The sequence below is a fragment of the Halobaculum sp. MBLA0143 genome, from assembly GCF_041361465.1.
Lineage (GTDB): Archaea > Halobacteriota > Halobacteria > Halobacteriales > Haloferacaceae > JAHENP01.
The window spans coordinates 2369068-2425124 of sequence record NZ_JBGKAC010000001.1; the positions used below are offsets into that span (position 1 = coordinate 2369068).

A 56057-nucleotide genomic window follows, 5' to 3' on the forward strand; every position below is an offset into this window, starting at 1 on the left:
GCTCGAACAGCTCTCGGACGGCTCGCTCCGACTCGCCGACGTACTTGTCCAACAGCTCCGGCCCGTCCACCGGGACGAAGTTGGCGTCCGTCGTCGCCGCGACCGCACGCGCCAACAGCGTCTTGCCGGTTCCCGGCGGGCCGTACAGCAGGACGCCGGTCGGCGCGTCGATGTCGAGCCGTTCGAACGCCTCCGGGTGCCGCAACGGCCACTCGACGGAGCGTGTCAGCTCTCGCTTCGGTCCGGCGAGCCCGCCGACGTCGTCGAACGAGACGTCCGGCCGCTCGACGGACGCTCCGCGCAGGGCGCTGGGGTCCGTCGCCCGGAGCGCACTCTCGAAGTCGGCAGCCGACACGGCCGGCGTGGCGGAGTCGTCGCCCGTCTCCAGCGCGCGGTCGACTGCCGCCTCCAGTGCGTGCGACCACAGCCCACGGAGGTCGGCGGCGGTGTAGCCGAACGCCCGCCCCCCGACGGCCCCGGGGTCGGCGTCGTCTGCGAGCCGACCGCCTCGGGCGAGCGCGGTCAGGATCGCCGCGCGGTCCTCCCGGTCTGGGGGTGTCACCTCGACGACCCGAGACAGCCTGTCGCCGCGTCGGAGCCCGTCCGGCACCTCCTCGGCGGCGCTCGCTTCGCCGACGACCACCACGTCGTCCATCCCACGGAGTCGGTCGACGGCGGCCGCGATCCGGGCGAGCCGGCCGGCACCCGTCCGGCCCCCCTCACCCAGTCGGTCGAGGTCGTCTAGGTGGACGACCGCTCGGGGCGCGCGGCCGGCGGCCACCCGGAGGTCCTCCAACAGCTCTGCCAGTGTCTCGTCGCCGGCCGACTGGAGTCGGCCGGGGTCGGGGGCGACGAGTGTGGCGTCCGCCTGCCAGGCGGCGTGTCGGAGGAGGTGGCTCTTGCCGACGCCCGCCGGACCGACCAAGAGGACGCCGTTACCGGGGCGCGCGCCGGCGGCGTCGTAGGCGTCGCCGGCGGTCAGCGGGCGCACCACCGCCCGTTCGAGCGTCGCTCTGGCCTCGTCGTACCCGCCGACGTCGTCGGTCGGGACGTGCGGGACGCGGTGGTCGGCCTCGACCGCGGACGCCGGCCCGGCGACGAGGTCGATCTCCGTCTCGGCGGTGACGTACACCGGGCCGTCCGGCGACACGGCGGTGACACGCACCGGCACGTCCAGCGCGCCTTTGAACAACGAGACGCCGATCCGGTCGCCGGCGACGAGCGGCGTGCCGGCCGCGGCCCGCCGGACGGCCTCCTCGCCGCCCCGGATCGACAGGTCCGGCACCGGCGCGAACCGGAGGCTCGTCGCCGGACGGGGGTCGACCGCCTCCAACGAGATCGTGTCGCCGACCGAGACACCCGCGCCGTCGGCCACCCGCTCGTCCACGACGAGACTCCGGGCGGCCAGATCGTCGTCGACGGCGACCGTCGCCGCCGTCTCCGTGTCCCCCCTGACGAGGACCGGCGTCTCGTCGGCCAACCCGGCATCGCGGGCGTCCGACGCGGCTAGCCGAACCAGTCTGTCACCCGCCGACGAGATGCCGACGACTGTTCCGGTGTGGTCTGTCGCGGTCATTCACTCCGGGAGACGATTCGGCCAGCCGAGCGACCAACGACCATGATCATCGCACCGATCGTCGCCAACAGACCGCCCTGGACGAGATTCTGCCCGGCAGCGAGAACACCGACACCGATCAACCCGAGCGCGATGGCGGCGTGGAGTCCGAACACTGCGAGGCCGCCGAAGTCGTCGATACCGAAGATGATCCCATCAGTCGACATACAGGCTGCTAGGGGTGGTGGGTAGAAGAATGCCACCCTGTCCACGGCAGAGTCGGGCCACACTCGTCGCGGGCCACTCGCCGGGCGTCACTCGCGGCTCGGTCACAAGAGGCAAACCCTCGCCAGTCGAACGGAGTCTCAGTGGTCTCGATCGGCTCGTCCAGCCCGCGCGAGCTGTTCACCGTCGTCGCCGTGACCGGAATCGCCGTCGCGCTCGTGGCCGCGCCAGTGTTGGTGTACACCGCGGAGACGACCGTCGTCGTCGACGGCGTCGGGGAGTCGAGCGTGTTCACCGGTGTCGACGACGACGTCGACCGGTCGCTCCTGGGGCAGCCGATAGTGACGGTGAACGTCACCGCCGGACGGGTGTCGCGCGTCACGACGACGACTCGGACCGGGACGGCCTTGGCGTCCGTCCGGGTGGATCCGACACAGACCAGCGTCCAGGTAGGGTGTGAGCCGGGGCGGACCTGTGTCGTTCGGGCACACGCCACGAACGGGACGACGATCGACACCGTGACCGTGACGCTGACCCGCGAGGGGCCGCTGTGAGCCGGCAGACGACAGTTACTTGATCGGCCCACCAGAGGAATCGGTATGTCGAGTCGGTTCGAGACCGTCCGGGTGCGGATCGACGCCGGGGTGACCGCGTTCGGTCGACTCACCGGGCTCCCTCCGGTCGTGGCCGCGGTGGCCGCGCTCACGACCCTCGCGCTCGTCTTACGACTGTTCGCCCTCGGCGACCGTGTCGCCCACTTCGACGAGGGGCGGGTCGCCTACTGGACCGTCCGCTACGCCGAGACCGGGTCGTTCCACTACCGCTACATCATCCACGGCCCGTTCGTCCAACACGTCAACCGGGTCGTGTTCCAGGTGTTGGGCCGCAACGACGCGACGATGCGAGCGGTCGTCGCCGTGCTCGGCGGGCTGCTCCCGGCGAGCGTCCTCCTGGTTCGCCACCGGCTCCGTCCGGTCGAGACCGTCCTGGCGGCCGGCTTCCTCGCCGTCAACCCGGTGTTGTTGTACTACTCCCGGTTCTTCCGCAGCACCGTCCTGGTGGCCGCGTTCATGTTCGTCTCGTTGCTGTGGCTCGTCCGGGCGATCGACTTCGGCCGTCCCCGGGCCGTCCACGCCGCCGCCCTGTTCGCCGCCTTGGGCTTCGCCGCCAAGGAGAACGCCGTCGTCTACGTGCTCTGTTACGCCGGGGCTGGAGGGCTCCTCCTGGACTACGCTCTGATGGACCCCGTACGCCACGAACGGGGCACCGACGCCGTTCGCGCCCGGCTCGCGGCCGCCAGACGACTCCTGACCGACCCGGCCGGGCGGCGACGGCTGGGTTACTGGGTCGGCCACACCGTGCTCGCTGTCGGGTTGTTCGCGGCCGTGACGTTGTTCGTCTTCGCCCCGCGTGACCCCAACGGGCTCGGACTGTGGTCGAGTCTGGCGAGCCCAGGGCGACTGCCGGCGCTCGTGGACGCGACAGTCGCCGACGTCCGCCGCGGGATGGAGTACTGGTTCGGGCACAGCGCCTCCACGAAGTGTTACGAGGACTCGCTGATCGCGGGCTACGTCTGTTTCCTCGAACGTGCACTCGGCGTGCTGTGGCAGTACGCGCTGCCGCTCGTCGCCGCCGCCGTCGTCGGCTTCCTCGCCGAGCGGTACGCGACGGCCCGACCGCGGCCGCTCGTGATGTTGGCGAGCTACTGGGGATTCGTCAGCGTGCTGGGCTACCCGCTCGGGACGGACATCTTCGGGGCCTGGATCACGGTCAACGCCCTGGTGCCGCTGACGATCCCCGCCGCGGTCGGACTCGGGCTCGTCGTCCGTCGGGGGTACGACGCGCTGCCGGCCGACCCGGTCCGGACGGCCGTCGCCGGCGTGGTCGTAGTCGCGGTCGTCGCACAGGTCGCCGTCACGGGCGGCGCGGCGGTGTACGCCAACCCGGCCGCGGACTCGAACGAACTCGTCCAGTACGCACAGCCGACGGACGACTTCCGGCCGGCGGTCCGCGACCTGGCGACGGTCGCACCGACGAACGAGGGGACGGACGTGTTGTTCTACGGGAGCGAACTCGTCGTCGAAGGCGAGGGCGGCGGGCCGATCCCGGAGTGTACGGTGATGGTGAAGACGCTCCCGCTCCACTGGTACCTCCAGGTCGCCAGGGCAGACGGCGACTGTGCGCGCGACCAGACGGCGTTGGACCGGGCGCTGGCCGACGACCCGCCGCCGGTCGTGATCGTCCACGAACAACGGGCCGAGAGGGTCGCACGCCGACTCCCGGGGTACGAGTCGGAGACGTACCGACTCCGGACGGTCGCCCGCCCGGTGACGTTCTTCGTCGACCGTGAGGCCGTGACTGCGGCCGCGACGGACCGTGCTCCGCCGGCTCGGCTCCGCGCGGTGCGTGCGACCGACTTTTGAGACTCCCCCGCGGACGTTCCGTATGGAGACCGTGACACACCACGGGCGGGAGACCGCCTACGAGACGTTCGACCGGGGCGCCGACGGCCCGGGACTACTCTGTATCCACGGCAGCGGCGGCACCCGCGGGGTGTGGAAGGCCCAGGCCCGACTCGCCGACCGACTGCCGGTCACGACGGTCGACCTGGCCGGTCACGGGAACAGCCCGGACACGGACGCCGACCCGGGCGTCGAGACGCTGGGGGTGTACGCCGACGACGTGGCCGCGGTCGCCGACGCGACGGACGCGCGGGTCCTCGTCGGCAACTCTCTGGGGGGCGCGGTCGCGCTGTGGGTCGCCTTGGAGCGTGACGTGTCGCTCGACGGACTCGTCCTCGCCGGCACCGGGCCACGGCTCCCCGTGTTGGACGACCTCCTCGCGTGGCTCGCCGACGACTTCGAGCGCGCCGTGACGTTCCTCCACGGCGAAGATCGGTTGTTCCACGACCCGGAGACGGAGTACGCCGCCGTCTCCGCCGAGACGATGCACGCAGTCGGGCGGGCGGTGACGGAACGGGACTTCCTGACGAGCCACCGCTTCGACGTCCGCGACCGACTGGACGAGGTGACCGTGCCGGCGCTGGCGCTCGTCGGTGAACACGACCACCTCACACCCGTGTCGTACCACGAGACCCTGGCCGAGGAGATACCCGCGTGTGAGTTCGGCGTGGTCGAGGACGCCGCCCACCTCGCCATGTTGGAGCGCCCGACCGCGTTCGGCGAGGCGCTCGTGTCGTTCTGCGACCGACTGTGACCGGCGCGGCCGAACGTTGAAGTAGGGAGACGGGACCAGACGCGCCGTGCCCGACTGAGCGGCCTCGGACCGGGCGCGGGTGTGCGACACGACGGTCCGAGCGAGACGGTGTCACAGTGTCGCCTGTCAGTACACGTCGCCCACGTCGGACTCGTAGTGGCTGTGTTCCTCGGCCGGGAACGATCCGTCCTCGACGGCCTCGCGGAACGACTCGACGGCCGTGGTCATCTCCTCGCGTACGTCGCCGAACTCCGCCGCGAACGGCGGCGTCCGCTCGCTCAGCCCCAGCACGTCCGTGATCACGAGCACCTGACCGTCCGTCTCCGGACCGGCGCCGATGCCGATGGTCGGGATCTCCAGTGCCGCCGTCACGTCCGCCGCGAGGTTCGCCGGGACGTGCTCCAACACGAGCGAGAACGCTCCCGCCGCCTCGTGTGCCTCTGCCAGCTCCAGCAGCTCCGCCGCCGCGTCCGAGTCCGTCCCCTGGCGGTGGTAGCCGCCGAGCTGGTTGACGTGCTGTGGCGTCAAGCCGAGGTGGGCCATCACCGGGATCCCCAGCTCCACGAGTCGCTCCGTCGTCTCGACGGTGTGTGGCCCACACTCCAGCTTCACCGCGTCCGCGTCCGCCTGCTTCAGCATCTGTCCGGCGTTCTCGACACTGTCGGTCTCCGAGACGCCGAAGGAGAGGAACGGCATGTCCGCAACGACCAACGGCTCCGTCGTCGCTCGGGCGACCGCCGCCGTCCGACTCTGCACCTCGTCGACCGTGACGGGGAGCGTGGAGTCGTGGCCCAACACGGCGTTGCCCATACTGTCGCCGACGAGGATCACGTCGACGCCGGCCGCCTCGACCACCTCGGCCGTCGGCGCGTCGTAGGCGGTCAGCATCGTGATCGGGTCCTCGCCACTCTCCCTGATGTCGCGCGTCGTCGTCACGACACACGGCTTCACACCGGACGGCTAAAACCGTACGGTCGGCCGACAGATCGGACCGACACGGCTTAGACCGTCGCCGCCGAACCGGGCGTGTGCCAGAGCGCGTCGAGAGCCACGACCCCGACGGCGTCGACTACGGGTGGGTGATGCAGACGACGTTCGTCACCACGATCGTCGTCGGCGCGCCGACCGTCGCGCTGCTGTCTCTGTTCGTCGGCCTGCAGGACACCTGGGCCGCACGTGCGGAGTTCGCCGTCCGGGTCGGTGCCGTCGTCTGGATTCTCACCGCCGTGGGCGTCTACCTCTACGCTCGACGGCACGTCGACGACGAAGAAGAGGCGTCGACGGAGACCGCCGAGTGAGAACGGTGACGGCTACCCGACGGCCAGGAACTCGACCCCGGCGCGCTCGGCTGCGAGAGCGTCGCGTCGTGAGTCGCCGACGAACACCGTCTCCGCCGGCGACGCGCCGAGTCGGTCGACGGCCGCGAGCAACGGCTCCGGGTCGGGCTTGCGGGTCGCCACGCTGTCGCGTCCGACGACGGCGTCGACAGCGTCCGCCAGCCCGTGTGTCTCGAGTGCGACCCGGCAGGCAGCCTCACAGTTGAGCGAGCAGACGCCGACCGGCACGGACAAGGGGAGGTCGTCGGCACGCGGGGCGAGTGTCGACTCCCGGGCACCCGCTCGTTCGTGGTCGGCGATCACGGCCTCCAGCTCCGGCCGGAGCCCTCTCGTGTCTGCCTCGTCCAGTAGCTGCCAGAGGTCACCGTCGACCTCGTGGCCGCGGTCGGTGAACACCGCCCGTCCCTCGGCGGCGACGGTGTCCCACGAGACCACGAGGTCGACGAGCGTTCCGTCGAGGTCGTACACGACGGCCGCGTACGGCTCCAGATCCGCGGGCGTCACGCCTCCCCTCCGTCGACGGCTGCCTCGGCCGCCTGCACGACGGCCGTCACGTCCGTTCCGAGATCGGGCGAGAACGGGACTCCCTCCGTCTGGCCGCCGAACGCTCGGACGATCGTCGCGTTCTCCACGTGCGTCGTCGTCGGGTCGACGCGGCCGTCTGCCGCCGCGCGAGCGCCCGCCACGACCTCGTTCGTGTCGAACGCGACCAGCTTCGACTCCTGTGAGATCGTCACACGGCGTCGTACGGAGTCGCTCGATATAACTCCGGGGGAGCGCCCGGAACGGAGTCACTCCAGAAGCTCTCGGGCGATGATCTTCTTCTGGATCTCCGTCGTTCCCTCGTAGATCGTGGTGATCTTGGCGTCGCGGTAGAACCGCTCGACGTCGAAGTCCGTCGTGTAGCCGTAGCCGCCGTGGATCTGCACCGCCTCGTTCGTCACGTCCATCGCGGCCTCACTGGCGAAGTACTTCGCCATCGACGCCGCGACGCGGTTGTCCTGGCCGGCGTCACCCTGCCGGGCCGCCTCCCGGACCAGCAGCCGCGAGGCCTGGATCTGTGTCGCCATCTCGGCGAACTTGTGACGGATGCTCTGGATCTGGTCGATCGGGCGGTCGAACTGCTCCCGGTCGCTCGCGTACGTCTTCGCCTCGTCGAAGGCGGCCTGCGCCAGGCCGACGGCCTGAGCCGCGATTCCGATCCGACCGCCCGTGAGGATCCGGAACGCCGCCGACAGCCCCTCTCCCTCCGGCGTGAGACGGTACGCCTCGGGGAGCCGCACGTCGTGGAAGTGCATCTGTGTCGTGTCGGACGCCCGCAGCCCCAGCTTCTCCTCCTTGCGGCCGACCTCGACGCCGTCCAGATCGCCCGGGACGAGGAACTGCGTGATCGACCCCGGGTCGTTCGCGTCCGTCTTGGCGAACACGACGTACACCCCCGCTCGCTGGCCGTTCGTGATCCACTGTTTGTCCCCCGAGAGCACGTACTCGTCGCCGTCGCGGCGCGCCGTCGTCGACATCTCCGCCGGGTTCGACCCCGCGTCCGGCTCCGACAGACAGAACGCGCCGACCGGCCGCCCCTCCGCCATCGCCGGGAGCCACTCCTGGCGCTGACTCTCCGTGCCGAACTGGGCGATACAGGAGGTGGCCAGACAGTGGACGGACAACGCCGTCGCCACCGCCAGTTGGCCGTACGCCACCTCCTCGTTGACGACCGCGTACGTCTCCCGATCGGAACCGAAGCCGCCGTACTCGGCCGGCACAGTAAGCCCCGTGAGGTCGATCTCCGCGAGCCCGTCCCACACGTCCTCCGGGAACTCCTCGTTCTCGTCGGCCGCCTGGGCGCCGGGTCTGATCTCCTCTTCGGCGAACTCGCGCACCACCTCGCGGATCGCCTGGGTCTCCTCGGAGAGCCCGGACTCCGTTCCGCCGAACACCTGACTCATACCGCAGTATTTGCCAGCGGCGAGTTAACTCCTGCGAGGCTTACTCCCTCCGCAGCCACGCCAGTACGCGGTCGGCGTCGGCGTCCAGCCCGCCGCCCTGCGCGAACGTCGGACCGCCGCCACCCCCGCCGCCGAACGTCCCCGTCAGGTCGTCCACGACGCCGCCGGCGTGAACCTCCCCGTCCGTGGCGACGACGACGAACGGCGCCGGGCCGTCGCCGACGACCGCCACCACGCCACCGTCGTCGTCGACCCGTTCTTGGGCGCGTTCGCCCACGTCGTTCGGGTCGGCGTCGGGGAGTTGGCCGACGCGCCAGGTCGTACCGTCGCGCGTCGTCGTCGGGAGGTCGGCGAGTCTGGCGTCCAACAGCTCCGCGCGTGTCTCGGCCAACTCCGCCTCCAACTCCGCGACGCGGTCGTCCAGCCCGGCCGTCTCCGCCGGCAGACTCTCCAGGTTGCCGTCGACGGTCCCCGCCGCGGCGCGGGCGTTGGCGTGGACGGTCGCGCGGTGGTCGATCCCGGCGGGGCCGACGGCGAACTCCACGCGGGTCATCCCCTCCCCGGGGTTCGACCGCGACAACACCGTGATCGGGCCGATCTCGGCGGTGTTCGAGACGTGGGTGCCGCCGCAGGCTGCCCAGTCCCACCCCTCGATCGTGACGATCCGGACGGTGTCGGCGTCCGCCATCACGCCCTCCTCCGTCTTCGTGTTGAACGACACCCGGTCGCTGTCGCGGGCCTCCGTGACCGGCACCTCCCGCCAGGACACCGGCCGGGAGTCCCACACGGCTCGGTTGGCGAGCCGTTCCAACTCGACGAGCGTCTCGTCGTCGATCTCCGTCGTCGTGGTGAAGTCCACCCGCACCTTCTCCTCGCCGATGCCGAACCCGCCGTACCCCAGGTCGTCCAAGAGGTGACGGCCGGCGCCGTACAGGACGTGACTCGCGGTGTGTGCCCGGCTACAGTACGTCCGGAAGTCGTCGTCGACGACGGCCACCACCGTGTCGCCGGGCTCGAACGACGGTGGGTCGGCCAGTCGGTGGACGACGCCGTCGTCCGTCGTCGCGACGGTGTCGACGACGACCCCGTCCAGCGTCCCGCGGTCTGCGGGCTGGCCGCCGCTCTCGGCGTAGAAGTACGTCTCTTCGAGCCACACGTCCCGGCCGTCGACCGCGGCGACGACCGCGTCGAACTCGCGGACCGTCGGGTCCGCCGGTGCGAGACTGGCTGTCACACCTCCAGACAGCAGCCGAGACTACAAGAACACCCAGGTCACTCGTCGATCAGCTCCGTCTCCAAGAACGACTCCATCGACGCGACGACGGAGCCGCCGACGTTCGCTCGCGCCGCTCGCCCCTGTTCGACCGCCAACACCTCGTCTTCCGTCAGGTCCAGTTCCGTCGCGAGTTCCTCGACCGTCAGCCCGGCGTCCTGGCGGGCCCGTTCTGCCCGCGGACCGTAGTCGGAGACGAGGTACGGCAGCTGGTCGTCCTCGTACTCCGTCCCGTCGGCGACCCAGTCCGAGTTCCCTCGGCTGGCGTCGTACACCCGGGCGGCGTTCTGTGCCGCGCGCTTGCCGGCGTCCGGCTCGCGCTCCCCACGATCTTCCCCAGGGTCGTCCCGGCCGTCGTCGTCGTCGTCGCCGTGGGGCGCACACTCCGAACAGACCAGCAGTTCGGCGCCGGCGACCGACTCTCGGCTGAGATTTCGATCCTCGCGTCCGCAGAGCTCACAGGCGTCGCCGGAGCCGGCGGAACCCGACCCGCCCGTCGAGTACTTGGCCATAGGGTAATATCCGAGTGAGCGCTCATAAAGCCGTTGTCAGTGTGTCGACTCTGCCGGATTGTCCCGGCGAGTCCGAAACTGTCGTCTCGTCTGTGCAGTCGAGCGGCCCGAGTCCGTCTCGTGGCTTTCGGGTGTTTCGGTACGCAGAACCCAGTCAGTACAGTTATACGCCCGAGAGCCGGTGACCCGTGTACCTCGATGTTACGACGACGACGGGAGTGGCCACGGGAGTGGATGTCGACGTACGCGACAGTGTCCGCGCTCGCGGTCGTGCTCCCTGGCGTGTTCCTGATAGACGCCGTCGCAGCACGGTCCGCCGTCGTCGAGGGTGCGCTCCTCGTCGGTCTCTGTGGCGGGCTGATCCTGTCCGAACTGCTACTGCACGCCGTGTTCCGACGGCTGGACGAACGCGGAGACGACAGGCTGTTGTACGGCTTCGTCGCCGCCAGCCTCCTGGCGTACTCACTGCTGTGGTACAGGCCGGTCGTACATCTTCTCGGCTAGGCCAAAGCGAAGACTGACAACTGTCGAATCACTCAGCAGTCGTATGAGCGAGGACCACGAGTTCCGGATCGAGACGGACGCCATCCACGCCGGCCAGGAGCCGGACGACGACACCGGCGCCCTGATGACGCCCATCTACGCCAACTCCACCTACGAGCAGGACGCTCCCGGCGACCACCGTGGCTACGAGTACTCCCGGACCGGCAACCCCACCCGGACGGACTTAGAGGACAATCTCGCGGCCCTGGAGGGCGCGGAGTACGGCCGCGCGTTCGCCTCCGGAATGGGCGGGATCAACACTGTACTCAACCTCCTGGAGGCGGGCGACCACGTCGTCGCCGGTGACGACGTGTACGGCGGGACCCACCGAATCTTCACGCAGGTGTACGAGGAGTACGACCTCTCGTTCGACTTCGTCGACACCACCGACCACGACGCAGTCGGGGACGCGCTCCGCGAGGAGACGGAGCTGGTGTGGGTGGAGACGCCGACGAACCCGTTGATGCGGGTCAACGACATCGGAGCGCTGTCGGAGATGGCCCACGCGCACGACGCCTTGTGTGTCGTCGACAACACGTTCGCCACGCCGTACCTCCAACGGCCCCTGGAGTTCGGCGCCGACGTCGTCTCGCACTCGCTGACGAAGTACCTCGGCGGCCACTCCGACGTGGTCGGCGGGGCGCTCGTCACCGACGACGAGGAGCTAGACGAACGGATCGGCTTCTACCAGAACTCCGTGGGCGCGACGCCGTCGCCGTTCGACTGTTTCCTCGTGCTCCGGGGGACGAAGACGCTCCCGGTGCGGATGGACCGTCACTGCGAGAACGCCAACGAACTGGCGGCCTGGCTGGCCGACCACGAGGCGGTCGACCGGGTGTACTACCCCGGGCTGGAGAGCCACCCACAGCACGACCTCGCGGCCGCACAGATGGACGACTTCGGCGGAATGCTGTCGTTCGAGTTCGACGGCACGTTGGAGCAGGCGTCGACCGTCGTGAGCGAGACGGAGGTGTTCACGCTCGCGGAGTCGCTGGGCGGCGTCGAGAGCCTGATCGAACAGCCGGCGGCGATGACCCACGCCGCGATTCCGCGGGAGGAACGGCTCGCCGCGGGGCTGACGGACGGGCTGATCCGCGTCAGTGTCGGCGTCGAACACGTCGACGACATGCGACGAGATCTACAGACGGCGTTCGAGGCGGCCCAGTAGCTCGGCCGGGAGCTCGCAGACGCAGACTCAGGCGTCGCCGTAGCCGTGACCGACGAGCAAGGCGAGGACGTTCACGGCCAGGAGCGCGCCGACCGTCGACGCGTTCCCCGCCGACAGTCCGCCTGCCACCATCGGGAGGTAGACGAACGGGAGGGCGATTGCGGCGTAGAAGCCGACGGCGCGCACCGGGGCCGTCGCCTTCCGGGCGGTGAAGTACTCTCTGGCACGCGGGAGGGACCTTCGCAGTCGACTCGACTCGGAGGGGCTGATGGAGGGCGTCATTTCGTGATCGCGGGCGGGTGTGCCCACCTCACTGTACGACCCACCCCCACTAATACCCCGCCGAGGGTTCCGCTCTGTTCGTCGCGTTTCACGGGGGACACTCCCCGCCGCCGCTCGTTTCACGAACGGTCCAGCGTCTCCGAGAACGTTTATCGACCGCTCTCACTCTTTCTCGTCGATCTCCGTCGTCCGCGACGGGTGCCGCCCGGGAGTCGCGCCGTCCCCGCCGCCCGGCGGGAGTTACGTGTCACTTACTCGAACACCGACGAGTCGACGGTCTCGCTGTTGACCACGGACGACTGGTTGTCGTTGGCGCGTGGCTTCGACTTCACCGTCAGGACGCCGACCGGCATCGACCCCTCGACGGCGACGATGTCACCGTCGGCCGGCGGGAGCACCTCGCGGTCGGCGACACTGTGTCCCGCCCCGTCTTCGACGACGCGTGCCCAGTCCAACTCGAAGTGGTCGTGATCCAGCAACGACTTCACCACGGTCGGCTTCGCGCTGTAGACGGTGAACGAGTTGTCCTGGCCGCCCATCGTGATCGTGGTCTCCTTCTCGTCGCCGTTCAGCTGCGGGTCACGGTCGACGTGTTCGGTCAAGTCCGTCACGTTCCACGGTCGGAGCGTCACACGGAAGTTCGTTTCGGGGGCGACAGTCCACACTCTGCGAGCGGGCGCCCCGACGGACTCTCACTCCGGGTGCCGGTCGGCGAGCCCGAGTTCGGTGGCGACGGCCCGTCGTTTCAACAACGCGAAGCCGACGACGATACAGAAGAATCCGACGGCGGTGGCGGTCGTCGGGCGCTCGCCCAGCAGGAGCCAGCCGACCAACGCCGCGAACGGCGGGACGACGTACGACACGAGGTTGATCTCGACGGAGCCCAGCCGTTCCAACAGCCGGAAGTAGATCAGGAACCCCAGCCCGGAGGCGACGACCGCGAGGAACGCCAGCGACCAGACGGCGCCGGCGTCCCAGGCGACGGCGGCGGTCCGTTCGCCCAGTCCGTAGGCGGCGACGTGCAACGCCGCGGCGCCGCCCAGCATCGCCCACGCCTCCAGCGTCTCCGTCTCCAGGTTCGAGTCCAGCCGCTCCGTGACGACGGAGCCGAGCGCGAACGCCGTCACGGCCGCGAACACGAGCAGTTTGGCGACGACGCCGCCGGCGAGCAGGTTCGACGGGTCCGGCTCCGCCAACACGGCCACGCCGACGACACCGGCCGCGAGCCCGGCGACTCCCGCGGGCTCCAGCCGTCGTCCGGGCAACAACAGCCGCGAGAACCCCGTCGTCAGGACCGGGTTGAGTCCGACGATCACCGCCGCGGCGGCGCTCGTCACCGCGGGGTCCGTCTCGCCGACGAACAACAACGCGTGGTAGCCCGCGATCACGAAGACGGCACCGACCGCGACCGCGAGCCACTGGCGGGCGCTCCGGGGCACCGGGTCGTCGACTGCCCAGACGGCGTACGCCAGCATCACCACGCCCGCGACGTCGAACCGGAAGGCCGCGAACAACACCGGCGTCTCGAAGAACCCCCCGGGCGCGGTCGGCGTGCCGAGCCCGGCCTTGATAGCGACGAACGCGGCTCCCCAGACGGCCGCCAGCGTCAGGAACAGGCCGGCGTCGCGGTATCGTGGCACGGCCGTCGTTCGACCACCGTCGTCGAGAGGGTTGCGGTCGCGGCTACGGCTCCTCGCTCGAGGGGACGCCGTCGGCGTCGCCGAACGCGGACTCGATGTCCGGCTGCTCGACCGTCTGCTCGTCGCGGAGGTCGTCGCGGTAGAGGTGACAGACGGACGACTGGCCGTCGCCGCGGTCGTGGGCGACCGGCGACTCCGTCTCGCAGACGGAGGCGAACCGGTCGGTCAGCCGTTCGGCCGCCTCCTCCGTCCGGCCGTTGACGAGGATCTCCAACGCGTCCTCGACGGTGTCCTCGTCGGCGCCCGTCAACCCGTCTACGTCGAACTCCTCGCGGACGGACCGTTTGAACGCCTCGTCGCCGTCGCCGCGGAAGCGGTCGGCGCCGAACTCCCCGCGGGCGAGCCTGTCGCGCAGCGTCAACACCGCCCGGTAGTCCTCCTGGGCGGTCTCCACCCCTGCCGGGGGGATCACCTCCGGACACCGGGTGCGGAAGCGACAGCCAGAGGGCGGCCGGCGTGGCGACGGCACGTCGCCGGCCAACGGCTCCACCTCCCGGCCCTGTTCTGCCGTCTCCGCCCGCGGGACGGAGTTCAACAACGCCTCCGTGTACGGGTGGGCCGGCGACTCGAACAGCTCGGCCGTCGGCCCGCGTTCGACGATCTTCCCGAGGTACATCACGGCCACACGGTCGCAGATGTGCCGGACGACACTCAGGTCGTGGGCGATGAACAGGTACGTCAGCCCGTACTCCGCCTGCAGTTCGTCCAGGAGGTTGAGGATCTGCGCCTGGACGGACACGTCCAGCGCAGACACCGGCTCGTCCAACACCACGAACTCCGGGTCCAGCGCCAGTGCGCGGGCGATCCCGACTCGTTGGCGCTGACCGCCGGAGAACTCGTGTGGGTACCGGTCCACCTGGTCGGCCGACAGCCCGACCCGTTCGAGCAGTTCCTCGGCGCGCTGCCGGCGCGCCTCCGGTTTCGACGTGTCCGGCGGCGTCTCCTCGGGGAGATCGTGGATTCGGAGCCCCTCGGTCACCATCTCTCCGACGGTCATTCGCGGGTCGAGACTGGAGAACGGGTCCTGGAACACGATCTGTGCCCGTTCGCGGAACGCCGTCAGCTCCGCGTCCGACAGCTCGCTCACGTCGTCGCCGTCGAAGCTGACCCGGCCGCCGGTGGGCTCGCGCAGCCGCAACAGGGTCTCGCCGGTCGTCGACTTCCCACAGCCGGACTCGCCGACGAGTCCCAGCGTCTCCCCGCGGCGCACGTCCAGGTCGATCCCGTCGACCGCCTTCACGCTCTCCGTCTCTCGACCGAGCAACGTGTCGACGACAGTGTCGTTCTCGTAGTAGTACTTCTCGAGGTCCCGCACCTGCAACAGGGTCTCGCCGGTCGCGGCGTCGGCCGTGCCGGTCGCCCCCAACGAGCCGGTGTCGGCGTCAGTCATTCGACACCACCTCGCGGTCGTCCGCCAGTGCTCGGGCGGAGTCGAACTCCTGGTCCGCCAGCACACACCGGACGGTGTGTTCTCGGCTGCCGTCGGCCGCCTCGTGCTCTGGAACGGGCTGGAGACAGTCCTCCATCGCCTTCGGGCAACGGTCGGCGAAGTAACAGCCCTCCGGCATCTCCCGGTCGAGCAACGACGGGACGTTCCCCTCGATGGGCTGGAGCCGGGGCTCGGGGTCTTCTAGATCGGGGATCGAGCCGAGCAGACCCTCCGTGTACGGGTGGACCGGCGAGTCGAACACGTCCGCCAGCTGTCCCCGCTCGACGATCTGACCGGCGTACATCACGCCGACCCGGTCGCACATCCGGGCGATCACGCCCAGGTCGTGGGTGATCATCACGACGGACGTGTCGCCGTCCGCCTGGAGGTCTCGCAGGAGATCCAGGATCTGCGCCTGGATCGTCACGTCCAGCGCGGTCGTCGGCTCGTCGGCGATCAGCAGGTCCGGCTCGCCCGCCAGCGCCTGGGCGATCATCGCCCGTTGGAGCATCCCGCCGGAGAACTGGTGTGGGTACTCCTCGGCCCGGTCGGCCGGGTCCGGAATACCCACCTGGTCCAACAGTTCGACGGCTCGCTCGTGGCTCTCGTCGCTGGCGTAGCCGCGCGACGGGAGCAGGGTGTCGGCGATCATTCGGCCGAGGCCGTACCCCTGGGTGCGTTGGCGGGTCGAGCGGGGGTTGGCGCTGGCGCGTCGCTGCACCTCGACGGCCTCGGCGATCTGCTCGCCGACCGTCAGCGAGGGGTTGAGCGACGACATCGGGTCCTGGAAGATCGTGCTGAACGACGACCCCCGGAGCGACCGACGGACGGAGTCGGGCACGCGCCGGAGGTCGACGTGGTCGCCGACGGCGGCACCGTCCGCGCGGAACTCCTCGGCCAGCTCCGGGTCGCGGTACCACACCTCTCCTTCGGTGATCCGGCCGGGCGACTCCACGAGGTCGATCAGCGACAGCGCGGTGACCGACTTCCCGGAGCCGGACTCGCCGACGATTCCCAGCACCTCGTTGTCTCTGATCTCGAAGGAGACGGACTCGACGGCGTTCACCTGTCCCTCGTCGGTGAAGAACCGGGTGGAGAGATCCCGGACGGCGACGAGCACGTCGTCGTCGAGCTCGGGGTCGGGAGGCGTGTCGCTCACGCTAGGCCCCCCCCTCGCCCTCGATTCCGGGGTCGAGGGCGTCCCGTAGCCAGTCGCCGATCAGGTTGATCCCGATCACGGACACCATGATTGCGAGCCCGGGCATGCCGGCGATCCACCACTGGCCCGAGGAGATGTAGTCGCGGCCCTGGGAGATGTCGAACCCCCACGACAGCGTCGTCCCGGAGAAACCCAGGAACGACAGCGACGACTCCAACAGTATGATCGCCGCCACCTGGACCGTCCCGAGGACGATGATCGGGGTGATCGCGTTCGGCAGGACGTGGCCGGCGATGATCCGGCTGTCGTCGGCACCCAACGCCCGGGCGGCCTTGACGTACTCCTGGTCGCGCAGCGACAACGCCTCCCCGCGGGCGATCCGGGCGAACCACACCCAGTTGACGAGCCCGACGACGACGATCACCGTGCCGGGCAGTACGAACGTCTCCGGCATCCCGGAGACCAGCCCGAAGACGACGAACGGATCGGGGACAGAGAGGCTCGCGCGCCCCCATAGCCCGATCAGGGCGATGGCGAGCACGAGCGAGGGGAACGCCAGGCTCACGTCCGCGAACCGCATCAGTCCGTCGTCGATCCGGCCGCGGTAGTAGCCCGCGATCAGTCCCACCGGAACCCCCACGAGCGCGGCGAACACGGTGCCGAGCACGCCGACGATCAGTGACGTGCGGGCGCCGTACACCACCCGCGACAGCATGTCTCGGCCGAGTCCGTCCGTCCCGAGAGGGTGGGCCGCCTCGGCCTCGATGGTGACGGTCTCCGTCACTGTCTGCACTTCCCCGTCGACCACCTCGGACCGTGTCTGTTCTTCCGTCTGTGAGAAGCCCAGCGGCGGGAGCTGTGCGTTGTCCAGGTCCTGTGCCGTCGGGTTGTGGGGCGCGACGAACGGCGCGAAGATCGCCACCAGGACCACGAGTAAGACGAGCGCTACGCCCAGCTTGGCGAGCACGCTGTCGCGGAACTCCGAGGCGAGGTTCCGGCGGACGCGGTCGGACACCATCAGTCGTTCACCACCCGTGGGTCGAGCGAGGAGTACACCACGTCGACGAGGATGTTCACCAGGACGAAGCTGGTGCCGATCACGATCAGACTCCCCTGTAACACCGGCCAGTCGCGGAGACTGATGCTCCGGATCACGAGTGTCCCCAGCCCCGGCCACGAGAAGACGGCCTCAGTGATGACCGCTCCACCGATCAGCGTGCCGAGCTGGAGCCCCAGCACGGTGATCACCGGGATCAGAGTGTTCCGTAGCGCGTGTTTGTACCGAACCAGCGTCTCCGGCAGTCCCTTCGCTCGGGCCGCCCGAACGTACGGTTTCCCGAGTTCGTCCAGCATCCCCGAGCGCGTGAGTCGGGTGACCAACGCTGTGAAGTACGTCCCCAGCGCGATCGCCGGCAGCGTGATGTGGGCGAGCCACAGCCGCAGCGTCTCGAAGAACGACGCCGGCCCGACGACGGCCGCCAACACCTCCACCGCCGCGACCGCGCGGCCACTGGTCTGGAAGATCCCCAACTGCACCGCCAACACGAGGATCATCATGATCCCCAGCCAGAAGTTCGGGGTAGAGATGCCCGCGAGCGAGAACAGCGTCGCCAGCCAGTCGACGGGCTGGTTCCGGCGGGTCGCCGAGACGACTCCCAACGGGATCGACAGTAGGATGGCGACGAGCGTCGCCGTGACCGCCAGCTCCACCGTCGCCGGCACCTTCGAGAAGACGAGTCTCGTCACCTCCTGGCCTCGCACGTACGAGAAGCCCATGTCACCCTGGACGAGTTCGAACAGGTACTCCCCGTACTGAGCGTACAACGGCTGATTCAGGCCCAGTTCGCGGGCGATGGCGCGACGAGTCTCCTGGTTGGCGTCCAACGGCGCGACGGCGTTGATCGCGCTCCCGGGGGTGATGAACCGCAGGGCGAACACGACAGTGACTACCCCCCAGACGACGCCGACTCCTTGGAGCGTCCGTTTGGCGATAAACCGTCCCTGTGACATCAGTGAGTCGCCTCCGCGTTGGTCACTGCCGGCTAACCGTGTCCACGTCGATGAACTCGTCTGCCCGTGGCTCCCACGCGACGTCGCTGGCGACGCCGTAGACGCTGAACTGCTGGTGGAGGAACACCCACGGCGCCAGCTCGTGGAGCCGGGAGTTCGCCTCCTGGAGGACCTCCTCGCGGGCCTCCGGGTCCGGCTCGTTTTGCGCCTCGTCCATCAGCGAGTCGATCTCGTCGTTCTTCAGGATCGTCAGCGCTCCGTTCGTCGTCAGGAGCGGGATGATCGTCTGGCTGGCGTCGAACTCCCCGTTCCCCCACCCCAGGAGGTTGAAGTTGGGCTTGTCCTCGATGTTCCCGGTGGTGATGTCCTGGACGAGCGAGGAGAACTCCCGTTGACGCAGTTCACACGAGAGGTTCGACAGCGAGTCCATGTTGTTCACCGCCGCCTGTGCCACCTCCACGTCCTTCAGGTACCGTCCGATCGGGGTCTCCAGCGTGATCTCCGCGCCGGCGTAGCCGGACTCCTCGATCAACTGCTCTGCCCGTTCGGGGTCGTGTGGGTACGGGTCCAGCTCCGGATTGTACCCGGTGAACTGTTCCAGCGTCGGCTGAGCGGTGACGCTCCCGAACCCGTTGAGGACGTTCTCCACGATGCTCTCGACGTCGACGGCGTAGTTGAGCGCCTGCCGGAACGTCTGGTTCGAGAACGGCTCCACGTCGTACCGCATCTGGAGGAAGATGATCCGGGTGGACGGGACGGGGCTGATCCCGGCCACGTCGGAGCTCTCCACCCGCGACACCTCCTGTGGCGGCACGTTCGTGACGATCTCCGACTCCTCGGCCAGCAGTCTGTTGACCCGCGTACTCGACTCGCTGGAGGCGTTGAGCGTCGTCTCCGTCACCGCCGGCTCCTCGCCCCAGTAGTCCGGGTTGCGTTCGAACGACACCTCGTTGCCGGAGTCGTAGTTCGTCAACTGGAACGGACCGGTGCCGTTGGCGTTGCGGTTGATGTAGTCTTGACCGTTCTCCTCGACCCAGGACTGCTGGACGATCGGGCCGTTGGTGGCGAACAGCTGGAACACGATGGGGTTGAGCCCGTCGAACCGAACCGTCACCTCGCCGTCGCCCGCCTCGACCGGCGGGGGGCCGTCGGCGTCTCGCGGCTTCAGGACACCCAGGTCGTTGTTCTGCGGACTGGCGATCCCGACGTCGTTGAACACGATTCGGCGGATGGAGAAGGCTACGTCTTCGGCCGTGAGCGCGTCCCCGTTGTGGAACGTCACGTCCTCGCGGAGGGTGAAGCGAGCGACTCCCGGCTCCACGCGTTCCCAGTCGGTCGCCAGCGCCTCGATGATCCCGCCGGTCTTGTTCCGGTCCATCAGGCCGTCGTACGCCTGCCCGACGATGATCTCCGTGTTCGTCTCCGCGTGGTCCTGTGGGTCCAGCCCGGAGTCCATCTGACCCATCGTGACAGTCACGTCCAGTTCGGACGCCTGTGTCTCCATCTCCTCGGTCTCGGTGGCCGTCGGCGTGTCCTCACCGCCGCCGCCACTGGTCTCCGTCTCGGTCGTTCCCGCCTCGCCGGTGTCACCCGCACAGCCCGCGAGCGCCGTCGCGGCGGCCGTGCCGGCGGCTGCGAGATACGTTCGTCTGTCCACGTTCCGATCTTGACTGTCACTCATACACACGGGGAATGCTCCAGGGGTACTTATACTCTGTGTCGCGTCGTCCGTACGTCGCCGAATTTTCTCTGGTATCCTGCGTAGTTTAGACGGGGGGAGACGCTCCCGCGGAGAGAGAAGCGAAGGCTCTACAAGCGGTGACGCGTATTAGCCAGCCATGAGTTGGAAGGAAACGGCCGAACCACTACTCACGCGGATGCCCACGGTCACCCAGCCGGAGGGCCACGTCCCGTTCAAACGGAAGCTGGGGTGGACTGCGGGGATTCTCGTGATGTACTTCTTCCTGGCGAACGTGACCCTGTTCGGGCTCGGGACGGGGGGGAGTGACGCCTTCGGACAGTTCCGGTCGATCCTGGCCGGCACGTCCGGATCGATCCTACAGCTCGGGATCGGTCCGATCGTCACGGCGTCCATCGTTCTCCAGCTGCTGGGCGGCGCGAACCTCCTCGGGCTCGACACCGACGACCCCCGCGACCAGGTGTTGTACCAGGGGCTCCAGAAGCTCCTCGTGGTCGTGATGATCTTCCTCACGGGGCTGCCGATGGTGTTCGCCGGCGGGTTCCTGCCCCCGAGCCAGCAGGCTGCCGCGTCGCTGGGAATCGGCACCACCGGGGTGCAGGCGTTGTTGTTCGCACAGATCGCCGTCGGGGGTATCCTCATCCTGTTCATGGACGAGGTCATCTCGAAGTGGGGCGTCGGCTCCGGGGTCGGGCTGTTCATCATCGCCAACATCAGCCAGCGTATCCTCGGCGGGCTGTTCGGCACGGAGTCGCTGGGCCTCACGAACGGCTTCTTCCCCAACTGGGTCGGCATCGCCACGGGGAGTGTCGCCGTCAACGGGCTGGGCGGGATCCTGCTCGAACCCGGGAAGCTGATCGCGTTGTTCACCACCGTCCTGATCTTCGTCACGGTCGTGTACGCGGAGTCCGTCCGCGTGGAGATCCCACTGAGCCACGCCCGCGTGAAGGGGGCTCGTGGGCGGTTCCCGGTGAAGCTGATCTACGCCAGCGTCCTGCCGATAATTCTCGTCCGGGCGCTGACGGCCAACATCCAGTTCTTCGGGCAGATCCTCAGCTCCCAGCTGGGTTCGCTGCCGGCCTGGTTCGCGGTGTACTCCAACGGCCAAGCGGTAGACGGGCTGTTGTACTACCTCCGGCCGATCCGCGGCCCACAGCAGTGGATGTGGTTCGTGTACGCGCCGCCGGGCGACCCGATCGACATCATCGCCCGGGTCGCCGTCGACCTCACGATCACCATCGGCGGCTCCGCCATCTTCGCCGTCTTCTGGGTGGAGACGACCGACATGGGGCCGGAGTCGACCGCGAAACAGATCCAGAACTCCGGGATGCAGATCCCCGGGTTCCGGCAGAACCCCCAGGTGATCGAGAAGGTGATGGAGCGGTACATCCCGCAGGTGACCGTCATCGGCGGCGCGCTCGTCGGCCTGCTGGCCGTCCTGGCGAACATGCTCCCGACGCTGGGCAACGTCTCCGGGACCGGGCTCCTGCTGACAGTGTCTATCACCTACAAGCTGTACGAGGAAATCGCCGAAGAACAGATGATGGAGATGCACCCGATGATGCGGCAGATGTTCGGTTCGGACTAGGATATCCTCGCTGACCCGAGGTTTGTTCTAGATATCTCACAGCAGCGGTCCTATCGACTGTAGTGAGAGGCAAACGTTAAGACCGTATCAACCAGATATTCAGGAGAGCAATGCCCCAAGAGGAATTGGAGTTCGGTGAGCCAGAGTTCTTGGGGTGGCTACTGCTGACCCGTCTTAAAAACCAAAGCGACGATCAGATTTCTCGCTCTAAGTTTCTGAAGCTCTGTTGTATCGCTGACAGACGCCTCATCGAATCTCAGGGATACGAGGTTGGGCTTCCTCGCTACTGGTACATGTACGGGGAATTAGCCAACGAGCACGAGTTTTCGGGGCGATTCTACAACGCGCCGCATGCTATTGGCTGGGACGGACAGCAGTACATTCCTAAGGACTTGTCATTCGAAAGCTTTGATCTCTCAGAGGCCGGCCAGGAGGTGATTCCTGAAGCGGTCAACTGGACAGTGCGAAACTTTGGGCGGGAAAGTGTTGAGCAGATCAAGCAACATCAGTACGAGGAGTATGCTGAAAACGAGTTCATCCACCAGTATAGCGAACTCCGGTGGCTTCTGAACACGATAGACCTAGGTAAACAGGACCGGCTTGCAAAGTACGAGGTTGGTGGGGAATCAAATGAGGAGTATCTCAAGCGGCAACTTGATGAGATGATGGCGGTATATCCAGGTGATGAAGACCGTTACGGCGAAGTGAAGTCAGTCTACTTCAGGTGGGACGATACTGTCCGACTTATGATTGACCAGTCTATGGAGTACAGTCGTATTGCCGAGTTTCTTGACGCCTTTATTTCTGTATTGAGTAAAACAGTACTTAGATTTGTATACAGTCAAAATATATCTGGAGAGAGACTATCAGACTGGAAAAGAGACGCTAAGAAGGAGCGAGAGGAATTTACGAAGACCCTCGGGAGTATGCGCTCAAAACTTCTCAAACGACGTTCTCGAAGCACGGAGCTTGACAGCGTTTCGGATGCATACTCACAAGCGGTGAACGAGAAGATCAAAAATATCTCGCATCAAGAATAGATGCCGGAGGCGTCGTTTCTAGACACGGGAGTCGTACTCGGATTCTGTTTTCGTGACGACTCGCACCACCACCGTTGTCGGGAGTACCTCAACAGTCGTGATTTTGAGCTGTTCGTCTCCGACAGCGTGGTTTCAGAGTACCTGAATCGAGAACCGAGTCTTGCCGAGGAGATCGCGGATGGAGTCTTCAGTCATATTGCTCGCCTTCAAGACTCAGAGTTCGAAGGACAACTGGATTCGATGGACACTTCTCAAATCCGCCAGAATTTGATTTCTAGATATAACGAAGCTGGAACAACACTCCACTCCTTCTACAGTGACCAGATCCCTAATTTCATCCAGATTAACGAATTGATCAACCGGCTTCGTAACCTCGCGCGTGACATCGAGCAGGTCGCAAACGAAAATCACCAGTCGCTGATGGAACAGGTAGAGGTTTGGACTCGAAAGAGCGACTATTCAGATATTGACGATGGTCTTTCAGAGATTCCATCGGATGACCGGCGTATTTGTCTCGATGCGCATGATGTCGCCGAGTCAACTGACTACGTCACCGAGCTAGCGACAACGAACCCGATTGATCTGTTGACAATGGGTTCCGGACGCAAATTCTGGAACAAACATCGATTGAAGATGTGGTGTCGGTTGCGAGTCGATCATGAGTTTCTATTGTTCGGTCGCACGCAACATCCCGCTGTCACCCGGGTCGGCCTCCAGCTTCCCGCCGGGGAAGGCCAACAGTCCGGCGCCGTGATCTTCGTCTTCCCCTCGCTCGATCAGGAGGTACTCCCCGTCTCGCACGACCGCGACGTCGACGTTGACGACGTAGGTGGGCTCGTCCACGTCGGACCGTCGGCCACGGCGCCTCCTGAATCCGACCGTAGAGTGGCAGAGACTGGAACGGTCGCCGTGGCGTCACACGTTCACACGCAACAAAACCCTTACCCCGACTCCGCTCCAGCCACCGAGTGTGACGGACGACAGCGAGCCACGGCCGGTCGACAGACGCGCGTTCCTGGCGGCCTGTGGCGCGACGGCGCTGGCGGGGTGTGCGGCCGGCAGCGGCGACACGGACGGTGAGCCGGCGTCGGCGGCCGGGACGGCGACTCGGACGGAGACCCGGACGGCGACACCGGCCGACGAGCTCGACTTGGGCGAGCCGGAGGCGTGGCCGATGGCGGGGTACGACGCCCGGAACACGGGGCACAACCCGGCCGCGAACGGGCCGACGGCGACGCCGACGGACGGCTGGGGGTCCGACGTGACCGGCTACAAGACGATGTCGGCGGGCGCGTTCTACGACGGCCGGCTGTACCTCGGCTCCGGCGAGACCGGCTACGGGTTCGATCCGCGCGACGGCTACCCGGACTGGACGGTGAGCCTGGAGTACTCGCCGAACTTCACGGCGCCGGCGGTCGCCGCGGCCGACGGGGTGACGACGACGTACCTCGCCACCCGGAGCACGACGGGGGCGATCCGGGGCGGCGGCGACGGTCGGCTGCTGGCGGTGACGGCGGACGGCGGACGCCGGTGGGCGAGGGACCTCCCCGTGACCGGGTCGGCGAAGCCGGTCGGCGACCGGCTGTACGTCCCGTCGTCGACGAGAGAGACCGGGCGACTCCACGCGCTGTCGCCGACGGACGGCACGACCGTCTGGGAGCACACGGTCTCCGGCGACCGGACTGGCGTGTTCGGTGCGCCCGCGGTCGCCAACAGGGTCGTCTACGCGCCGGTGACACAGTTCGACGGGGAGACGGCGACGGCGGAGCTACGGCAGCTGTCGGTCGACGACGGCACGCGGCGTCGGGGGGTGACGTTCCCCGGTGAGTTCCGGGCACGGCCCGTCGTCGACAAGGACGGTACGGTGTACGTGACGACACGAAGCGGGGTGGTCGCGGCGGTCGCCGACGAAGTCGCCTGGGAGACACAGGTCGACGGAGAGATCTGGGCGACGCCGGTGCTCGTCGACGAGCAGTTGGTCGTCCTGGCGGGCCGTCGACTCGTCGCGTTCGACACGACGACGGGTGGACGACAGTGGACGGTAGAACTTCCCCCGACCCGTGGGAGCGAGCTGGCGACGGACGGCGAGACGGTGTACGTCGGCGGCAACCGGCTGACGGCCGTCGCGGTCGCCGACGGGACGAAGCGGTGGGCGGAGCCGATTCCCGGCGGCAACGCCGGCGGCTGGGGGTCGCCGGTCGTCGCCGGCGAGGCGTTGTTCGTCGGCGTCTGCGTCAAGAACGGGGAGAACGGCGGGCTGTACGACGACCGGATGCGGCTGTTGGTGTGATGCGAGCAGCGTTCACTCGGAGGCGGACGCGCCGACGATCACCGGCCGGTCGGCGAAGACGACGACCGTAGCGACGGCGAGGAACGACGCCCCGACTCCGGCCATCGCCACTCGCGGCGACACCACGTCGGCGGCGGCGCCACTCGCGAGCATCACTGGAATTCGCAGCAACGCCCCGAGGAACGATTCCGCGCTGTTGATCGTCGCCCGTGTATCCGACGTCATTCGGTCGTTGAGGTACTGTCGGACCCCCGGTTGTGCGAGCTTCGGCAGTGACATCATCGCCACGACGGCCGGGACAGTCGTCACCGGAGCGAGAACCGGGAGAATCATACACGCCGCGCCGCCGCCGTACGCGGCGGCGACAGTTCGGCCCAGTCCGAGCCGCGACTGGACGCGCTCCGCGAAGTCCAGCATCACTCCGGAGCCAAGTGTGAACACGGCGTACGTGCCGGCCACGAGCATCGCACTCGGGACAACCACACCCGACAGTGAGTAGCCCGCCTCCGGGATGGCGTCGAACGTCGTCGGCTGGATGTACTTGCTCGCAGTGTAGATGGCACCGCCCGAGAGAACGGACAACAACAGGACCGCCCGAATCGTGGGGTTTGTGAGAAACGTCCGGGTCGCCGTGAGCGCTGCTCGCGGGTCGACGGCGTCGCCGTCGTCGTCCGTCGCCTCGTTCGTCGGGAGACTCAACACGACCGGCGCGGCGATCAGCGATGTCGCCGCTCCGATGGCGACGGCGTACACCGGCTCGATTAGGTACAGCAGTCCGCCGCCGATCATCGTCGCCGTCGTGACGTACTTGACGTACGACCCGATTTGTCCCATCACGGCGGCAAACTGCTCTTGATCGTCGTGCTCTGCGAGTTTGTCGTAGAACCACGCCGTCCCGGCACCGGACCTGAGTGCCGCCCCAATACCGAAGGCGAGGTACGTTAACACGATGTCGACGGTGCCGTCGGAGACGACGTAACCGACTGTCCCGAGCCCCAGCCCGACCTGGCTCAAGAACATCGTCCGGCGGCGCCCGAACACGTCGGCAAAGTACCCCGACGGGAGTTCCAACAGGATCGTAGTGACTGCCATCACGCTCGTCCCGACAGCGATGTCGGTGTAGGTGACGGTGTTGGACACCATGAACACGACGTAGAACGGGGTGGCAAACCCGGCGTCCGCGAACGCACGGAACACCCCGTACTTCGCCACCGCGCGGCGCGACACGGGGTGGAGCGACCCGAGGCCGCTCTCACTCATCCGTTCCCTCCGTCCGACGGGTAGTCAGCCACTGTTCAGTGCGTTCGAGCCTGTCGAGAACCGTCTCTGGAGGCGTGTAGACGGAGCCGCCGAGCTCTGGGTAAGTGTACAGCGTCACATCGGCTCCCTGACGCGCGAGGTGGGTGTACAGCCGCCGTGACTGTTCGGCCGGGTGAGCGTCGTCCGCACCGCCAGCGAACAGGAGCAGCGGCGCGTCGATCCGGTCGGCGTCCCACAGCGGCGACTTTCGCCGTGACGGCACTGGCTCCACCCAAGGCGCGATCACTGGGCGCCGCCAGTCGTCATCTCCGGAGACGGCGCTCGTGTAGTCGTAGGTCCCGTGTTTGGCGATAGCGCCGGCGAGGAGATCCGTCTCGGCCAGTAGCCCGACGACGCAGTCGGCGCCGTAGAACATCCCACAGCCGAACACGTTCTCGGGGTCCAGTGGCGGTGCGTCGAGCACTTGCCCCAACGCCGGCGGTGAGGTCGGCGACGGCGGCGTCGAGATACTTCTCTCGACCGGCGGCGCAGAAGTCGGCGCCGTACGAGCGACTACCCCGGAAGTTCAGCTTCAGGACGGCGTACCCTCGGTCGAGCAGAAACTGGTGCCGGAACCGGAAGCGGGGAGCGTCGACGGAGTCCATCTCCCGGTGAACGTCGACCACAGAGGGGACGCTGGCTGCCGGGGCATCGTCGAAGCCTGGTGGGACGCAGTAGAATCCCTCGACTGTGGTGCCGTCGTCCGTCTCCGTCCGGAGCTGTCTGGTGTCGATCTCACCCTCCGGGTGGATCGTCGCGTTCAGCGTGTGGCGAGTGGTCCGCGACGCGACGGCCTGGCGCTGTGAGTCGAGGTGAAGTCGGACGACACGACTCGCCGTCGGGTGGATCGTCGCCGTCTCGATCCGGCCAGCCGCTCGGTCGACATCGAACGGGCGGTGTCTCCCGGACCACTTGACCGACTCTGGCCACGCCGGCTCGTACAGCGGGGAGCAGTCGCCGTCGATTTCGAGCGCGTACAACACGCCGCTTCCCGCATCGAGGACGCATCCGACGACTGTGTCGGAGTCCAGCCAGTCGACGTAGTGGATACAACGGTCAAGACCCGCCGACAGTGACCGCACCTGGTCGTCTTTGGAACTGACGACACACGCCTCGTGTGGGGTCGCCAACTCGCGTTGGTCGTACTGCACGAATGCAATCCGGTCGCCGTCCGGCGACCACTCCGGGTCGGTACAGGCGTGCTCCGAGTCGGTGTGATTGCGTCGGTTGGAGCCGTCTGGTTCGACGCTGAACACGTCGAACCCAGCCGGACTACCCCCCTGGTTGGCGACGAACGCGATCCGCCCGTTCGGTCCCCACGCCGGCTTCATCCGGTGGAGCCACTGGCGGCCGTATGTCGAACGACTCCACGTCCCCTCGACGTGCTGGTGGTCACCCATCTCGTTTACCACGACCAACGACCGCTCGAACGACGCTGTCTCCTCGTCGTCCGGACGAGAGACTCGCGGGCGCCGGGCAGGTGGAAGGCGGTCGTCGTTGCTTCTCCCCTCGTCGACCGGCCGTCTGACGGCGAGAACGGCCCGGCTCCCATCTGGACTCCAGTCGAATCCCTCGACTCGGTTCGGGCACGTCGACAGCTGGCGCGCGTCGCCGCCGGCGAGGTCGTAGAGCCACAGGTCCGTCGTCTCCGTCGCCTGGTCGGCCGTCTCCGGGTGACCGGTGACAGCCGGGTCTGGCGGACGACAGGAGCAGATGCCCAACTGCTGCCGCCCCGGTCGCCACCGTGGGTGACGGCTCTGCCCGATACGGGTCAGCCGACGCCACTCCCCGTCAGAGTCGATAATGAAAATATCGTGGCTCTCTCCTCCTGGGACCGGCGACCGGACGTACACTGCCGTCGTCGACGCAACCGACGACGAGCGAACGCTGTACGGCAACTGTTTGTCGTAGTAGTCGGTACTCTCGACGGTCGTGTTCACGCCTCATTCAGGTTCCTTCTTACTTTAAAGTGTTTTGATAGAGTTCGATATTATTCTACAATACTCAGAAGTATAGGATTGAAGAGTAAGGCTTAACCAGTATGCGGCATTATGGCTCGTTGCAATGTCCGAACTCGACCGAAGCGCCGTCGAGGCACAGTACAATTACGACTACGTCGACCCGGACGAGGGGACGACACTGCCGGCTGACGACACGACATCCGGTGGGTGTAGCGGACCGAATTCCTTCTGAGCGACCGTCAAACGCCACCGACTTCGATGGAAGTGTTCACGCGGAGCCAGCGACGACGGATTCTCGCAGGGAGTCGACTTCTCCACGACGCAGTCCCGGTGACTGAGGCGTCCGAGGCGGTCGAGCCGCCGGACAGTGACGGTGCGACAGCCGGCGAGCGGTTCGCGGCGCTGTACCGAGAGAGCGAGTTCGGCGACCTGACACGGCGGTCGCGGGTCGCCGGTCTCGACCCGGAGACGGTCGACGCGCGCGCCACCGCCGAGTCAGCAGCAGACCCGCCTGACGAGCGGCTGACTGAGCCGCCGGAGTGGTTCACTCATCTCTGCTGGCTGGCCGAGACCCTGGTGTCAGTCGACCCACGCGAGACTATCCCGGACGGCTGGGGAGAGATCCCGTTCGCCAACTTTCTCGTCCCAGTCGTTGAGCTCGCACAGGCGGAACTCGCGTCTTGGCTCCCCACGGATCGGGTCGCCGACGGGGCCTTGGAGCCGGCGGCACGCTGGCTGTGTCACCGTCTGTCCGAGACTGTCGCACAGCCGTTGCACGTCGAGTTCCGGCTGTTCCGGGACGGCGAGCAGTCGGCGGACGACTCGACGACGGCATACGAGGCGTTCGTCGCGTCGCTCCACGACGGAGGGTTCACCGACTTCTGTGCTCGGTACCCGTTCGCCGCACGCCGGCTCGCTGTCACCGCCGACCGGTGGCGAACGGCGACGGCGACGCTGATCGAACGGCTCCGCGGGGACTGGTCGGCGTTGCGCGACCGGTTCGACGCGACCTTCGACACGCTGGAGGCCGCCATCCCGGGACGTGGGGATGTCCACGACGGGGGACAGACGGTCACGGAACTCCGGTTCGACAACGGACATCTCTACTACAAGCCGCGTCCGGTCGGTCCCGACCGCCTGTACGCGGAGATCGTCGACCTGCTCGAGGGTGACTGCCCCGTCGAACTCACAGCGCCGATCGTACTACCGAGGGACGGCTACGGCTGGGTCGCAGCCGTCAGGACGGCCGCGCTGGACGGTCGCGACCCGGCCACGTACTACGAGCGTGTCGGAGCCGTCCTCTGTGTCTACTACGTATTCAACGGGTCTGATCTCCACTTCGAGAACCTGCTCGCCGCCGGGGATGTCCCGATCCCAGTGGACACCGAGACGCTGCTCACGCGGTCACGGGTTCCCCGGCTGCTCCCGAACGGACGGGCGGACCAGCGTGTGGTCAAGTCCGCAGTCGAGGAGTCCGTGTTCCGGACCACACTGCTCCCGTTCGAGACGGACATCGAGAGTCGGGTTCCAGAGACCGCCGGTGACGACATCTCCGGGTTAACTGCCGTCGGAGAGATGGAGAGTCGTCAGCTGACCCCCGACTGGCGCCACGTCAACACCGACCGAATGTCGTTCGAACTGACCCCAGGGCGCTATCGCTCCACCGGGAGCTACCCACACGAGAACGGCGAACCGGTACGGCCGGAAGGGTACGCAGATGCTGTCGCCGACGGATTCCGGGCAGCGTACGACACCCTGTCGCGGCTCGATCCGGATCGGGTCACGCAGGTGCTATCGTCGCCACTAGACGCCGTCGAGTCCCGATATCTGTTCCGCAACACGAGCGGCTACTTGGCCGCGCTGCGCCAGCTCCGGACCCCCCAGTGTGGACGCAGCGGTGTCGAGGCTGGGTTGAAGCTCGAACGGCTCGTCCCAGAGCTACAGATTTTCGACGAGGAGACACAGCAGTCTATCGAGCCGATTCTCGACGCCGAGCGAACCGCGCTCCGGGACGGTGACGTCCCGCGGTTCGGAATCGACGGCCGGGATCTCACCTTCCGCGGAGAGACGCTCCTGGCGGGGTTCTTCGAACGATCACACGAGTGCATCGTCCGCGATAGGCTCGAGTCGTTGTCGCCGGCTGATCGCCGGCAGCAGTCGGGCTACATCACTGCGTCGTTGGCCGCACGGCGCGGACCGTCCGACGGTGGGGAGGAATGACGAGCGTGTCGCGACGAAGACGGGCGCTCGCGTGGATCGACGACCGACTCCGAGCCGCCGCCGTCAACCACGGGACGGACGCCGTCGGGTGGGTCTCGCTCGACACCAGGCACGAGGGATCGCTGACGGTCGCCGGGGGCCGGTCGTTGTACGGCGGGCAACTCGGAATCGCACTGTACCTCGCGGTCCGTGCGCGTGTCGGTGAGATGGAGAGAGACGACGGCAATCCGGGAGCACTCGCGCGGCGTGCGGTCTCGCCGTGGCTCTCGTGTGACGTGAGCGAGATCGAAACAAGACACACCGGCGGGACGAACGGCATCGGTGCGCTTGTATACGGGTTCACGCGCCTCGCCGAGGAGACAGGCGACGAGCGGTACGCCGACCGGGCGAGCGAAATCATCGATGTCACCACTGAGCGGTTTATACGTGCCGACGATCGCCACGGTGTGGTGTACGGCAACGCCGGGCTGATCCTCGCGCTGACAGCACACTACACCCGACAAGAGGATGATCGTGCCGTGGCGCTGGCTCGGGTCGCTGGCGACCACCTTCTGGAGACGGCAACAGAACGAGCCGACGGGCTGGCGTGGGAGACGGACGGGGTCGCGGCGGCGGGGTTCGCCCACGGGAGCGCTGGCGTCGGGTACGCCCTCGCCCGGCTGGCCGCCGCGACCGGCGACCGGAGGTACGCCGAGGCGGCCGCAGACGCACTGCTGTTTGAGGCGAGCCGGTTCGACGACGAGACAGTACAGTGGGCTTCCGGTCCGAGCCACAGTCGTCACGGCGTCGGAGAGGGATGGTGTTGGGGGCGACCGGGCCACGCGCTCGCCCGGGTCGCGGCCGCGGACCTCGTCGAGACGCTGCCGAACCGGGTTGTCGACCGCGGCCGGCGAGGCGTCGCCGCCGTCGGCACGACCGACTACGACAACGACACACTGTGTCACGGAACGTTCGGGGACGTTGCCGTGTTGACGGCCGCGAGCCACGCCCGGACGGCGCCGCTCGACCGGGCGCGACGACTCACATCGACCGCACTGGCCCAGTGGCGCCAGCGTGGTCGGTTCCGTCTCGCCGAGACCGCCCACGTTCCCGGCGGTCGCCCCTCGTTGTTCCGTGGGCTTGCCGGAATTGGCCACACGTTGTGTCGTCTTCAGGCTCCCGACACCGTCCCGTCTGTTCTCCTCCTAGAGTGAACCGGAGTCCGGTGTAGTTACAGCCGACCCCGATCGACGACGGCCACGTCACAGGAGATGTCTTCCACGCGCTCGAACGTCGGCGGCGACAGCAGTCGTGAGGCGGCAGACCGGTCGCGGGAGGCGCCCATCACGACCAGGTCGTAGCCGTCGGCGTTCCGGTCGAGAAACGCCAACACGTCGGCGACAGCGACGCGGGTCTCCACCGGGCGCGTGACGGTGTCGACTAGCTTCGAGAGCTTGTCTTCCGCGCGCCGGCGGCCGGCCTCGCTGGCCACACAGCTCGCGACCGAGACGGTGCCGGCGGGGCCGGCGAGTCGGGCGGCGAAGTCCACCATCGCGTGGGCGGTGTCGCCCGGCCGGGCGACGAGGACAAGCACGTCGCGCCACTCCTCGCGGGGCGCGACCGACCGGAGCGTGACGGCGTCCGTCTCCGTCCGGAACACGGCCCGGACGAACGGGGAGGCGGTGCCGTACTCCGTCTCGTAGGCGGTGGCGATCAGGTCACAGTTGGCGGCGTCTGCGGCCTCACCGACGACGGACGTGGGGTCGCCGGCGGCGACGACCACCTCCACCGGGACGCCGGCCTCCGTCCGAACGCGCTCGGCGACGGTCTCGATCCGGTCGACGGCCGCGGTCGCGGTCTCGCGCACAGACGGGTCGGCCTCCGCCAGCCGGTCGACTACCTCGCGGTCGTCGGCCGTGCCGACGGTCGTCGGCGTCAGTAGCCGGCGCTCGACGGCCGCCACCTGCTCGTCCGCGACCACGTCCAACAGGACCACCTTCCCGGCCTCGTGTGCCTCGGCCAGCCGGGCGCCGAACAACGCGGTGGTCGTCGGGTTCGAGCCCCGCAACGGGACGAGAACGTGGTCGTCCGCCCGGACGGTCCCGTAGAGGAAGTTCGCTCGGCTCTCGTAGACGGTCTCGCGCCAGACGGCGAACACGGCGGCGACGAGCGTGCTCGCCGCCAGCGTGAACAGGACGTACCCTCCAGGGGTGGGCGCCGCGAGGACGAGCAACGCCGCCGAGAACGACGTCGGCACGTCCACGTCCAGCGCCCACGTCGTCACGCCGACGAGGAGGATGGAGACGGCGGCACTGGCGGGGGTGACCGCCGCCGACCCCACGCCCAGGAGGACGGTCTCGCCGCGTAGAGCGAGCCAGCCGCAGGCGGCGCCGCCGGTGACGCCGACGACGAACCGGACGGGGTCGGCGCTCTCGGCTTCCGGGTCGGCGAACAGACTGTACGTGCCGGCCGCCAACGGCGGGAACAACAGGAACGAGAACCCGGGGAGCACGTTCGCCAGCGCGGTGACGACCGCGACCAACAACGGGACGAACAACAGCGCAGACACGCGCAACAGGTTGTCGGTGTGTTCCAGCCACCGGCGCAGTCCGGCGATCTGGCGGCGTTCCGTCCGGCGGAGCCGGTAGCGCAAGGCGGCACTGTCGGCACGGAGTCGGGTGAGACCACGCCGGAGCGCGTCCCGGAGCACGCGCACGGCCCGTGACAGCCGATCGCGTGCCGTCATCCGCCTACGACAGCCGCGTCACGGCGTCTAAGGCGATGTCGATGGCACGCGAGACGTTGTCGCGGGCCTTCGCCGGGAGCTCTTCGTCGGAGTCGGCACCCTTCTGGTTGCCGGCGACGAGGTTCCCGTCGACGGTGCAGATAGCGCCGGCGTCGAGCCCGCGCCGGCGGGCCAGCGAGAACACGGCCGCCGCCTCCATCTCGATCGCCAACAGCCCGGCCGCCTCCCAGTCGGCGACGTACTCGTCCGTCTCGTTGTAGAAGGCGTCGTCGGAGACGATGGGGCCGACGTGGACGGTCCCGGGGTCGTCGTCGGCGGCCGCGACGAGTCCGGACAGCGTGTCGTAGTCCGGGACGGCCGGGTAGGTCGCCGACTCGTAGCGTGCGCTGGTCCCCTCCTCTTTGGCGGCGCCGGTGGCGACGACCATGTCGCCGATCTCGATGTCCGCCTGGAGCGCGCCACAGGTGCCGACCCGGAGGACGCGCTCGGCGCCGACCTCCGCCAGCTCCTCTACCGCGATCGCCGCGGACGGGCAGCCGATTCCCGTGGAGGTGATCGTCAGGTCCGTCCCGTCGACGGTCGCGTTCACCGTCCGGTACTCTCGATTCTCGGCGACGACCGTCGACTCGTCACAGTGGTCCGCGATCCGGTCGACGCGGTCCGGGTTGCCGGGGATCAACACGGTGTCGTTGACGTCACCCGGCTCCAACAGGAGGTGTGGCTGTTTCGCCATACCACCCACTGTGACGGTCGTTCGGATAAGTGCACGGAACCGTCCGATCACGACGAGCGACACGGTCGACGGGACGGCCACGACGCGTCACCCCCCGACGACGCGCCGCGGCGGTCGGCCCAGTTTCCCCCCGTCCGCCGGGCTGTCCCGCCGTCGGCCGGCCCCTGTCGTGCCGGCCGCCGCCGCTCTGTGTCGGTGACCACCGACACGAACTACACTGCGCGCTATCACAACAAAAATTCTTCTATATCTCACTGGAGGTTTGGCGTTGCGGGGTGAGGCCGGAGAGGATACAAGCCTCCGGGGCCGGATGTCGGTGTATGGTGACGTTTCTGGCCGGTGGCACCGGGACGCCGAAGCTGCTCGCGGGGCTGTCGGCACACTACGACCCGGCGGCGACGACGGTCGTCGGCAACGTCGGCGACGACGTGGAGCTGGGCGGGCTCGTCGTCTGTCCGGACCTCGACACCGTGTTGTTCGCCCGCGGCGGGGAGCTGGACCGCGAGACCTGGTGGGGGATCGACGACGACACGACGGCGACACACGCGGAGCTCCGGCGGCTGAGCGAGGCCGCCGGGCTGTCGACCGGGCCACGGTACCTCCCGGACGACCGGCAGACGGCCGGCCGAGAGATCGCCGACTGGCGGCGTTTCTCCGGCGTCGGGGAGTTCATGGAGATCGGCGACCGCGACCGTGCCGTCCACCTCCTCCGCACCTCGCTGCTGGACGAAGGGGAGTCGCTGACGGCCGCCACCCGACGGCTCGCGGAGGCGTTCGACCTCCAGCTCGACCTGTTGCCGGTGACGGACGACCCGGTCGCCAGCCTGATCCACACCGAGGCGGCCGGTCGGATGCACTTCCAGGAGTTCTGGGTGGCCCGGCGGGGCGAACCGACGGTGACGGACGTGGAGTTCCGGGGGGCGTCGACGGCGACGCTCACGGAGCCGGCCCGGGAGGCGCTCGCGGAGCCGGTGATCGTCGGCCCGTCGAACCCGGTGACGAGTCTCGGCCCGATGCTGGCCGTCCCGGACGTCGAGGCGGCGCTGTCGGAGACGACCGTCGTCGCCGTCTCTCCGTTCGTCGAGGACCGGGTGTTCTCCGGGCCGGCTGCGAACCTGATGGAGGGGGTGGGCTACGAGCCGTCGACCGCCGGGGTCGCCGACGCCTACTCGTTCGCGGACGCCTTCGTGCTCGACGAGGCGGACGGCACCGCTCTCGACCGCCCGGTCGTCCGGACGGACACGACCCTGGACGACGACGGCGACGCCGAGCGGGTGTTGAGCGCCTGCCGAGAGGCGTTGGAGGTGGTCCGGTGACGCCCGGACTGGCGCTGGCGTCGCTGTCGGGCGCCGCCGACGCCGACTGGGCCCGGGCGGGCGCCGACGAGGCGGACCTGGCGTTCCTGGGTGGGCTCGCCGTCGACGAGCGGACGCGGACCGCGGTCCGGAAGCTCCGGGCGCGCGACCGCCAGGAGTTTCTCCCGCCCGACCCGTTCGACTGGATCGACGAGCAACTGGCCGCGCTGTCGGACGCACCGATCCGACCGGGAGTGAACGTCCGCGCGACGGGGTCAGAGCCCGTTCGACGGGCCGCACGGATCTGTGCCCGCCACGAGGCCGTCTTAGAGGTGAACGCCCACTGCCGACAGGCGGAGATGTGCGCGGTCGGCTGCGGGGAGCGGCTGTTGGCGGACACGCCGCGGTTGGCCGACTTCGTCGCCGCCGCCGCCGAGACGGGGGTGACGACGAGTGTGAAGCTGCGGGCGGAGGTAGACGGCGTCGACCTGCCGGCGACGGCACGGCGGCTGGCCGACGCCGGCGCGGACCTGCTGCACGTCGACGCGATGGACTCCGAGGGCGTGGTCGCGCTCGTCGCCGACGCGGCGCCGTCCGCGACCGTGATCGCCAACAACGGTGTCCGCGACCGCCGCACCGTCCGAGAGTACCTCGCGTGTGGTGCCGACGCCGTCAGCCTCGGCCGGCCGAGCGACGACCCGCGGGTGCGCCGGCGCGTCCACGCCGCCGTCCGGGAGTGGGCCGACGAGACGGCGACCAGCCCGCCGGAGGTCCGGTCGTGAGCGACGAGCCGTCCGTCGGCCGCGGACCCGAGACGGAGCGTGGGCCGGCGGCGAACGCGGAGCTCGCGCTCCTGTTGGAGGTCGCCGGCACGCCGAAGCCCGGCAACGTCGACCGGGAGCGCGACTTCTCCGGCCTCCACTTCGAGCAGTTCCTCGCGGGTGCCGTCGGCGCGCGGCCGGGGTTGGAGCGAGCCGCCGACGGCGTCGCGTTCGGCGAGGCGTTCGAGACGGCCGTCGCCGGCATGAGCCGACAGGACGGCGGGAACACGCAGTTCGGCTGTCTCCTCCTGCTCGTCCCGTTGGTCGCGGCGACCGTCCGCGCCGACGGCGAGGTGCCGACCCGCGAGACCGTCCGAGCGGTCTGCCGGGCGACCACCGTCGACGACGCCGCCGGCTTCTACCGCGCGTTCGAACTCGTGGACGTGGCGGTCACGGACCCGCCGGCGGGGATGGAGCCGTTGGACGTACGCCGCGGGGCCGCGGCCGTCCCGACGCTGCGCGAGCGCGAGGTGACTCTGTGGGATCTGATGCGCGACTCCGCCGACCACGACGCGAACGCCCGGGAGTGGGCGGAGGGGTTCCCGCGGACGTTCCGGGCGGCCGCCCGGATCGAAGAGGACGACGGCCCCGTCACCGACCGCGCCGCGCGGGCGTTCCTCGACCTCCTGGCCGAGGCGCCGGACACGCTCGTCGAGACGCAACACGGCACTGCAGTCGCGGAGGAGGTTCGGACGCGTGCCGCCGAGATCGACGACCTCGCCGCCGCCCGCGAGTGGGCCGACGACCTCGTCGACCGCGGGATCAACCCCGGGACGACCGCCGACCTCACCGCCGCGGGGCTGTACGTCGCACTGTCGCGGGGGGTGTCGCCGTGAGCGACGACACCGTCACCGGCGCGGGCGAGGGCGAGAACGACGCGACGACGGAGTGGCCCGTCGACCTGACGGGCGTGACGGAGACCGTCGTGACGACACTCGGCCCGAACGAGCTGTGGAACGTCGCCGCGCTGGGGGTTCACGCCCCGAGTGGTGCCGGGGACGGTGGGGGGTATCCGGCGGCGTGGGCTCGCACCTGGGGACGCACTCGGACGTGGCGCAACTTCCGGGAGCGCGGCGAGGGCGTGATCCAGTTCACCGTCGACCCGGTCGCGTTCGCGGAGGCGGCGCTGACGGTGCGCGAGGAGTCCGAGCCCGTGATCGACGCCGCCGACGCCTGGGTGCGCGTCGCTGTCGAGCGCGTCGACGGCGGCGAGCGCGGCGGCACGCAGTGGGTAGACTGGCGACTCTCCCCCCAGGAGACCCGCGTGCTGCAAGAGGGGGTCCGGTCGCTGGACCGCGCGACCGCCGCCGTCGTGGAGGCGACCGTCGCCGCCTCGCGGCTGGACGTGCCGACGTACGACACCGAGACGCTCGTGGACCGACTCGCCTACTTCGACGACGTGGTGGCGACCGCCGGCGGCGAGCGCGCCCGGGCGGCGTTCGACGTGGTCGACGAGGCGACGGACTGGCGGGAGCTGTGAGTCGCCGGGCGCTATCGGTACTCGTCCACGTCGACGACCTCGCGGACTGCGCCGTGGGTCATATCAGTATCGGCGGAGACGACGGTTCCACCGACTTCTCTCGCGACGGCGGCGACGACAGCGGCGACGGCGGTCAACTGCGGCCCCTGTGAGGTCACGGTCGTCTGACAACACTCGTTCGAGCACGTCGTTGTACGACTCCCCCTCCTCACGACGCCGGTCGAGTTCCTGCTTCACTTCACCACTTACGCGAATGTGTCTCTCTGCGGCGGTCACGTATACGTCCGTGTTAACGCCGACGCTACTCCAGCTCTGTCGGTTTTCACTCCCTACCCTCCCGCCGTCGGTACATCACCAACCCCTCCATCCGGAACACGAGTTCGCCGTCGTCGTCCCCGTCCGCGGCCTCGCCGTCGCCGACGCGGTACGTCTCCGTCTCCGCTCGGACGAGCCCGCGGCCTGGGTGTTCCGGCTCCTTCTCCAACACCTCGTAGCGACACGCCAGGGTGTCGCCCGGTCGCACCGGCGCGGGCCACCGGAGTCGGTCGACGCCCTTCGCGCCGACTGTCGCCGCCTCGGACAGCACGTTGTCCACGAGCAGCCGCATCGTCAGACTCGCCGTCTGCCAGCCGGAGGCGATCACGCCGCCGTACGGCGACTCCGCGCTGGCGCGCTCCGGGTCCGTGTGGAACCACTGTGGGTCGTACTGCTCGGCGAACGTCAACATCTCCTCGCGGCTCACTTCGTAGCTGCCGAACGTCTCCGTGTGACCGACGGTCACGTTCTCGTAGTGTCGCACGGCTGTCCGCGAGGGCGTGCTGGCCCCTGAAGCTTCGTGTCGGCGACGGTGACTGCGACGACAGAACAGACGAGAGCCGGGCGGACGGGAGAAGAACGGGGGAGAGCGGGGCAGACGAGGGCGAGGTGGATGGATTTTTGACCCCCCGGGAGTAACCCGCGGCTATGGCTACGGAGACAGACGACCACGGGGACGACCACCACCTCCCGGCGGTCGAGGACTGGCCGCGTGGGTTCGGCGAGGCGTCCTGGTGGCCGTTCGTGACGGCGCTTGGTGCAGCCGGGCTCTACGTCGGCGCGGCGTTGTTCCTGATGGGGCGTGCCGACGTGGGCGGGGTTCCGTCCGTCGCGGGGCCGGCGGTCGTCGTCGGCTCGGTGGGCACGTTCCTCGTCGGGCTGTACGGCTGGCTCTACCACGCGTTCGTCAGCAACTTCTGGGAGCGTGGCGCGAGCGAACACGGCGCGAACAAGCTCCGCTGGGGGATGATCGCCTTCCTCGGCTCCGAGGTGGCGACGTTCTCGGCCGGGTTCACCTACTTCTTCTTCATCAGGTCGAACCCCGTCGCGTGGCCCCCGGGGAACCTCCCACACCTGTTGTCCTCGCTCGTGCTCGTCAACACGGGACTGCTGATCGTCTCGTCGTTCACTCTCCACGCCGCTCACACGGCCATCCGGAAGGACAAGTTCCGCCAGTTCACTGCCTGGCTCGCCGTCACGTTCCTCCTGGGCGTGGTGTTCCTGGGCGGTCAGGTGCTGGAGTACTACGAGTTCCTCGTCAACGAGGGGTTCACCCTGACCGACGGTGTGTTCGGCTCGGCGTTCTACGGCTTGACGGGGCTCCACGGGCTCCATGTCTCGCTCGGTGCCGTCCTGATCGGGATCGTGTTCGTCCGCGCACTCCGGGGACAGTACTCCGCCGAGCGGCACGTCTCCGTCACCACCGTCTCGATGTACTGGCACTTCGTGGACGCGATCTGGATCCTGCTCGTGGTCGTGCTGTACGTCGGCGCCGCCGTGGGCGCGTAGGCGTCCGCCGACGACTCGTCTCCCTTCTCACTCGGTCTCGGGTTCCCGGTCGCGTCCGAACCACGTCTCCGGCGACGGCAACACGCCGGTCGCGACGCCGGCCAGCAGCGCCGCGTAGCCGACCAGCCCGCCCGACAGCGCCGCGAGCACCGACCCCGCGACGGCCGGCCGGGCGAGCGCGACGGCCGGCAGCCCGACGGCGACGGTCGCGGTGCCGGCGAGGCGGACGCTCCGCCGGCGCCAGAGCGCTCGCCCGTGCCGCGGCGCCAGCGCGAACCCGAGCTCCAACAGGACGGCGCCGGCGACGCCGGCCGCGAGCGGGACCGGTCGCGCCAGGAACGCGACGACGACCCCCGGGTCGGCCTCGGTGGCGTCGCCGACGGCGACGGTCGTCGCCGCGAGGACGCCGACTGCTGTGACGGCCGCGAGCCCGGCGTCCCGGCGGCGCGAGAGGCCGTCGTGGTCGTCACCTCGTCCCGAGTCGTCCCCAGCCACGGCTACGACCCCGACGGTGTTCGGCGACGGGCCGGCGGCGCGACGGGCGACGGCAGCGTCACCCACGCCGCGAGCGCGACGGCGCCGACGAACTCCGGACCGGCGAGCCCCGGCGAGAGCAGCCCCCGACTCCACGCGAGCCAGTCGGCGGCGTGAGCGACCCCGACGGCGGCCAGCGCGACCCCGGTGACCGCGAAGCCGGCGGCACGGACTCGGCCGAGCCGGTCGGCCGCGGTCGTCCACGGCAGCCAGGCCAGCGGCACTGTCGGGGCGCCGCCCGCGATCAGTGTCCCGTCGAACAGCGTCGGGGTGCCGACCGCGGAGGCGACGCCGGACGCGACCGCCGGCCGGCGGGCGTCGGTCACGGCTCCGCGGCTCCGTCGTCGCCCTGCGGCGGCTCGTCGCCGGACAGCGGCGGCTCGTCCGTGTGTTGACCCCAGAACCCGGGGAACTTCTGGACGGTCACGTCGCCGAGCACTCGGGTCTGGCAGGCGAGTCGGAGCTCGCCGTCCCCGTCGTGAGGCGGGACGGACAGGCGGAGTCGTTCCCGGCGGGTCGGCTCGGAGACGGCGCCGCTCACCGCGACGGCACAGGTGCCACAGGAGCCGAACCCGCGGCAGTTCAGCCGGTCGGCGCCGTCGCTGTGCGGGGACAGCCCCGCCTCGCGCAACACCGTCCGGAGCCGGTCGCCACGCTCACAGCCGATCTCCCGGCCGCGGAAGCTGACGGTCGGCACGCCGGTCACCTCCGGCGGGGGGGGCTGGGCGGTGTCGACTCGTCGCCGGTGTCCTCGCTGTGGGAGTGGTCGTCACCCCGGTGGTCGACGACGGCACCGCCGACCGCGGCCGTCCCCTCCAGGTCGGCCGCACGGGAGCGGGCCTGTTGGACGATCGACGGCGGTGCCTCGAAGACGAGCTCCACCTGGTCGCCGTCGTACGACTCCTCCGTGACGTGGCCGTTGTCGTGGACCCACGACACCAGACTCATCGCGTCGTCGGAGACGGGGAGGAGGAGCCGTTCGTCCGTCCAGTCTGGGAGCTCGTCTTCGATCCGGGCGCGGAGGCGACCGACGTTGTCGCCCGTCAGCCCGGAGACGGCCACGGGAGTGGGCGCCAGCGACGACAGCGCGTCTCGTTTGTGGCGGAGTTCGTCGTCGTCCACCTGGTCGGTCTTGTTGAACACGGTGACGATGGGCGCCTCGTTGCGCTCGTACAGCGTGTCGTGGGAGGTGACGAGCTTCTCGCGCATCTCCGCCACCGGCTCGCTGGCGTCGACGACGAGCAACACCAGGTCCGCGTGGTAGACGGACGCCAGCGTCGAGTGGAAGGAGTCGACGAGCCAGTGGGGCAGATCGGAGATGAACCCGACGGTGTCCGTCACGAGCACCTCGCGTTTGCCCGTGTCCGCTCGCCGAGTGGTCGTCCCGAGCGTGGTGAACAGTCGATCCTCCGACTCGGCGGTGTCGTCTAAGTCCGGGTGTCGGTCGGCGTTCTCGTCGATGTCCAACGCGTCTGCGAGTCGGCGCAACAACGTGGACTTGCCGGCGTTCGTGTAGCCTGCCAGCGCCACCAAGTCGAAGCCCGACTCTCGGCGACGCTCGCGGCGCGTCTCCTCCTGTTCGGCGATCTGGTCGAGTTCGTCCCGAATTCGGGAGATCTGGGCCTTGATGTCGCGTTCGCGGGACTCGTCGTACTCCCCGAGCCCCATGAACCCCGGTCGTTCGTCGCGCTTCGCGAGGCTGGTCTTCGCCTCCGCTCGGGGGAGTTCGTACCGCAGCTCCGCCAACTCCACCTGGAGCTGTGCCTTCCGGGTCTGGGCACGCTGGCCGAAGATCTCCAGGATGAGGGTGAAGCGGTCGACCACCTCGACCCCCTCCGGCACCGTCTTGCCGACGTTGTACTTCTGGTAGGGGCCCACTTCGTTGTCGACGATCAGGGTGTCGGCGTCCTCGCGGGCACAGACGGCCGCGAGCTCCTCGACTTTCCCCTCGCCGAAGTGGAAGGCGGCGTCTTCCGTCCGTTTCTGGGTTCGTGTGGCGGCGATCTCGTAGCCCGCCGCCTCTGCGAGCCCGGCGATCTCCGAGAGGTCCGCGTCATCGTGTTCGTACCGCTTGGCGACGACTGCCCTCACGCTGTCACCTCCGGACGACCGCGTCTGCTGACTGACGGTGCGACTCGACGGAACGGCGTCGTGACTGGTCGAACATGGGAGAAACTGCCGTGGCTCGCGGCCGGCGTCGTGCCGGCCGGTCGATCAGGGGCGGGCGTCCCGCACCTCGCGTTGTGTCGTCACGGCTGATTCGGTGGTTCTACGCGGTCGGCGAACATAACAGTGGTGCCATCCTGTCGGGACGAGGTCGACACGACGCGAAGGTTAATATCGGGCCGCCGAGAAGAGGTACGGAGAGGATTTGATTCGCGCGTGACACACACAGCGCCCCCACCGGTAGACGCTCGGTCCGGTAGCGCACACGCCGCCTCGGACGACAGCCGACGAACGGTGACGGGGCCACTCGCTCCAGTCGGGCAGTCGCCCGTGGTCGGCCGTGAGTGAGTCCGACGGGGGGACGGCGGCGGCCGCAGAGGTCGCGCTCGACCGGATGGCCGACGGGTTCGTCGCCGTCGACCGGGAGTGGCGAGTGACGTTCGTCAACGAACGGGTGAGCGAACTCCTGGGGCGGGACAACATGCCCGAGCGCGGGACGTCGCTGTGGGACGCCTACCCCGGGTTGGAGGACAGCCCGTTCGGCGAGGCGTACCACCGCGCGCTCGACACCGGCGAACAACAGACCGTGGAGGCGTACTACGATCACCTGGACGGGTGGTTCCGTGCGACCGTCTACCCGGACGACGACGGGCTGTCGATCTACTTCCAGGACGTGACACAGCGCCGACGACTGGAGGAGAACCTCCGCCGCGAGAACGAACTCCGAGAACGGGTGTTCGAGACGACGCCGACTGGGGTCGTCGTCCTCGACGCCGACGGCGTGTTCCGGCGAGCCAACGAGCGAGCGACGGAGCTCCTGGGACTGTCGCCGTTCGACCTCGGAACGGTCGCGTTCGACGACTCCCGGTGGGAGGCGTTCGACGGGGCGGGCGAGCCGTTGTCGGAGTACCCCGTCGAGCGCGTACTGGAGACGGGCGAGCCGGTCGAGGAGTTCGAACACGGCTTCACACGGCCGGACGGGGAGCGCCGGTGGCTGTCGGTCAGCGCCGCTCCGCTGCACGACAGCGACGGCAACGTCGACCGGATCGTCCTCGTCGTGGACGACCACACGGCAAAACGCCGGCTGGAGTCGCGGCTCCGCGACAACGAGGCGACGCTGCGCCGGGTGTACGAGGTCGCGGGCGACCCGGAACTGTCGTTCGAGGAGAAGCTCCAGGAGCTGCTCTCGGCCGCCAGCGAGCGGCTAGACGTCGAAATCGGCTTCCTCACCCGAATCGAGTCCGACACCCAGACGTTCGTGGAGACGGTCGGCGACTACGACCCGATCCAGCCGGGCGAGACGTGTCCGCTGTCGGAGGCGTACTGTCGCCGGACCGTCGAGTCCGACGGACTGCTCACCGTGCGCGACGCCGAGTCCCAGGGGTGGGCCGGGACACCGCCACACGACGTGTTCGGGCTGGGGTCGTACGTCGGCGGCAAGGTGATCGTCGACGGAGAGCTGTACGGCACGCTGTGTTTCGCCGACGAGACCCCCCGCGAGGAGGCCTTCTCCGACACGGAGGTGACGCTCGTCGAACTGCTGACACAGTGGGTGAGCTACGAGCTCGGTCGCCGCCGGAGCCGCGAACGGGTCGAACGCAAGAACGAACGGCTCGACGAGTTCGCCAGCGTCCTCAGTCACGACCTCCGGAACCCGTTGAACGTCGCCGCCGCCCGCGTCGAGATGGCGACGGAGACGGGCGACGCGGACCACCTCGCCGACGCGGCCGGCGCCTTGGACCGGATGGACGAGTTGATCGACGACGTGTTGTCGTTGGCCCGCCACGGCGAACGGGTGGTCGACGCGGAGCCGGTGGCGGTAGGGGACGCCGCAGAACGCGCCTGGGCGGGCGTCGGCGGTTCGGACGACCCGGACGCGACCCTCCGGCTCCGCGACCCGCCGACCGTCCGGGGCGACGAGAGCCGGATCGTCCAACTGTTCGAGAAGCTCCTGGGCAACGCCACCGACCACGCCGGGCCCACGCCGACCGTCACCGTCGGACGGCTCGACGACGACGACGGCTTCTACGTCGAAGACGACGGGCCGGGAGTTCCGACGGACCACCGCGACGACGTGTTCGACCGCGGGTTCTCGACGGACGACGACGGCACCGGCTTCGGGCTCGGGATCGTCGAGGAGATTGCCGACGCACACGACTGGACCGTGCGCGTCGCAGACGTCGACGACGGCGCCCGGTTCGAGGTGCTCGCGCCGGTCGTCGAGCCGTTCGACGGCTGACGGTCGTCGGGAGCGGTGCCGCCGCGGCCACCGGCAGCGCCGGACGACGGGGGATCGTCAGGGCGCCCGTCGGGCGAACACGAACTCCGTGCTGGAGCCCAGCGGGTCCGTCGCCGTCTCCGTCCTGATCTCGTCGAACCCCGCCTCGCGGAGCCGCGACAGTGTCTCCTCCCGGCCGGGCGTCGAGAAGTACATCCGGCCGCCCATCCACCCCCGGCGGACGGTCTCGTAGCGACCGCCCGGCAGCGTCGCCAACAACAGTCCACCCGGCCGGAGCACGCGGGCGAACTCCGTGTACACGTCCGCGTGGCGCTCCCGGTCGACGTGGAAGACGGCGTGGTAGGCGGTGACGGCGTCCGCGGCGTCCGTCCGGACCGGGAGCGACAGCATGTCACCCTGGAGGAGTCGCGAGTCGACCGTCTCGGCGGCCAGATCGAGTCCGGCACGCGAGAAGTCGACGCCGACGGCGTCCGGGGGGAGGTTCGCCAGCGTCCGGGCGCCGTCGCCACAGCCGGCGTCGACGACGAGCGGGTCCGGCGGGAGTTCGGCGAGCAGATCGTCGATCAGTGCGGCGTCGGAGCCGTCCGGGTCGCGGGCGTCGGCGTACGCCGCCGCCACGTCGTCCCACGCCGCGCGCACGTCTCGGTGGTCCACGACCGTCTCAGGTGCTCGGGGGGCTTGAGTCGTCCGGCCGGGGCGGCGACGGGCGAGAGGCCAACGCCGCCGCCACCTGACGCTCCGTCTCGTCGGTCGTTCCGGAGTTGTCGATCCGGTCGTGTGGCCGGTCGACGGACTCGAACTGCCGCCGAATCCGGCGGTGGATCTCGAAGTCCGCGTCGCTCGCGTCACCCTCGCGGGCGGCGATCCGTTCGCGCACCACCGACTCCGCACACTCGACTCGCAGGAGCCGGGCGTCCGCGCCACACTCTCGGGCCGCCGCGACGGCCTCCCCCCGTCGACTCCGGGTACGGAAGGTGCCGTCCAACACGACGGAGCGGCCGGCCGCGGCGTGGTCGCGGCTCCGTTCCAACAGTTCGGCGTAGACGGCCTCCGTCTCCGAGTCGGCGTACGTCGGCTCCGGGAACAGCTCCTTCCGGACCACGTCCGTCCGCAGGACGGTCGCGTCCAGCCGCGTCGCCGCCGCACCCGCGACCGTGGTCTTCCCGACACCGGGCGGCCCGCAGACCACGACCACCGCCGGCGACCCCCCCAACGCTGCCGTCCCGGCAGACTCGCCGACACCCCCAGCGTCCCTCTCGGGGCCGCTCTCGCCCGCCGTCTGGTCGGTCACGTTCCCCACCCCCGGCCCCTCTGGCGTCGTCTCATCGGACAGTCCTGACGTACACCCCTCGATATTTCAACCGTGTGGTCCGACGCCGCCGTCGTCACTGCCGCCACTGTCGGACCCCGTCGTCACTGCTGCCGCTGTCGGACCTCGCCGTCGTCGAACCCCGTCGTCGACGACACCACCGATAGCGTTCCGGACACCGCCACCGGTCGCCGGCTCCGTCGGTGGTCCCCCCGACCACAGTTTTTATTACTGTCAGATTCTTTCTTTACGATGTGACCGCTGGAGACGACTCGATTCGTGTCCTCCACGTCGACGACGACGAGGCGTTCAGCGAGCTCGTCGCCGACAGTCTCGAACGCCGCACCGAGGGGGTCGTCGTCGTGGAGACCCCGTCCGACGCGGCGACGGCACTGACGCACCTGGACGAGGGGTTGTCCGTGGACTGCCTGCTCAGCGACTACGCCATGCCCGGCGCAAACGGGCTGGAGTTCCTCGCGGGAGTCCGCGAGCGTCGCCCCCGGCTCCCGTTCGTCCTCTACACGAGCCACACGGACGAGGAGCTCGTCGCCGAGGCGCTCGCCCAGGGCGTCTCCGCCCACGTCCGCAAGGGTGCCGGCCGCGCACACTACGTCAAGCTCGCCAACCGCATCCGGCGGGCCGTCTCCGAGGCCCGCGCCGAGGCGACGGTCGACCGGCTCGAACACGCGATGAACGCCGTCCGCGAGGGGGTCTGTGTCGTCGGTGCCGACGGCTGCGTGAAGTACGCCAACCGCGTCTACCTCGACCTGTTCGACTACGATCGGGAGGAGCTGCTGGGCGAACGGTGGGAACGGGTGGCGCCCGCGGACGCCGACACCGTCGTCGGCGACGTGCTCCCGTTCACCCCGGACAACGAGGAGTGGTGCGACGACGGTGTCGACTCCGACGAGCGGTCCGCGAGCGTCTCCGAGACGCCCGACGGAGAACTCGTCGTGACCGTTCGGGAGTTCGAGACCGGGAAACGGGCGTAGGGAAGGCACTTAACAACAGTTCTGGGTTTCATCTGTGTGAACCATCAGAACCGTTGTCCTTTATATTTCACTCGGTCCTAGCGACTTTGTGTCTGTTCCCCAATCGAGACGGTCGAATATAGATTTTGCATCGATTTCGTCAGTGTAGACATTTGGAATATACGCAACGTCATGGTGGTAGAACCGCACCATCACACCAGCGATGCTAGATACTTCTTCATTTGCAAAAACTCCCTCATCTCCAGGTGGAATGGCCTCTCTGTGGCCCGTTTTTGCACCAATTTCTTTCAGATAATCGTCCCAGGTCGAATCTGTGTCTTTAATTTCTGGAGATATTTTGACATCACTAGGATAGGCGAACGAGTATGGTTCACCGATCGTTTCACAAATAACCTCGTCAACTGTATCAACTGTGCGGAGATCAAGGTCAATAAAAACCACAACTGAGCGTGTCTCCCTCTGCTTGTTTGATTTTTGACATATGGTCCGCCGTATCTTCCCGTCTCTATCTGGCGTGATTGCCGACGGCTCCGTCACACCGATATACCCGACATCGTCAGTATCGGCCTGTTTAATCTCCAATCGAAGCGCTTCTGTTTCGATTTTGAGTGGGAGTTCGCTGTGCGCGACATCACCCAGTTTGCTGAGTAGGTCCTGTACCTGGTCCTCGTTTTTCTCCCATTCAGGGTTTCCGCCCGCGTAATCGTCGTAGCTATCTCTCTTTTCAACTATTGCGAAGCAATTATCACCAATTTGTTCTTGTAGATGCGCCCGGACCCTATCCACCTCAGTCGATTCAAGTTCACGAGAGACTTCAACATCGAACTCGGAACACTCAAACTCAGGCAAGCCACTAGTTCCCTCCACATCGAGAACGTTCGGATCAGAGCACAGCCACCGTTCCGTAGCGATGAATCCCACCATCTCGCTCAAGAAAGAGTTAAACTTGCTTTCTCTTTGTAGATTATTTTTGTATTGAGATACAATCTTTTTTGCCGGAGAGTTTTCTACTAGACTAGATAGGTAGTCAAAAAATTCTGAACTTTCTCTTGAAATGTTGTGGTTGATGGGGTGCGTGTCTGGTGCATCTGACCAGAAGTCTGAACCAAAAGCCGACTCAATTTCAGGAAATTCTCTTGTAAACTGTTGTCTGTCCATAGTTCGCCTGTGGTCATTCAGCATATTAAACCCTTTTTATTATTAGTTAGAATAGTCTATAAGTATCAATTTTTACTGATAATCTAGGTGACTTCAGTATTTCAATAATGCTAGGCAACGACCTTCGCGTAACATACCAATTAACTTACACACAGCATAGGCTCGCCGTTGCACTGCGGGAGAAGTGGGCCGGCACGAATTTGAATCTCGGTCGCTCACTTCGTTCGCTCCCTGATTCAAATTCTCAATACGCCACACACCCGCAGCGCGGACTCGTCGCTCCGCTCACGGCCGCGACCTCACTGCGTTCGGTCGCGGCTGTTCGCTCCGCTCCTCGTCGTTGCGCTGCGGGAGAAGTGGGCCGGCACGAATTTGAATCGTGGTTACGGCCACCCGAAGGCCGAAGGATACCAAGCTACCCCACCGGCCCGCAATCACGACTTGCCCGGGGCGATTCTTAATCCTTCCGAAAGTCGTGGACGGCGGGGCGCTCACTCCCCGTACGCCGTGTAGCCGTCCGTGTCGAGCCAGTTGTGGACGACGGCGACGGTGTGGTCGGCGTGGATCGCCCGCGGACCGACACGGAGGCGGTCGTCGGCCCGCTCGGCCAACAGCGTCGCCTCCTCGTCCGTGAAGTCGCGGTGGTCCGACAACACGAAGATCGGGTCTGCCGGCGGCGACGCCTCCGGGAGCGGGCTGCCGTCCTCGTGGAGCTGGACGAGGTGGCCGTCGAGCCGGTCCAGCGTGTCGGCCAAGCCCGTCCGGTACAGCTTCACCCCGGGGCTGACTTCGGCAGGCTGGTGGCCGATGGCGTCCGCGCGGCTGTCGAGCGCGTCACGCACTCGGGCGGCCGTCGACCGGGCGTCCGGGTTGAGGTTGCGGGCCGTCTCGCCGTCGAACTCCACCGTCACGTCGCCGACGACGAGGTGGACCCGAGCGTCGCGGATCCCGTGTGAGGTGAACAGGCCGGCGCCGACCGCCCGGCAGAGGAGGTCCATCCGGCCGCCGTCGCCCGGGAGGTCGTTCAGCGAGAACGTCGGCTCCGCCGGGGCGTCGTGAGCACGGAGCAGGAACTGTCGCACGCTCGGTGAGTCGCGGGCGACGGGCAAGTAGTCGACGGTTCCGCCGGCGCTGGGGCGGGCCAGGGGTCCGCGAGCACCCGGTGTCGACCCGGAGTCGTCGCGTGCTTCGAAATCCTTTTCCGGGTATCCGCCGGAGTTTCGACAACTGAACCATGGAGATCGCTATCGTCCACGAGGATGAGAACCCGATGTTGCACCGGACGGACGTGAAGTTCGAGGTCGTCCACGACGACGCCACCCCCGAACGACTTCAGGTCCGCGACTCGCTGGCGGCGACGCTGGACAAGGCTGCAGAGGAGGTCGTCGTCCGCGAGCTGGACACGAAGTTCGGCATGCGGAAGACGGTCGGCCACGCGAAGGTGTACGACTCCGCCGCCGACGCGACGGACGTCGAACAGGAGCACATGCTGGAGCGCAACAGCATCGGCGACGCGGACGCAGAAGAGGCGTAACTGCCGCCGCGGATGCGCGTTCTCGGGATCGAAGGAACGGCCTGGATGGCCAGTGCGGCCGTGTACGACGCGGCGACGGACGCGGAGCCGACGGAGTTTCACGACCGCTACGAACCCGACAGCGGTGGGATTCACCCCCGCGAGGCCGCAGAACACATGGGGTCGGCAATCCCCTCCGTCGTCTCGCAGGCGCTGACACACGCCCGCGACACCGCCGACGGCGACCCCCCGGTAGACGCAGTCGCCTTCTCCCGCGGCCCGGGGCTGGGTCCGTGTCTCCGGATCGTCGCGACCGCCGCGCGGGCGTTGGCCGGCCGGCTGTCCGTCCCGTTGGTCGGCGTCAACCACATGGTCGCGCACCTGGAGATCGGCCGCCACCGCTCCGGCTTCGACGCCCCGGTGTGTCTGAACGCCTCGGGTGCCAACGCTCACCTCCTGGGGTTCCAGGGGGACCGGTACCGCGTGCTCGGGGAGACGCTGGACACCGGCGTCGGCAACGCCATCGACAAGTTCACTAGACACTTGGACTGGAGTCACCCCGGCGGGCCGAAGGTCGAACGACGCGCCGCCGACGGCGACTACCACGAGCTCCCGTACGTCGTCAAGGGGATGGACTTCTCGTTCGCGGGGATCACCTCCGCCGCGAAGCAGGCCGTCGACGACGGCGTCCCCGTCGCCGACGTGTGTGCCGGGCTCCAGGAGACGGTGTTCGGGATGCTCACGGAGGTGAGCGAGCGAGCACTCTCCTTGACCGGCGCGGACGAACTCGTGCTCGGGGGCGGGGTCGGCCAGAACGAACGGCTCCGGGCGATGCTGGGGTCGATGTGTGCGCAACGCGACGCCGACTTCTTCGCGCCGGCGCCGCGGTACCTCCGAGACAACGCGAGCATGATCGCGGTGTTGGGCGCGCGGATGGCCGCCGCAGGTGACACGGTCCCCGTCGCAGACTCCGCCGTCGACCCGGACTTCCGGCCGAACCAGGTGCCCGTCACCTGGCGGGAGCCGACGGAGACCGTCACGCGCGTCGGCGACCCCGGGGAGACGGCCGTCCAGGGCGCGGAGGCGACCGTCGAGGTGGGGGAGACGGTCCGCAAGCGGCGCGTCCCACGGGCGTACCGACACTCGGCGTTGGACGAACGACTCCGGGGCGACCGGACGGTGTCGGAGGCGCGACTCCTGTCTGCGGCCCGCCGGCAGGGGGTGCCGACGCCGCTCGTCCGCGACGTGGACCTGGAGACGGCGACGCTGGAGCTGTCCCGCGTCGGCGACCGCGACCTCGCGGACGCGGTCGCGGCGGCCGACGACCCGACGCGACTCGTCGCGGCCGTCGGGGGCCACCTCGCCCGCCTCCACGCCGCCGGCATCGTCCACGGGGACCCGACGACCCGCAACGTCCGGGTGGCCGACGACGGCGTCACCGACCCCGGGCCCGGGGAGACCCCGGAGACGTTCCTGATCGACTTCGGGCTGGGCTACTACGCCGACCACGTCGAGGACCTGGCAGTCGATCTCCACGTGTTCGAGCAGTCGTTGTCCGGGACGGTCCGGGAGTCGGCGCCGCTCGTCGACGCCGTCGAGGAGCAGTACGCCACGGTCGCCGACCGGACGACGACGACCCGCGAGACCGCCGGCGAGCAGTCCGTGCTCGAACGCCTCCGCGACGTGGAGGGGCGCGGTCGGTACCAGTAGCTCCCGAGGCGAACGACTCCGTCGCCGCGGCTCACGACTCGACGAGCAGTTTCAGCCCGAAGTACGCCAGCCCGACGAACGCGACTGCCGTGTAGAACGCCGTCGCTGGAACCGGTGTCCCGACGAGCGTGACCGTCACCGGCTCGACGAACAACAGCGAGTGGACACCGACGGCCGTCATCAGGGCGTAGAGACAGAACAGGAGTTTCGTCTGCCACCTGGGTGACGCTTCCCCGGTCGTCGTCGCCGATCGTTCGTCACGCGGCCAGGTCGACCTCTCGGAGGTATAAAGTCACTCGCCGGTCGTCTCGCGACGGGCCACGGCTCACAACAACTGCCGCAGTTCACCCAGTCGTGGGAACGACAGCCGTTCGTCCGCCTCGGAGTCCCAGACGACCGGGTGGACCGGGTTCGCGGCCGTCACGAACGGGGACTGGAAGTCGGCCCCGCTCATGCCGTTGACGACGACGCCGGCGGGGATGCGGTTGAACGCCGGCAGCATCAGCGCCGGCGTCCCCTGGATCGCGTCCGGGACGAACAGGTAACACGGGCGGCGCTTGCCCTGGATCTCCACCGTCGGGTGGTCGTGGCCGACGACGTACAGCCCCGCGCGGTCGGCCTCGGCTGCCGGCGGCGTCTCGTGGCCGTGGCGGACGACGACGGGCCCCGGGACGGTCTCCGGGAGGAAGTCGTCGGCGGGGCCGTCGGGCGACTCGTCGGACAGTTCGATCTCGTGGCTGTCCGGCGTCGGGCCGTCCCAGACGGACGACAACATCGCGTCGTGGTTACCGGCGACGAGCACCGGCCGGGCACCGGCGTCCAGACACGCCTCCCGGAGGTCGGACAGCGAGCGGGCGACCGCGTCGGAGGTCCGCGAGAACTGGTGGAGCACGTCGCCGGCGACGACGACCGTCTCCGGGTCGAACGCCGCGAGCAGCCCCGACAGTCGCTCCCGGAGGTCCGTGGCCTCCCCCAACGGGAACTCCACGTCTGCGGCCTCCCCGCGGCCGACGTGGAGGTCCGCGAGCACGAGCGTGTCTCCCCGGGCGAAGTAGACGGCGCGGTCGCGGAAGACGGCGTCTCGCACGCACGTCACTGCGGGCGGCAGCGGCTTGGCTGTTCGGGTTCGCTCGAACCGAGACACGGCGAGTGGACTTATCCCGGGCGGCGCGCGACGACGGACCGATGCCCGGCGAGCGCGACGCGACAGAACACACCGCTACGACCAGACGGCGGGCCCTCCAGACGGCCGCCGTCGCGGCGAGCCTCCCGGTCGTCGGCTGTCTCGGCGACGACGGTCCCGTGACGGAGACACGCACCGTCGAGGTCGACGAGTTGACGGCGACGCCACGGGAGACGCCGACGGCGTACGGCGAAGACACACTCGCGCGACGGACGCCCGACGCCAGTGTGCTCGATCAGCCGGGGGTCGCCGCCGGGCGTCGACGGGGAGCCGCGACCGACCGGCTCGTGGCCACACGAGACGGCGAGCGCGTCGCCGTCGCGGACTTCTCGCTCGGGGTCTACGAGGCACCGATCGGCGCGGACCGGGAGGAGTTCAGCTACGATCTCTACTGGCTGTGGACGGCGGCCCGGACGACCGCGGAGGCGACACGGCTCTCGGAACTCGTCAGTCACGTCCGACTCGGCGGGGAGACCGACCTCACCGTCTACGGCGTGACGGACGCCGGCGAGACGGGTGCCGGCGTGTTACGGGAGCAGACCGGCACGGACGACGACGAGTTCGCCCTCCGGTGGCGCGGGGAGACGACCGAGACCGCGGTCGTGACGGGCCACTGTGTTGGGAAGCGCGCCGGCGACCGACGACCAGTCACCTGGGAACTGTCGCTGACGGTCGGCTGACCGGGGTCGCCCCTCACCGGCCCACGGCCGACTACTGCCCGTCGTCGCGCACAGCCACGGGCAACTATTACCCCCGGCACACCACCGTACAGTATGCACGTCGCAGTGATCGGCGCGTACGGGAGCGCCGGTGTCGCAGTCGCGGAACGACTCGCCGACCACACCGGTCCGGGGGAGGTGGTCGACCGGCTGACGATGGTCGACGACGGCAACCCCGGCGGTGGGCTGTGTATCCTCCGTGGGTGTATGCCCTCCAAAGAGGTGTTGTCGGCGGCACAACACCGGTTCCAGACGCGTCACGACGACCGTCTCGACGGGGAGCCGCCGGAGATAGACCTGGAACGAGTCGTCGACCGGAAGAACGAGCACACGGCCGACTTCGCGGCACACCGTCGTGCCGCGACCGACCGACTCGCCGAGAGGGAGGGAGTCGTCTTCCGACACGACACGGCTCGGTTCCGCGGGCCACGAGAGCTCGAACTCGTCGAGAGCGGCGACCGGATCGAGCCGGACTACGTCGTCGTCGCCACCGGCTCCACGGTGAACGTCCCGGATCTGCCGGGGATCGACGACGTTCCCTACTGGACCAGCGCGGACGTGCTCGACGCGACGACGCTCCCCGACTCGGGTGTGGTGATGGGGTTCGGCTACGTCGGGATCGAGATGGTGCCGTACCTCGCGGAGGCGGGCGTCGACGTGACTGTTATCGAACACGACACGCGGCCGTTGGACGACGCACCGCCCGGGTTCGGCGACGAACTGCTGTCGATCTACCGCGAGGCGTTCGACGTCGATATCGTCACCGAGACGCACGAACGACGGGTCGAAGGGGCCGACGGAGGAGTCCGGCTCCACACGGATCACGACGGGGCGTACGGCACCGTCGAGGCCGACGCCCTGTTCTGTTTCACCGGCCGACGGCCGAACGTCGACGGGCTGGGGTTGGACGCGACGGCGGTCGAACCGGAACCGGGGTGGGTGGACGCGACGATGCGTGCGACGGCCGACGACAGCGGACGGACGTACGTCGTCGGCGACGCCAACGGACGTGACCCGGTGCTCCACGTCGCGAAGGAACAGGGGCACGTCGCCGCAGAGAACATCGTCGCGGACGACGCCGGCGAGTCGCTCACCGAGTACGACCCGACACCACACTACGTGATGTTCGCGGCGGCGGCGACGTACCCGTACGTCCGGGTGGGCCACACCGCACAGACCGCCCGCGAGGCGGGCCACGAGACGGTGGTCGTCCAACGCCGAGCCGAGGACGACGGCGTGTTCGAGACGAAAGACGCGCCGCGTGGACTCGCACGCCTGATCGTCGACCGTGCCGACGGGACGGTGCTCGGCTACCACGGCCTCCACTACCACGCCGACGTGATGGCGAAGACGGCCCAGTTGTTGGTCGAACGTGGCGCGGACGTTCGCACGGTGCCCGACCGGGCGTACCACCCGACGACGCCGGAGATCATGGACGGGTTGTTCCGCGCGGCGAGCAAGGAGCTGTAGGTCGGGGCGTAGCCGGCTACCCCGTCTCCTCGCCGTCGGTCTTCAGCAACGCCTCGCGCTGGTCGATCAACATCACGGTCCCGAGCCCGACGAGCAACAGTGCGTACGTCCCGGCGACAGTGAGCGCCTCCAGCTTCGAGCCGTACACCTCCGTTCGAAAGACGATCACCTTCCGGATGATGGCGATCAGCCCGGTGAAGATGACGAGCCGGAGGATACGCCGCGGTGACTGGCCCCGGACGTACGCGACGACGGTCTGGTACACCTCGGCGATGATGAACAGGAGTAGTCCACGGTCGACGAACGTGACGACAACGGTCGGGTCACTGATCTCTCCCGTCTGGACGGACTCGGCGATCAGCACGACCAGGTCGAACAACCCGATCCCGAACAGGAGCGCGAACACGACGGCGCCCGCGGTCTCGACGGCGTGCATCAGGAAGTCGCTAGCGTCCACAATCCTGTCGAGATCCGGGAACCTGTCGGCGTCACTCTCCGGGTGTTCCGGGTCCGGGGGTCGCTGCGTCGACTCCGCCTCGTCTGCCATGTTCGACCGGAGACGCCGAGGGTACTTCGGCCTGGCGACTACCGTATCGACACGTCGATACTCTTCGTCCGGGTGAACTCCCGGACGGTCTCGAAGGCGGTCTCGCGGCCGATTCCAGACTGCCCGTAGCCGCCGAACGGCATCCCAGCCGGGAAGTCCTGGTACTGGTTCACCCAGACGGTGCCGACTTCGAGGTCCCCGGCCGTCGTGTACGCCTGTGACGCACTCTCGGTCATGACGCCGGCCGCGAGCCCGTAGTCGACGTCGTTCGCGAGGTCGATCATCTCGTCGTAGTCGTCCCACCGGAAGACGGTCAACACGGGACCGAAGATCTCCTCTTGTACCGGCGCGCTGTCGTGAGACAGCCCCTCGATCACGGTCGGCTCCACGAAGGCGTCGGAGGGGGTGTCGTCCGGGCGCCCGCCGCCGACGAGCACGTTGCCGCCGGCCGCGCGGGCCTGTTCGACGTAGTCGAGGGTGCGCTCGGCCTGGGCGGTCGACACCTTCGGCCCCATCCGGGTGTCACGCGCCAACGGGTCGCCGATGGCGAGCCCCTCGGCCGTCTCCACGAGTCGATCCAGGAACTCCTCGGCGACGGCGTCGTGGACGAACAACCGCGAGCCGGCGGTACACGTCTCCCCGGTGTTGTAGAAGATGGCGAGGACGGCCGCGCGGACGGCGGCGTCCAGGTCGGCGTCCTCGTGGACGACCAACGGTCCCTTGCCGCCGAGCTCCAGAGTCACGTCGGCGATCCGGTCGGCAGCGGTCTTCATCACCTCGCGGCCGACGGCAGTCGAGCCGGTGAACGACACCTTCGCCACGTCGTCGTGGGCGGTCAGCGGGGCGCCGGCGGCCTCGCCGAACCCGGTGACGACGTTCAGGGCGCCGTCCGGCAACACGTCGTCGACGACGTTGGCGAGCTTGAGCGCCGTCAGCGGCGTCTGTTCGGCCGGCTTCAACACGACCGCGTTCCCGGCCGCGAGCGCGGGCGCCACTTTCCAGGAGGTGATCAGCAACGGGAAGTTCCACGGGACGACGGCACCGACGACGCCGTACGGCTCGTGGACGGTCGAGACGTGTCGCGGGCCGTCGTCGGCCGGCAGCGTCGTCCCTTCGTTCAGTCGGGTGGCGGCCGCGAAGTACCGGAAGTGGTCGATCACGGCGCTCACGTCGCCGTACGCCTCTCG

At 68.4% G+C, this 56057-nt stretch carries 59 protein-coding genes, 1 tRNA gene and 1 pseudogene (2 of these 61 only partly in view); 23 read left to right on the plus strand and 38 right to left on the minus strand.

The window, feature by feature from the left end:
* Positions 1–1576, minus strand: partial view of an AAA family ATPase gene (locus RYH79_RS12295; RefSeq protein ID WP_370899534.1) — the 5' portion only. It extends 587 nt beyond the left edge of the window; the window shows 1576 of its 2163 coding nt (coding positions 1–1576); its start codon is at positions 1574–1576; the stop codon falls past the left edge of the window.
* Positions 1573–1782, minus strand: a complete 210-nt coding sequence (locus RYH79_RS12300) for a hypothetical protein (RefSeq protein WP_370899536.1) — start codon at positions 1780–1782, stop codon at positions 1573–1575. Before RYH79_RS12300 ends, RYH79_RS12295 begins: the two co-directional genes overlap by 4 nt.
* Before the next feature lie 141 nt (positions 1783–1923).
* Between RYH79_RS12300 and RYH79_RS12305 the strand changes: the two genes are divergently transcribed.
* Genes RYH79_RS12305 through RYH79_RS12315 form a run of 3 tightly spaced genes read left to right on the plus strand, consistent with a single transcriptional unit; the run spans position 1924 to position 4996 of the window.
* Positions 1924–2334, plus strand: a complete 411-nt coding sequence (locus RYH79_RS12305; protein ID WP_370899538.1) for a hypothetical protein — start codon at positions 1924–1926, stop codon at positions 2332–2334.
* A 45-nt stretch (positions 2335–2379) separates the two neighbouring features.
* A complete protein-coding gene (locus RYH79_RS12310; RefSeq protein WP_370899540.1) occupies positions 2380–4203 on the plus strand; it encodes a flippase activity-associated protein Agl23 in 1824 nt (607 codons plus the stop codon).
* 22 nt (positions 4204–4225) lie between these two features.
* Positions 4226–4996, plus strand: coding sequence for an alpha/beta fold hydrolase (locus RYH79_RS12315; RefSeq protein ID WP_370899542.1), 771 nt, complete (start codon positions 4226–4228; stop codon positions 4994–4996).
* Between the two features lie 126 nt (positions 4997–5122).
* Here the strand turns inward: RYH79_RS12315 and panB are convergent, their stop codons facing one another.
* On the minus strand, positions 5123–5932 hold the full coding sequence (gene panB, locus RYH79_RS12320) for a 3-methyl-2-oxobutanoate hydroxymethyltransferase (protein ID WP_370899544.1): 810 nt from the start codon (positions 5930–5932) through the stop codon (positions 5123–5125).
* Positions 5933–6024: 92 nt separating this feature from the next.
* Here panB and RYH79_RS12325 point away from each other — a divergent pair, with 92 nt between their 5' ends.
* Positions 6025–6294 carry a DUF5822 domain-containing protein gene (locus RYH79_RS12325; RefSeq protein WP_370899546.1) on the plus strand — a complete coding sequence of 90 codons (270 nt, stop codon included), beginning with the start codon at positions 6025–6027 and terminating at the stop codon, positions 6292–6294.
* Positions 6295–6306: 12 nt separating this feature from the next.
* Here the strand turns inward: RYH79_RS12325 and RYH79_RS12330 are convergent, their stop codons facing one another.
* Genes RYH79_RS12330 through RYH79_RS12350 form a run of 5 tightly spaced genes read right to left on the minus strand, consistent with a single transcriptional unit; the run spans position 6307 to position 10064 of the window.
* On the minus strand, positions 6307–6837 hold the full coding sequence (locus tag RYH79_RS12330; protein WP_370899548.1) for an HAD family hydrolase: 531 nt from the start codon (positions 6835–6837) through the stop codon (positions 6307–6309).
* On the minus strand, positions 6834–7070 hold the full coding sequence (locus RYH79_RS12335) for a hypothetical protein (protein ID WP_370899550.1): 237 nt from the start codon (positions 7068–7070) through the stop codon (positions 6834–6836). Before RYH79_RS12335 ends, RYH79_RS12330 begins: the two co-directional genes overlap by 4 nt.
* Positions 7071–7124: 54 nt before the next feature.
* Positions 7125–8279, minus strand: a complete 1155-nt coding sequence (locus RYH79_RS12340; protein WP_370899552.1) for an acyl-CoA dehydrogenase family protein — start codon at positions 8277–8279, stop codon at positions 7125–7127.
* 40 nt (positions 8280–8319) lie between these two features.
* A complete protein-coding gene (locus RYH79_RS12345; RefSeq protein WP_370899554.1) occupies positions 8320–9513 on the minus strand; it encodes an alanine--tRNA ligase-related protein in 1194 nt (397 codons plus the stop codon).
* Positions 9514–9551: 38 nt separating this feature from the next.
* Positions 9552–10064: a multiprotein-bridging factor 1 family protein gene (locus tag RYH79_RS12350; RefSeq protein WP_370899556.1), complete on the minus strand. Its 513-nt coding sequence runs from the start codon at positions 10062–10064 to the stop codon at positions 9552–9554.
* A 198-nt stretch (positions 10065–10262) separates the two neighbouring features.
* Between RYH79_RS12350 and RYH79_RS12355 the strand changes: the two genes are divergently transcribed.
* On the plus strand, positions 10263–10568 hold the full coding sequence (locus RYH79_RS12355) for a hypothetical protein (RefSeq protein WP_370899557.1): 306 nt from the start codon (positions 10263–10265) through the stop codon (positions 10566–10568).
* A gap of 43 nt (positions 10569–10611) precedes the next feature.
* Positions 10612–11775: a cystathionine gamma-synthase gene (locus RYH79_RS12360; protein WP_370899559.1), complete on the plus strand. Its 1164-nt coding sequence runs from the start codon at positions 10612–10614 to the stop codon at positions 11773–11775.
* A gap of 27 nt (positions 11776–11802) precedes the next feature.
* On the opposite strand, the gene RYH79_RS12365 is transcribed toward RYH79_RS12360, so the two are convergent.
* The 8 genes from RYH79_RS12365 to RYH79_RS12400 form a co-directional block, all read right to left on the minus strand.
* A complete protein-coding gene (locus RYH79_RS12365) occupies positions 11803–12057 on the minus strand; it encodes a DUF8028 family protein (protein WP_370899561.1) in 255 nt (84 codons plus the stop codon).
* A gap of 251 nt (positions 12058–12308) precedes the next feature.
* Positions 12309–12668, minus strand: coding sequence for a hypothetical protein (locus RYH79_RS12370; protein WP_370899563.1), 360 nt, complete (start codon positions 12666–12668; stop codon positions 12309–12311).
* A gap of 81 nt (positions 12669–12749) precedes the next feature.
* On the minus strand, positions 12750–13697 hold the full coding sequence (locus RYH79_RS12375; RefSeq protein ID WP_370899565.1) for a DMT family transporter: 948 nt from the start codon (positions 13695–13697) through the stop codon (positions 12750–12752).
* A 43-nt stretch (positions 13698–13740) separates the two neighbouring features.
* A complete protein-coding gene (locus RYH79_RS12380) occupies positions 13741–15147 on the minus strand; it encodes an ABC transporter ATP-binding protein (protein WP_370899567.1) in 1407 nt (468 codons plus the stop codon).
* Positions 15140–16345 (minus strand): ABC transporter ATP-binding protein, encoded by a 1206-nt coding sequence (locus tag RYH79_RS12385; RefSeq protein ID WP_370899569.1) that lies wholly within the window; start codon positions 16343–16345, stop codon positions 15140–15142. Before RYH79_RS12385 ends, RYH79_RS12380 begins: the two co-directional genes overlap by 8 nt.
* 1 nt (position 16346) lies before the next feature.
* Positions 16347–17363, minus strand: coding sequence for an ABC transporter permease (locus RYH79_RS12390; protein WP_370899571.1), 1017 nt, complete (start codon positions 17361–17363; stop codon positions 16347–16349).
* Positions 17363–18355, minus strand: coding sequence for an ABC transporter permease (locus RYH79_RS12395; RefSeq protein ID WP_370899573.1), 993 nt, complete (start codon positions 18353–18355; stop codon positions 17363–17365). The genes RYH79_RS12390 and RYH79_RS12395 overlap by 1 nt, the downstream gene beginning before the upstream one ends.
* Positions 18356–18377: 22 nt before the next feature.
* Positions 18378–20036, minus strand: coding sequence for an ABC transporter substrate-binding protein (locus tag RYH79_RS12400; protein ID WP_370899575.1), 1659 nt, complete (start codon positions 20034–20036; stop codon positions 18378–18380).
* Positions 20037–20193: 157 nt separating this feature from the next.
* Here RYH79_RS12400 and secY point away from each other — a divergent pair, with 157 nt between their 5' ends.
* Positions 20194–21642, plus strand: a complete 1449-nt coding sequence (gene secY, locus RYH79_RS12405) for a preprotein translocase subunit SecY (protein WP_370899577.1) — start codon at positions 20194–20196, stop codon at positions 21640–21642.
* Positions 21643–21752: 110 nt separating this feature from the next.
* The gene (locus RYH79_RS12410) at positions 21753–22682 is read left to right on the plus strand and encodes a hypothetical protein (RefSeq protein ID WP_370899579.1); all 930 of its coding nucleotides are present in this window, start codon (positions 21753–21755) and stop codon (positions 22680–22682) included.
* Positions 22683–23348: 666 nt separating this feature from the next.
* Here RYH79_RS12410 and RYH79_RS12415 read toward each other — a convergent pair.
* On the minus strand, positions 23349–23525 hold the full coding sequence (locus RYH79_RS12415) for an NUDIX hydrolase (RefSeq protein ID WP_370899581.1): 177 nt from the start codon (positions 23523–23525) through the stop codon (positions 23349–23351).
* 127 nt (positions 23526–23652) lie between these two features.
* Here RYH79_RS12415 and RYH79_RS12420 point away from each other — a divergent pair, with 127 nt between their 5' ends.
* Entirely contained in the window at positions 23653–24972 is a 1320-nt protein-coding gene (locus tag RYH79_RS12420; RefSeq protein WP_370899583.1) for an outer membrane protein assembly factor BamB family protein, read from the plus strand.
* 12 nt (positions 24973–24984) lie between these two features.
* Here the strand turns inward: RYH79_RS12420 and RYH79_RS12425 are convergent, their stop codons facing one another.
* From RYH79_RS12425 to RYH79_RS12435, 3 genes are read right to left on the minus strand one after another with little or no spacing between them, the layout of a single operon-like run.
* Positions 24985–26232, minus strand: coding sequence for an MFS transporter (locus RYH79_RS12425; protein WP_370899585.1), 1248 nt, complete (start codon positions 26230–26232; stop codon positions 24985–24987).
* Positions 26225–26647, minus strand: coding sequence for an alpha/beta hydrolase family protein (locus RYH79_RS12430; RefSeq protein ID WP_370899587.1), 423 nt, complete (start codon positions 26645–26647; stop codon positions 26225–26227). The genes RYH79_RS12425 and RYH79_RS12430 overlap by 8 nt, the downstream gene beginning before the upstream one ends.
* Entirely contained in the window at positions 26535–28211 is a 1677-nt protein-coding gene (locus RYH79_RS12435) for a S9 family peptidase (protein WP_370899589.1), read from the minus strand. Before RYH79_RS12435 ends, RYH79_RS12430 begins: the two co-directional genes overlap by 113 nt.
* Before the next feature lie 124 nt (positions 28212–28335).
* Here RYH79_RS12435 and RYH79_RS12440 point away from each other — a divergent pair, with 124 nt between their 5' ends.
* The 3 genes from RYH79_RS12440 (at position 28336) to RYH79_RS12450 (ending at position 31645) form a co-directional block, all read left to right on the plus strand.
* Positions 28336–28464, plus strand: coding sequence for a hypothetical protein (locus RYH79_RS12440; protein WP_370899591.1), 129 nt, complete (start codon positions 28336–28338; stop codon positions 28462–28464).
* Positions 28465–28562: 98 nt separating this feature from the next.
* Positions 28563–30452: a type 2 lanthipeptide synthetase LanM gene (gene lanM / locus RYH79_RS12445; protein WP_370899593.1), complete on the plus strand. Its 1890-nt coding sequence runs from the start codon at positions 28563–28565 to the stop codon at positions 30450–30452.
* 5 nt (positions 30453–30457) lie between these two features.
* Entirely contained in the window at positions 30458–31645 is a 1188-nt protein-coding gene (locus tag RYH79_RS12450; RefSeq protein ID WP_370899595.1) for a lanthionine synthetase LanC family protein, read from the plus strand.
* Positions 31646–31662: 17 nt separating this feature from the next.
* Here the strand turns inward: RYH79_RS12450 and RYH79_RS12455 are convergent, their stop codons facing one another.
* Positions 31663–33177: an HPP family protein gene (locus RYH79_RS12455; RefSeq protein ID WP_370899597.1), complete on the minus strand. Its 1515-nt coding sequence runs from the start codon at positions 33175–33177 to the stop codon at positions 31663–31665.
* A gap of 4 nt (positions 33178–33181) precedes the next feature.
* On the minus strand, positions 33182–33910 hold the full coding sequence (locus tag RYH79_RS12460; RefSeq protein ID WP_370899599.1) for a guanosine phosphorylase: 729 nt from the start codon (positions 33908–33910) through the stop codon (positions 33182–33184).
* A gap of 320 nt (positions 33911–34230) precedes the next feature.
* Here RYH79_RS12460 and cofD point away from each other — a divergent pair, with 320 nt between their 5' ends.
* From cofD to RYH79_RS12480, 4 genes are read left to right on the plus strand one after another with little or no spacing between them, the layout of a single operon-like run.
* The gene (cofD, locus tag RYH79_RS12465) at positions 34231–35226 is read left to right on the plus strand and encodes a 2-phospho-L-lactate transferase (RefSeq protein WP_370899601.1); all 996 of its coding nucleotides are present in this window, start codon (positions 34231–34233) and stop codon (positions 35224–35226) included.
* The gene (locus RYH79_RS12470; protein ID WP_370899603.1) at positions 35223–35987 is read left to right on the plus strand and encodes a beta/alpha barrel domain-containing protein; all 765 of its coding nucleotides are present in this window, start codon (positions 35223–35225) and stop codon (positions 35985–35987) included. The genes cofD and RYH79_RS12470 overlap by 4 nt, the downstream gene beginning before the upstream one ends.
* A complete protein-coding gene (locus RYH79_RS12475) occupies positions 35984–36862 on the plus strand; it encodes a triphosphoribosyl-dephospho-CoA synthase (protein ID WP_370899605.1) in 879 nt (292 codons plus the stop codon). Before RYH79_RS12470 ends, RYH79_RS12475 begins: the two co-directional genes overlap by 4 nt.
* On the plus strand, positions 36859–37506 hold the full coding sequence (locus RYH79_RS12480; RefSeq protein ID WP_370899607.1) for a DUF447 domain-containing protein: 648 nt from the start codon (positions 36859–36861) through the stop codon (positions 37504–37506). The genes RYH79_RS12475 and RYH79_RS12480 overlap by 4 nt, the downstream gene beginning before the upstream one ends.
* An 11-nt stretch (positions 37507–37517) precedes the next feature.
* Here RYH79_RS12480 and RYH79_RS12485 read toward each other — a convergent pair whose 3' ends face one another.
* The 3 genes and pseudogenes from RYH79_RS12485 to RYH79_RS12495 form a co-directional block, all read right to left on the minus strand.
* Positions 37518–37643, minus strand: a complete 126-nt coding sequence (locus RYH79_RS12485; protein ID WP_370900923.1) for a hypothetical protein — start codon at positions 37641–37643, stop codon at positions 37518–37520.
* 64 nt (positions 37644–37707) lie between these two features.
* Positions 37708–37782, minus strand: a pseudogene (locus RYH79_RS12490) (hypothetical protein); the annotation flags it as partial.
* A 46-nt stretch (positions 37783–37828) separates the two neighbouring features.
* Positions 37829–38305: a MaoC/PaaZ C-terminal domain-containing protein gene (locus tag RYH79_RS12495; protein ID WP_370899609.1), complete on the minus strand. Its 477-nt coding sequence runs from the start codon at positions 38303–38305 to the stop codon at positions 37829–37831.
* 164 nt (positions 38306–38469) lie between these two features.
* Between RYH79_RS12495 and RYH79_RS12500 the strand changes: the two genes are divergently transcribed.
* Positions 38470–39330: a cytochrome c oxidase subunit 3 gene (locus RYH79_RS12500; protein WP_370899611.1), complete on the plus strand. Its 861-nt coding sequence runs from the start codon at positions 38470–38472 to the stop codon at positions 39328–39330.
* 27 nt (positions 39331–39357) lie between these two features.
* Here the strand turns inward: RYH79_RS12500 and RYH79_RS12505 are convergent, their stop codons facing one another.
* The 4 genes from RYH79_RS12505 to hflX are packed head-to-tail and all read right to left on the minus strand — an operon-like array spanning position 39358 to position 41955.
* The gene (locus tag RYH79_RS12505) at positions 39358–39825 is read right to left on the minus strand and encodes a hypothetical protein (RefSeq protein ID WP_370899613.1); all 468 of its coding nucleotides are present in this window, start codon (positions 39823–39825) and stop codon (positions 39358–39360) included.
* A 2-nt stretch (positions 39826–39827) separates the two neighbouring features.
* Positions 39828–40190 carry a hypothetical protein gene (locus RYH79_RS12510; protein ID WP_370899615.1) on the minus strand — a complete coding sequence of 121 codons (363 nt, stop codon included), beginning with the start codon at positions 40188–40190 and terminating at the stop codon, positions 39828–39830.
* Positions 40187–40561, minus strand: a complete 375-nt coding sequence (locus RYH79_RS12515) for a 2Fe-2S iron-sulfur cluster-binding protein (protein ID WP_370899617.1) — start codon at positions 40559–40561, stop codon at positions 40187–40189. Before RYH79_RS12515 ends, RYH79_RS12510 begins: the two co-directional genes overlap by 4 nt.
* 5 nt (positions 40562–40566) lie before the next feature.
* Positions 40567–41955 (minus strand): GTPase HflX, encoded by a 1389-nt coding sequence (gene hflX / locus RYH79_RS12520; RefSeq protein WP_370899619.1) that lies wholly within the window; start codon positions 41953–41955, stop codon positions 40567–40569.
* 415 nt (positions 41956–42370) lie between these two features.
* On the opposite strand from hflX, the gene RYH79_RS12525 reads away from it, so the two are divergent.
* On the plus strand, positions 42371–44269 hold the full coding sequence (locus RYH79_RS12525) for a sensor histidine kinase (protein ID WP_370899621.1): 1899 nt from the start codon (positions 42371–42373) through the stop codon (positions 44267–44269).
* Positions 44270–44326: 57 nt separating this feature from the next.
* Here RYH79_RS12525 and RYH79_RS12530 read toward each other — a convergent pair whose 3' ends face one another.
* Entirely contained in the window at positions 44327–44923 is a 597-nt protein-coding gene (locus RYH79_RS12530) for a class I SAM-dependent methyltransferase (RefSeq protein WP_370899623.1), read from the minus strand.
* 7 nt (positions 44924–44930) lie between these two features.
* A complete protein-coding gene (locus RYH79_RS12535) occupies positions 44931–45560 on the minus strand; it encodes a P-loop nucleotide/nucleoside kinase family protein (RefSeq protein ID WP_370899625.1) in 630 nt (209 codons plus the stop codon).
* 272 nt (positions 45561–45832) lie between these two features.
* Between RYH79_RS12535 and RYH79_RS12540 the strand changes: the two genes are divergently transcribed.
* Entirely contained in the window at positions 45833–46570 is a 738-nt protein-coding gene (locus RYH79_RS12540; RefSeq protein ID WP_370899627.1) for a response regulator, read from the plus strand.
* Between the two features lie 60 nt (positions 46571–46630).
* On the opposite strand, the gene RYH79_RS12545 is transcribed toward RYH79_RS12540, so the two are convergent.
* The 3 genes from RYH79_RS12545 to trmY all read right to left on the minus strand — a co-directional run bounded on the left by RYH79_RS12545 (position 46631) and on the right by trmY (position 48810).
* The gene (locus RYH79_RS12545; RefSeq protein WP_370899629.1) at positions 46631–47728 is read right to left on the minus strand and encodes a hypothetical protein; all 1098 of its coding nucleotides are present in this window, start codon (positions 47726–47728) and stop codon (positions 46631–46633) included.
* 357 nt (positions 47729–48085) lie between these two features.
* A tRNA-Pro gene (locus RYH79_RS12550) sits at positions 48086–48158 on the minus strand.
* Between the two features lie 61 nt (positions 48159–48219).
* On the minus strand, positions 48220–48810 hold the full coding sequence (gene trmY / locus RYH79_RS12555; protein ID WP_370899631.1) for a tRNA (pseudouridine(54)-N(1))-methyltransferase TrmY: 591 nt from the start codon (positions 48808–48810) through the stop codon (positions 48220–48222).
* 152 nt (positions 48811–48962) lie between these two features.
* On the opposite strand from trmY, the gene RYH79_RS12560 reads away from it, so the two are divergent.
* Positions 48963–49262 (plus strand): 30S ribosomal protein S24e, encoded by a 300-nt coding sequence (locus tag RYH79_RS12560; protein WP_370899634.1) that lies wholly within the window; start codon positions 48963–48965, stop codon positions 49260–49262.
* 12 nt (positions 49263–49274) lie between these two features.
* Positions 49275–50951, plus strand: a complete 1677-nt coding sequence (locus tag RYH79_RS12565; RefSeq protein WP_370899636.1) for a bifunctional N(6)-L-threonylcarbamoyladenine synthase/serine/threonine protein kinase — start codon at positions 49275–49277, stop codon at positions 50949–50951.
* 31 nt (positions 50952–50982) lie between these two features.
* On the opposite strand, the gene RYH79_RS12570 is transcribed toward RYH79_RS12565, so the two are convergent.
* Positions 50983–51132 (minus strand): hypothetical protein, encoded by a 150-nt coding sequence (locus RYH79_RS12570; protein WP_370899638.1) that lies wholly within the window; start codon positions 51130–51132, stop codon positions 50983–50985.
* A gap of 144 nt (positions 51133–51276) precedes the next feature.
* Positions 51277–52038: a metallophosphoesterase gene (locus RYH79_RS12575; RefSeq protein ID WP_370899640.1), complete on the minus strand. Its 762-nt coding sequence runs from the start codon at positions 52036–52038 to the stop codon at positions 51277–51279.
* A gap of 98 nt (positions 52039–52136) precedes the next feature.
* On the opposite strand from RYH79_RS12575, the gene RYH79_RS12580 reads away from it, so the two are divergent.
* Both RYH79_RS12580 and RYH79_RS12585 read left to right on the plus strand, forming a co-directional pair.
* Entirely contained in the window at positions 52137–52814 is a 678-nt protein-coding gene (locus RYH79_RS12580) for a hypothetical protein (protein WP_370899642.1), read from the plus strand.
* Between the two features lie 93 nt (positions 52815–52907).
* Entirely contained in the window at positions 52908–54323 is a 1416-nt protein-coding gene (locus RYH79_RS12585; RefSeq protein ID WP_370899644.1) for a dihydrolipoyl dehydrogenase family protein, read from the plus strand.
* A gap of 16 nt (positions 54324–54339) precedes the next feature.
* Here the strand turns inward: RYH79_RS12585 and RYH79_RS12590 are convergent, their stop codons facing one another.
* Both RYH79_RS12590 and RYH79_RS12595 read right to left on the minus strand, forming a co-directional pair.
* Positions 54340–54870, minus strand: a complete 531-nt coding sequence (locus RYH79_RS12590; RefSeq protein ID WP_370899646.1) for a phosphate-starvation-inducible PsiE family protein — start codon at positions 54868–54870, stop codon at positions 54340–54342.
* A gap of 38 nt (positions 54871–54908) precedes the next feature.
* Positions 54909–56057 carry the 3' portion of an aldehyde dehydrogenase family protein gene (locus RYH79_RS12595; RefSeq protein ID WP_370899648.1) on the minus strand. The gene runs 339 nt beyond the window's last position, so 1149 of the gene's 1488 nt are visible here — the last part of the coding sequence; its start codon lies beyond the right edge, outside the window — the gene reads right to left on this strand; its stop codon occupies positions 54909–54911.

Coding starts and splice junctions, on each gene's coding strand:
- RYH79_RS12350 (WP_370899556.1), bottom strand. CDS start 10,064: ATGGCCAAGTACTCGACGGGCGGGTCGGGTTCCGCCGGCTCCGGCGAC.
- RYH79_RS12310 (WP_370899540.1), top strand. CDS start 2,380: ATGTCGAGTCGGTTCGAGACCGTCCGGGTGCGGATCGACGCCGGGGTG.
- RYH79_RS12395 (WP_370899573.1), bottom strand. CDS start 18,355: ATGTCACAGGGACGGTTTATCGCCAAACGGACGCTCCAAGGAGTCGGC.
- RYH79_RS12410 (WP_370899579.1), top strand. CDS start 21,753: ATGCCCCAAGAGGAATTGGAGTTCGGTGAGCCAGAGTTCTTGGGGTGG.
- RYH79_RS12585 (WP_370899644.1), top strand. CDS start 52,908: ATGCACGTCGCAGTGATCGGCGCGTACGGGAGCGCCGGTGTCGCAGTC.
- RYH79_RS12340 (WP_370899552.1), bottom strand. CDS start 8,279: ATGAGTCAGGTGTTCGGCGGAACGGAGTCCGGGCTCTCCGAGGAGACC.
- RYH79_RS12545 (WP_370899629.1), bottom strand. CDS start 47,728: ATGGACAGACAACAGTTTACAAGAGAATTTCCTGAAATTGAGTCGGCT.
- RYH79_RS12425 (WP_370899585.1), bottom strand. CDS start 26,232: ATGAGTGAGAGCGGCCTCGGGTCGCTCCACCCCGTGTCGCGCCGCGCG.
- cofD (WP_370899601.1), top strand. CDS start 34,231: ATGGTGACGTTTCTGGCCGGTGGCACCGGGACGCCGAAGCTGCTCGCG.
- RYH79_RS12390 (WP_370899571.1), bottom strand. CDS start 17,363: ATGGTGTCCGACCGCGTCCGCCGGAACCTCGCCTCGGAGTTCCGCGAC.
- RYH79_RS12590 (WP_370899646.1), bottom strand. CDS start 54,870: ATGGCAGACGAGGCGGAGTCGACGCAGCGACCCCCGGACCCGGAACAC.
- RYH79_RS12300 (WP_370899536.1), bottom strand. CDS start 1,782: ATGTCGACTGATGGGATCATCTTCGGTATCGACGACTTCGGCGGCCTC.
- RYH79_RS12355 (WP_370899557.1), top strand. CDS start 10,263: ATGTTACGACGACGACGGGAGTGGCCACGGGAGTGGATGTCGACGTAC.
- RYH79_RS12365 (WP_370899561.1), bottom strand. CDS start 12,057: ATGACGCCCTCCATCAGCCCCTCCGAGTCGAGTCGACTGCGAAGGTCC.
- RYH79_RS12400 (WP_370899575.1), bottom strand. CDS start 20,036: ATGAGTGACAGTCAAGATCGGAACGTGGACAGACGAACGTATCTCGCA.
- RYH79_RS12440 (WP_370899591.1), top strand. CDS start 28,336: ATGTCCGAACTCGACCGAAGCGCCGTCGAGGCACAGTACAATTACGAC.
- RYH79_RS12455 (WP_370899597.1), bottom strand. CDS start 33,177: ATGACGGCACGCGATCGGCTGTCACGGGCCGTGCGCGTGCTCCGGGAC.
- RYH79_RS12570 (WP_370899638.1), bottom strand. CDS start 51,132: ATGACGGCCGTCGGTGTCCACTCGCTGTTGTTCGTCGAGCCGGTGACG.
- RYH79_RS12430 (WP_370899587.1), bottom strand. CDS start 26,647: ATGTTCTACGGCGCCGACTGCGTCGTCGGGCTACTGGCCGAGACGGAT.
- RYH79_RS12360 (WP_370899559.1), top strand. CDS start 10,612: ATGAGCGAGGACCACGAGTTCCGGATCGAGACGGACGCCATCCACGCC.
- RYH79_RS12500 (WP_370899611.1), top strand. CDS start 38,470: ATGGCTACGGAGACAGACGACCACGGGGACGACCACCACCTCCCGGCG.
- RYH79_RS12460 (WP_370899599.1), bottom strand. CDS start 33,910: ATGGCGAAACAGCCACACCTCCTGTTGGAGCCGGGTGACGTCAACGAC.
- RYH79_RS12380 (WP_370899567.1), bottom strand. CDS start 15,147: ATGACTGACGCCGACACCGGCTCGTTGGGGGCGACCGGCACGGCCGAC.
- RYH79_RS12565 (WP_370899636.1), top strand. CDS start 49,275: ATGCGCGTTCTCGGGATCGAAGGAACGGCCTGGATGGCCAGTGCGGCC.
- RYH79_RS12315 (WP_370899542.1), top strand. CDS start 4,226: ATGGAGACCGTGACACACCACGGGCGGGAGACCGCCTACGAGACGTTC.
- secY (WP_370899577.1), top strand. CDS start 20,194: ATGAGTTGGAAGGAAACGGCCGAACCACTACTCACGCGGATGCCCACG.
- RYH79_RS12560 (WP_370899634.1), top strand. CDS start 48,963: ATGGAGATCGCTATCGTCCACGAGGATGAGAACCCGATGTTGCACCGG.
- RYH79_RS12580 (WP_370899642.1), top strand. CDS start 52,137: ATGCCCGGCGAGCGCGACGCGACAGAACACACCGCTACGACCAGACGG.